The sequence below is a fragment of the Streptomyces sp. NPDC091377 genome (assembly GCF_044757045.1).
GTDB lineage: Bacteria > Actinomycetota > Actinomycetes > Streptomycetales > Streptomycetaceae > Streptomyces.
In genome coordinates, this window is record NZ_JBIVUE010000001.1 from 512,326 (window position 1) to 568,268 (window position 55,943).

Genomic DNA, 55,943 nt, shown 5'->3' on the forward strand with positions numbered 1-55,943 from the left:
TTGGGTAAAAACTAGCCAGGGTAGTAGGTCCCGTACGAAGCGGGCGGACGCCACTTGTGTCCGTCCGCTTCGCCGGTTCCGCCGCAGGTCCCCGGGGCCTCCCACCGTCCACCCCGCCCCTTTGCGACCGGCAACCCCCGCCGGTGCCGTCACGGCGCCTTGGGGCACGGGCGCATAACAAGGTGGACAGAAGGGGTTTTCAGGCTGGTCTACGCGCGTTAATCTGCGGCGAAACCAGCGCCGAAGCTGATCCTGGCTGAACTGTCCGGCGCTTGTACGACAGGAGCACCACTCATGCGCCGGATTTCCCGGATCACGGTCGCAGGCGCGGCGACCGCCTCGCTGGCCCTCGCCCTCGCCGCCTGCGGCGGTACCTCGACCTCCTCCAGCTCCTCCTCGGAGTCGAAGGGCGACAAGGGTCTCGCCATCGCCTACGACGTCGGCGGCAAGGGCGACCAGTCCTTCAACGACGCCGCGTACGCCGGTCTGGAGCGGGCGCAGAAGGAGTTCGGCTACAAGACCGAGGACGTCGAGCCCACCGAGGGCGAGACCGACGCGGACAAGCAGCAGCGCCTGGAGTCGCTCGCCAAGCAGGGCTACAACCCGGTCGTCGGCGTCGGCTACGCCTACGCGGCGGCCATCAAGGGCGCCGCCGAGAAGTTCCCGGACACCACCTTCGGCATCGTCGACGACTCCACCGTCGAGGCGAAGAACGTGGCCGACCTGGTCTTCTCCGAGGAGCAGGCGTCCTACCTGGCCGGCGTCGCCGCCGCCAAGAGCACCAAGACCGGCACCGTCGGCTTCGTCGGCGGCGTGGACATCCCGCTGATCCACAAGTTCCAGGCCGGCTTCGAGCAGGGCGTCAAGGCGACCGACCCGAAGGTCAAGGTCCTCACCCAGTATCTGACGCAGACCGCCGAGGAAGGCGGCTTCTCCAGCCCGGACAAGGGCAAGACCGCCGCCGAGGGCCAGATCGAGAAGAAGGCCGACGTCGTCTACGCCGCCGCCGGTCTCTCCGGTCAGGGTGTCATCGAGGCCGCCTCCGCCAACAAGGTGTGGGCGATCGGCGTCGACTCCGACCAGTACCAGCAGGAGGCGCTCGCCCCGTACAAGGACGCCATCCTGACCTCGGCCATGAAGGACGTCGCGAAGGCCGTCTTCAACCTCGCGAAGTCCGTCGAGGACGGCACGCCGCAGACCGGTATCGTCAGGGGCGATCTGAAGACCGGTGAGGTCGGACTCTCGGACTCCAACCCGAAGTACGCGGACGACGCCGAACTCCAGGAGGCCATCGAGGCCGCCAAGGAGCAGATCATCAACGGCGAGATCCAGGTCAAGAGCAGCTGACGAGGGGCGGTAGCCAGAAGCAGCCGACAGCAGCAGCGAGCGCTCGACGGGGTACGGGGAAAGTTCTCCCTGTACCCCGTTGCTCGGTACGTCATCCCTCCGTACCTTCTTTACCTTCGTGTGCCGTAGGGGCGCTACGCGTGTAGACGACCCTCGACCCCGACCCCCGTCCACAGGGAGTGTGCGTCATCAACGCGTCCAGCAGCCCTCCGGCCCAGGCGGCGGCGGGCGGTCAGGCGACCGCCGTCGAACTCGCCGGGATCACCAAGCGCTTCCCCGGCGTCGTGGCCAACCACGACATCCACCTCACCGTCCGCAAGGGCACCGTCCACGCCCTCGTCGGGGAGAACGGCGCCGGTAAATCGACGCTGATGAAGATCCTCTACGGCATGCAGAAGCCGGACGAGGGTGTCATCGCGGTCGACGGCGAGAAGGTCACCTTCTCCTCGCCCGCCGACGCCATCGCCCGCGGCATCGGCATGGTCCACCAGCACTTCATGCTGGCCGACAACCTCACCGTGCTGGAGAACGTGGTCCTCGGCAGCGAGAAGCTGCACGGCATCGGCGCCCGCGCCCGCCGCCGGATCAAGGAACTGTCCGAGCGCTACGGCCTCGACGTCCGGCCCGACCTGCTGGTCGAGGAACTGGGCGTCGCCGCCCGCCAGCGCGTGGAGATCCTCAAGGTCCTCTACCGCGGCGCCACCACCCTGATCCTGGACGAGCCGACCGCCGTGCTCGTGCCCCAGGAGGTCGACGCCCTCTTCGACAATCTGCGCGAGCTGAAGTCCGAGGGCCTCTCCGTCATCTTCATCTCCCACAAGCTGGGCGAGGTGCTCTCCGTCGCCGACGAGATCACCGTCATACGACGCGGTACGACGGTCGGCACCGCCGTACCCGCCGAGACCACCCCGCGCCAGCTCGCCGAGATGATGGTCGGCAGCGAGCTGCCCACCCCCGAGACCGCCGAGTCCACCGTCACCGACCGGCCGGTCATCACCGTCGACCGGCTGCGCCTCGAAGCCCCCGGCGGCAAGGCCCTGCTGGACGACATCACCTTCACCATCCACGCGGGCGAGGTCCTCGGCATCGCCGGCGTCGAGGGTAACGGCCAGACCGAGCTGGTGGACGCGCTCATCGGCCTCAAGTCCGCCGACTCCGGCACCATCACCCTCGTCGAGGACGAGATCACCGGCTGGGCCACCCGCAAGCGCCGCGAGCAGGGCATCGGGTACATCCCCGAGGACCGCCACCGGCACGGTCTGCTCCTCGAAGCCCCGCTCTGGGAGAACCGCATCCTCGGCCATGTCACCGAACGCCCCAACGCCAAGGGCATCTGGCTCGACCCCAAGGCCGCGCAGGCCGACACCCGCCGGATCGTCGAGGAGTACGACGTCCGCACCCCCGGCATCGACGTCACCGCCGCCTCGCTGTCCGGCGGCAACCAGCAGAAGCTGATCGTCGGCCGCGAGATGAGCCACACGCCGCGCTTCCTGATCGCCGCGCACCCCACCCGCGGTGTGGACGTCGGCGCCCAGGCGGCGATCTGGGACCATATCCGCGAGGCCCGCCGCGAGGGCCTGGCGGTGCTGCTGATCTCCGCCGACCTGGACGAGCTGATCGGCCTCTCCGACACCCTCCGGGTGATCTACAACGGCCGTCTGGTCGCCGACGCCGACCCCGCCACCATCACCCCCGAGCAGCTCGGCTCGGCCATGACCGGTGCCTCCACCGGCCACCTGGACGAGGACAGCCCCGAGACCCTGGGGACCCCCGAGACCCTGGCAGACACCCCCGAGACCGGCACGACCGGCACGACCGGACAGACCGCACCGACGACCGCACCGACGACCGGACCGACAACCGCACCGGCGCAGTCGCAGTCGCCGTCACAGTCGCCGTCGCAGTCACAGTCGCCGTCGCCGTCCCCCGAGTCTCCGGAAGACGAGGCCCGCTGATGAAGAAGTTCGACAAGGAGCGGGTGCTCCTCGCGGTGGCCGGCCCGGTCATCGCGCTCGCCGTGGCCTTCGTGCTCAGCGCGATCGTGCTGATCGCGTCGGGCAAGAACCCGGTCGAGCCGTTCACCCTGATGTTCGAGCAGGCCGGCTTCTCCGACATCCAGGTGCTGATCATCAACCAGGCGTCGATGTACTACATCGCCGCCCTCGCGGTGGCCATCGGCTTCCGGATGAACCTGTTCAACATCGGTGTCGACGGCCAGTACCAGCTCGCCGCCATGACGGCCGCCGTCGTCGGCGCCCATCTGGACCTGCCGGCCGCCGTCCAGATCCCGCTGCTGCTGCTCACCGCCGTCCTCACCGGCGCCTTCTGGTCCGGTATCGCCGGTGTCCTCAAGGTCACCCGCGGGGTCAGCGAAGTGGTCGCCACGATCATGCTGAACGCCATCGCCACCGCCGTCATCGCCTACATGTGGCTGCCCGACGTCTTCGGCGTGAAGATCGGCAACAACAACACCACCGGCGAGATGCACGAGTCCGGCTGGGTGCCGGGCATCGACATGGGAGACGCCGGCGAGATCTACGGACTGGTCGTCCTCGCCGTACTCCTCGGCATCGGCTACTGGATCGCCCTCAACCGCACCCGCTTCGGCTTCGACCTGCGGGCCTCCGGCGCCTCGCAGACCGCCGCCGCGGCCAGCGGCGTCGACCCCAAGCGGATGGTCCTGACCGCCATGCTGATCTCCGGCGGCATCGCCGGACTCGCGGGGCTGCCGATCCTGCTCGGCGACACCCACACCTACAGCCTCAACTTCCCCACCGGCATCGGTTTCCTCGGGATCGGCATCGCCCTGCTCGGCCGCAACAACCCGGTCGGCATCGCGTTCGCCGCCCTGCTGTGGGCCTGGCTCGACAAGGCGTCGCCCGAGCTGGACTTCCATGGCTACGACAAGGAGATCGCGGTCATCATGCAGGGCCTGATCGTCCTCTCGGTCGTCGTCTCGTACGAGGCCGTCCGCGAATGGGGCCTGCGCCGCCAGCAGCGCCGGGTCGGCGCCGAACTCGCCGCCGGGCACGTCCTCGGCGCCACCGGCACCGACAACACCACGAAGGAGGTGGCTGGCCGATGACCACCGTGACCGACCTCAACCAGCCCACGCTGCAGCCCGCGGCGCCGACCGGCCGCCGCCTGTCACTGCCCGTGCTGATGCTGGTCATCGCCGGGGTACTGGCGCTGACCTCGCTGGTCCGCATCATCACCGGCGCCGACGGCATCACCAACGTCAGCCAGATGTCCACCGCCCTCCAGCTCGCTGTCCCCATCGGCCTCGCCGGTCTCGGCGGACTGTGGGCCGAGCGCGCCGGCGTCGTCAACATCGGCCTCGAAGGCATGCTGATCCTCGGCACCTGGTTCGGCGCCTGGGCCGGCTTCCAGTGGGGCCCCTGGACCGGTGTCCTCGTCGGCATCATCGGCGGCTGCCTCGGCGGTCTGCTGCACGCCATCGTCACCGTCACCTTCAACGTCAACCACATCGTCTCCGGTGTGGCCATCAACATCCTGGCCCTCGGCGCCACCCGCTACCTCGCCCCGCTCGCCTTCGAGGGCCATCAGGGCGGCTCCGCCAAGCAGTCCCCGGCCGTCGACTCCCTCGGCCACTTCACCGTGCCAGGGTTGTCCGACGCGCTCAGGGACCTCAACGAGAAGGGCTGGTTCCTGATCTCCGATCTCGCCGGACTCCTCGGCGGACTGGTCACCAACGTCTCCTGGCTGACCCTGGTCGCCGTCGCCCTGATCCCCGCCACCTGGTGGATCCTGTGGCGCACCGCGTTCGGCCTGCGGCTGCGCTCCTGCGGCGAGAACCCGGTCGCCGCCGAGTCCCTCGGCGTCAACGTCTACAAGTACAAGTACCTGGCCGTCATCATCTCCGGCGGCCTCGCGGGCCTCGGCGGGGTCTTCCTCTCCATCGTCGCCAACCCCTTCTATCTGGAGGGCCAGGTCAGCGGGCGCGGCTACATCGGCCTCGCCGCGATGATCTTCGGCAACTGGATGCCGGGCGGACTCGCCATCGGCGCGGGCCTGTTCGGCTACACCGACAGCCTCAATCTGCGCGGCGGCTCCGAGAACGTCCACGCCCTGCTGCTGCTCACCGCCCTGCTGCTGATCATCGGCGCGATCTGGATGGCCGTACGCAGGAAATTCGTCAAGGCCGGCATCACGCTGGTCATCGGCGCCCTGGTCTTCGCCTGGTACGCCGGTACCAACGAGGTGCCCAACCAGGTCGTCTCCGCCACCCCCTACGTCATCACGCTGGTCGTGCTCGCGCTCTCCGCGCAACGGCTGCGGATGCCGAAGGCGGACGGCATGCCGTACCGCAAGGGACAGGGCAAGTGACCCCGGCCGCCGGACGGACCGCCGAACGGGCGGCCGACTGGGACGCCCTGCGCGGCCTGGCCCGCGAGGCCATGACCCGCGCCTACGCCCCCTACTCGGGCTTCCCGGTCGGGGTCGCCGCGCTGGTGGACGACGGCCGCACGGTCTCCGGCTGCAATGTGGAGAACGCCAGCTACGGGCTCAGCCTGTGCGCCGAGTGCGGGCTGGTCTCCGAGCTGCAGCGCACCGGCGGCGGCCGGCTGACCCACTTCACCTGCGTCGACGGCAACGGCGACATCCTCGTCCCGTGCGGACGCTGCCGTCAGCTGCTCTACGAGTTCGGCGGCCCCGCCCTGCTGATCGAGACCCCCGAGGGCGTCCGGCCGCTCTCGGAGATGCTCCCGCAGGCGTTCGGCCCGGCGCACCTCGCCAAGTGACCCGCCCGCGGCCCCTCCGGACACCCCTCGGAGGGGCCGCACCCTTTGCGCACCCCCGCACCCCGCACCCCCGCACCCCGCCTGTCTTTTCCTGGAAGGAACCCCGTATGGCCATGGACGCCATCTCCGTCATCCGCACCAAGCGGGACCGAGGTGAACTCGGCGACGAGCAGATCGACTGGGTCATCGACGCGTACACCCGCGGCGAGGTCGCCGACGAGCAGATGTCCGCGCTCGCGATGGCCATCCTGATCAACGGCATGAACCGGCGGGAGATCGCCCGCTGGACCGCCGCGATGATCGCCTCCGGCGAGCGGATGGACTTCTCGTCGCTGTCCCGCCCGACCGCCGACAAGCACTCCACGGGCGGTGTCGGCGACAAGATCACCCTGCCGCTGGCCCCCCTGGTCGCGGCCTGCGGCGCGGCCGTCCCCCAGCTCTCCGGCCGGGGCCTCGGCCACACCGGCGGCACCCTGGACAAGCTGGAGTCGATCCCCGGCTGGCGCGCGCTGCTGTCCAACGAGGAGATGCTGTCGGTCCTGGACGGCACCGGCGCGGTGATCTGCGCGGCGGGCGACGGACTGGCCCCCGCCGACAAGAAGCTCTACGCCCTGCGCGATGTGACCGGCACGGTCGAGGCCATCCCGCTGATCGCCTCCTCCATCATGTCCAAGAAGATCGCGGAGGGTACGGGCTCCCTCGTCCTGGACGTCAAGGTCGGCTCGGGCGCCTTCATGAAGACCGTCGAGGACGCCCGCGAACTGGCCTCCACGATGGTGGGCCTGGGCCTGGACCACGGCGTCCGCACGGTCGCCCTCCTCACCGACATGGCCACCCCCCTCGGGCTGACCGCCGGCAACGCCCTGGAAGTCCGCGAGTCCGTGGAGGTCCTGGCGGGCGGCGGTCCCGCGGACGTGGTCGAGCTGACCCTGGCCCTGGCCCGCGAGATGCTCGACGCCGCCGGACTGCCGGACGCCGACCCGGCGAAGGCCCTGGCCGACGGCTCCGCCATGGACGTCTGGCGCCGCATGATCGCCGCGCAGGGCGGCGACCCGGACGCGGAACTGCCGGTGGCCCGTGAGCAGCATGTGGTGAAGGCGGGCGCCACGGGCGTCCTGACCCGTCTGGACGCGTACGGCGTCGGTGTCGCCGCCTGGCGCCTCGGCGCGGGCCGCGCCCGCAAGGAGGACCCGGTCCAGGCGGGCGCCGGAGTGGAACTCCACGCCCGCCCCGGCGACCTGGTGACCGAGGGCCAGCCCCTGCTCACCCTCCACACCGACACCCCCGACCGCTTCGACTACGCCCTCCAGTCCCTGGCGGGCGCCTACGACATCGAGGCCCCGGGAACCCCGTACGAGGCGACCCCGGTGGTGCTGGAACGTATCGCCTGACCGGGACTCCCCCCGTCCCGCCGGGCGGGACCGGTGGACCGTCACCGGCCCCGCCCGGCAGAAGAGGTGAGGGGACGTCACCCCAACAGACGTCACCCCAACAACGCGGCCACCACCACCAGAACCGGCACCGACAGCACCGTCGACAGCAGGATCGACTCGCGGGCCAGGGTCTCCCCGACGCGGTAGCGGCCGGCGTAGGTGAAGAGGTTCTGGGCGGCGGGCAGGGCCGAGGTGACGACGACGTCCAGGAGGGAGGCGCCGCGCAGCCCGAAGACACCGGCGGCCAGGGCCCAGGCGAGGGCCGGCTGGACGAAGGACTTCAGGGCGACGGCCAGCAGCACCGGGGTCCGCTCCGTGTTCCGCAGCGGGAGGGTGCTGCCGCGCAGGGAGATGCCGAAGGCCAGCAGGACCGCCGGGACGGACATGTTCCCGATCAGGACCAGCGGGTCGAGGACCGGGCCGGGCACCTCCACCCCCGTCGCCGACACCGCCACCCCGGCCAGCGAGCCGACCGCTATCGGATTGCGCAGCGGGGTGAGCATCAGCTGCCACCAAGGCCGTTTCGTCCCGCCCGCGCTCGTCAGGTCCAGGATCGTCAGCGCGACCGGTGTGACCCCGACCAACTGGAAGAGCAGCACCGGCGCCACCAGCGACGCGTCCCCCAGCACATACACCGCGATCGGGATGCCCAGATTCCCGGCGTTCACATAACTCGCGCACAGCGCGCCGATCGTCGTCCGCCCCACCCCCCAGCGGCGGACGACCGCCACCGCCACGAACACCCCCGCCACCGCCAGCGTGCTCAGCGCCGTCACCAGCAGCCGGCTGGAGAAGATCACCGAGAGGTCGGCCGCCGCGAGCGTGGTGAACAGCAGCGCGGGGGACGCCACATGGAAGGCCAGCTTGGTCAGCACCTCCCGGCCCTGCTCCCCGAGATGCCCCCGTACGTCGATCAGATATCCGACGACGATCACCACCGCGATCACCGCGAACCCGCTCAACACTCCCTGCACGGGGTCCCCCTGACGACCGGGCGGACCGCGGGCCCGCCGACGGGTATCGGGGGCGGTGATGATCCATGGGGCATACAGCCAACCCTCGGGGGCCGGATGCCCCCAGGTCAAGAAGGTCTCACGGCATGACGAACCGGGCCCTGGCACCCTCCCCGGGCTCGGCCGACACACGGTCCGCGCTCGCGCGCGATGAGTTACGCCCTTCGCGCCGGTCTACCGCACGTGGACGACATGCCTGCTGCCGAGATCGTGCTCGTCGGACCCGTCACCCGGGACGAGGTGAGCGGGCTCTGCTCCGATGTCCGTGCGCTTCTGAAGCGCACGGGAGCGAAGGTCGTCATCTGCGATGTCGCGGCGCTGGGACCACCGGGCCTCACGGCCGTCGACCTGCTGGCCCGCCTGGAGCTGACCGCCCGCCGGGCCGGCGGACGGATACGCCTGCGCGATCCCGACCCCGCCCTACCCGCTCTGCTCGACCTCGTCGGCCTCCGTTTCGAGATGGAGGGGCAGCCCGAACAGCGGGAACCAGCGCGCTGTGTCGAGGAAGCAGTGGAAACCGGTGATCCGCCCGTCTGAGATCTCCAGCACCTGCACCGCCCACGGACTGAAGCCGCCCCGCTCCGGGTCCGGCTTGTACTGCGCGAACCCCGGCAGACCGTTGACCTGCACCGGCAGCAGCCGCGAGCCCGCGCACGCCGCACCGAGCGTCGTCATGAAGCCGGTGATGTCCGACGGGCCGGTCAGCCACAGGTCGAACGGCGGCATCGTCATGATCGCGTCCTCGTGGAGCAGCGCCGTCAGCGCCGTCATGTCATAGCCCTCGAAGGCCGCGACATAGCGCTCCAGCAGCTTCTGCTGCTCCTCGTCCAGCGGGTCCGACACGGCCGCGTCGGCGGCCTTCTCGTCCCGCTCGGCGAGGGTCGCGCGGGCCCGCTGGAGCGCGCTGTTGACCGATGCCACCGAGGTGCCGAGCAGTTCGGCGACCTCGCTCGCCTTCCAGGCCAGCACCTCGCGCAGGATCAGCACCGCCCGCTGCTTGGGCGGCAGTTGCTGGAGCGCCGCCATGAAGGCCAGCCGCACGGACTCCTTGGCGACCGCCGCCTCCGCCGGGTCGGCGGTGGAGGGCAGCACCCGGGAGTCCGGCATCGGCTCCAGCCAGGTGTGGTCCGGGCGCGGGGACAGGGCCGCCTGCGCCAGCGGGGTCGCCTCGGAGAGATCCATGGGCCTGGCTCGCTTGTTCCCGGCGTTCAACATGTCCAGACAGACGTTGGTCGCGATGCGGTAGAGCCATGAGCGGACGCTGGAGCGCCCCTCGAACTTGTCGTAACTGCGCCAGGCGCGGACCAGGGTGTCCTGCACCGCGTCCTCGGCCTCGAAGGAGGAGCCGAGCATCCGGTAGCAGTACCCGGTCAGCTCCACCCGGTGTTTCTCCAGGGTCGCGTCCAGCTCCGTCGTCGTCGCCGTGCCGTTGGTCATCGTCCACCCACCCCTGTGGCCGTTCCGATACCGGTACGCCTCAGTGCGTCCAGCACTTCGGAAGCTACCGCAGCCCACTGACAATGGCCCCCGGAGTCAGCAAAGGGCCAGGTCAGAGGGGTGCGAGGGCAGGGGGACCCGAGGGGGCTCCACTTGATCCCGGCACGGGAGCCGGGCGTGCGCCCACGGCCTACGCGGCCTTAGCCGCGGCCCCCCGGGACGCGGTCCGGTCCGCGGTGCGGGCTGCGGTCCGGTCCGCGGTGTGGGCTGCTGCGGTGCGGGCCGCCGCCCGGGTTCCCGCCACCGTGATGCCGACGACCCCGAGGACCGCGAGCAGTCCGACCCCCACGGTTCCGCCCCACCCTCCGGCGTGGAACGCCATCGCGCCGACCGTGCTGCCCGCGCTGGAGCCCACGTAGTAGGCGGACTGGTAGAGCGCGGACGCCTGTGCCCGTCCCGTCGTGGCCGTCTTGCTCACCGCCGAGGACGCCACCGCGTGTCCCGCGAAGAAGCCCGCCGTGATGAGCACCAGGCCGAGCAGGACCAGCGGGAGGCGGTCGGCGAGGGACAGCAGCAGACCGGAGGCGGTCGTGCCACCGGCCAGGTACAGCGCGCCCCGGCGCCCGAGGCGCCCCACGAGGCGGCCGGCCGTGGACGCGGCCACCGTACCGACGAGATAGACCAGGAAGATCGAGCCGACGACGCCCTGCGGCAGCGAGAACGGGGCCTCGGTCAGCCGGTAGCCGATCACCGTGTACACCCCGCCGAAGACCGTCATGAACAGCGCGCCGATCGCGTACAGCCGCCGCAGCAGAGGGTCGGACAGATGACCGCGCACGGTCGCCGCCAGCACCTTCGGGCGCAGCGAGCCGGAGGTGAAGTGGCGCGGCGCGGGCAGCAGCAGCCGGAACACGACGGCCGCGGCCACCGCGACCAGTCCGAGCGCGCCGAGCGCCACCCGCCAGCCCCACTCCTGGGCGATCCAGCCGGTCAGCACCCGGCCGCTCATCCCGCCGACGCTGTTGCCCGCGACGAACAGTCCGATCGCCGTGATCAGTGCCTTGGGCCGGACCTCCTCCGCGAGATACGCCGTCGCCGCCGCCGGCACCCCGGCCAGCGCGGCCCCCTGCACCGCCCGCAGCGCGACCAGCGCGGTCAGCGAGGGCGCGAAGGGGATCAGTACGGCGACGGCCACCGCCACCGCCAGCGACGCGGTCATGACCGTACGCCTGCCGAAACGTTCCGACAGGGCGCTCATCGGGATCACGAACAGCGCCAGACCGCCGGTCGCGGCGGCCACCGTCCAACTGGCCTCGCTCGCGCTCACCCCGAAGTCCCCGGAGATCAGCGGCAGCAGGGCCTGGGTGGAGTAGAGCAGGGCGAAGGTGGCGACTCCGGCCAGGAAGAGAGCGAGGCTCATCCGGCCGTAACCGGGCCCGCCGGGGGTCATACGGGAGTCGGAGGGGGAGGCGGGGACGGAGGAGGCGGCGCCCAGAGTGCTGGACGCCCCGGTACTGGCGGGAGTCATGCCTGAAGACTCCTACGCCGTCGCTCATCCGTCCAATGCATGGAATCGCCATAATCGTTCCCATGAAGCATCAGCAGAGGTCACCGGGGCGGCTGTCACCGGGCAGTGACACAGAAGACATCGTCGCGCTGCTCGCGCCACGTCTCGTTCACTTCGCCGGGGTCGCCCGCACCGAGCACGTCACGCGGGCCGCGCAGGAGATGAACGTCCCCCAGTCCACGCTCTCGCGGGCGGTGGTCCGGCTGGAACAGGACCTGGGCGTCGAACTCTTCGCCCGCCGTGGCCGCACCGTCGCCCTGACCACCGCGGGCCACACCTTCCTCGCCTCCGTCGAACGGGCCCTCGCGGAGATCGAGCGGGCCGCCGAGGAGGTCCGCGCCGACTCCGACCCGGCCACCGGCAAGGTCGCCTTCGGCTTTCTGCACACCATGGGCGCCGAGACCGTCCCCGGACTGCTCCACGCCTTCCGCGACGACCACCCCCGCATCCGCTTCGCGCTGGTCCAGAACCACGGCGAGGCCATGCTGGAGGGCCTGCGGGCCGGCGAACTGGACCTCTGTCTGACCTCCCCCGTCCCCGATGCCCCCGACCTGGTCGCCCGCCGCCTGGACGAACAGAAGCTCCGGCTCGTCGTCCCCGGCGACCACCGGCTCGCCGCCCGCCGCCGGATCCGCCTGGCGGAGGCCGCCGACGAAACCTTCGTCACCCTCGAACCCGGCTACGGACTGCGCCGCATCACCGACGCCCTCTGCCAGGACGCCGGCTTCAAACCCCGAGTGGCCTTCGAGGGCGAGGAGACCGAGACGCTACGGGGCCTGGTCGCGGCGGGCCTGGGCGTGGCCCTGCTCCCCCCACCGACCGTCCCGCGCCCGGGAGTCGTGGAACTCACCGTCACCGCCCCCAGAGCCGTCCGTGAAATCGGCGTCGCCTGGCTGGAAGGCCACCCCGACACACCGCCCGTGACAGCCTTCAAGAAGTTCCTGCTCTCCAAACGGGGCAATCTCCTACCGGAGTGAGGCGGGGGCCGTGGGCGTGCCTGTGCCCGTGCCTGTGCCCGTGCCTGGCGGCAGCGGGTGGGTGGGGGGTTCGTGGGGCGGCGGTTCGTGTGGTGGTGAGCGGTGGGTGGCCGGTGGGTGGCGGCGGGTGGGTGGAGGTTCGGGAGGCGGGGGCGTGAGGTGGTGGGTGGTGGGCGGAGGCGCGTGCGGCGGGGCCTGGGGGGAGGGGGCTGGTGGACGGCAGCCCGTGGGCCGGGGCTCTTGGGGCGGCGCCCTGGGGGCCGAAGCCAGCAGGACCGTGGGGCCTGGCGGGACCCGCGGCGCGGGGGTCCGTGCGGCGGGCCGACGGGGCGGCAACCCGTGGGGCGGCGGGTGGTGGGAGCGCAGCTCCTGGCGGCGGCTGCTGGAATTGAGGTCCGTGGGACGGAGGTTGATGGGACGGAGGTTCCCGAACAGGTCCGTGGAGCGGCGGCCTACGGGCTGACGCCGGCGACGCGGTCCGTGGCGTCTGCGGTCCGTGACGCCGCGGTCCGTGCGGCGGTCTGCACGGCGGGCCCATGAGGCGGCAACCCGTGGGGCGGAGGTTCCTGGACGAGGTCCGTGGGCGGCGGCGGCCTACGGGGCTGACGCCGGTGGGAGGCAGTCCGTGGCGGCTGCGGCTGCGGTTCGTGACACCCGAGGTCCATGGCGCGGTGGTCCGTACGGCGGTCCGCGCGGCGGGCCCACGGGGCGGCAACCGTGTGGCGGCGGTTGGTGGGAGCGCGGCTTCTGACGGCGGCTGCTGGACTTGAGGTCTGTGGGACGGAGGCTCTTGGGTGAGGTGTCCGTAGGGCGGCGGCCTCGGGGCTGACGTCGGTGGGACGCAGTCCGTGGCGCCCGAGGTCCATGGCGCGTGCGATCCCTGGGGCCGGGGTCCGTGACGTCCGCGGTCCATGGCCCGGCGGTCCGTGGGTGTGAGGTCCGCCGAGCGGTGAGCCGTAGGGCGTCGGCCGGGTGGACCGAGGTCCGTGCAGCCGAGGCCCGTAGGGCGCAGGTCGCTGGGGCGGCGGTCCCAGAGCCGTTGGCCCAAGAGGCAGCGCCCCCAAGAGGCAGCGTCCCCGAGAGTCTGCGGCCGAGAGTCGGTGCCCCGAGCGCGCCGCAGCCTTCGCTGCCCGGACGTCGGCTAACGGAGGGTTTTTCCGAAGCCCGCGGCCAGTGGCATCCGTAGGCCCAGTGGAGGGGGTGCCGCCAGGGCGTCGCGTACCGGGCGGGAGAAGGCCCGGCCGTACAGCGTGCCCATCAAGAAGTCCGCGGCCAGCGCGTGCACTTCGTCGCGGTACTGCTGTAACCCGTGCCGGTCCGCGTGGACTTCGAAGCGGCACACGTCCCGGTTGGTCTTCTTCGCCCGGGCCGCCAGCCGGAACGACCGCTCGGGGTCGGACCGCTCGTCGTGGGTGCCGTGCACGATCAGTACCCGCCGCCCCACCAGCTGTTTCACCGGTTCGGGTGACTCCGCCCCGCCCTCCTCCGGCAGCCAAGGGGCCAGCGCGAGCACCGAGTCGACGGCCTCGTGCCCGCCCGCGCGCAGGGCCGCCCGGCCGCCCATGGCGACCCCGGCGAGACAGATCGGCACATCGCCGTAGCGCCGTACGACCTCGTCGGCGGCCCACGTCGCGTCCTCGGCGAGCGTGGCGTCGGCGCCGTTCCACCCGCGGTAGCGGTAGTGCACGACATGCGCGGCCAGCCCCTCGCCGCGCGCCGCGCGCAGCAGCCGGCGCCCGAGGGGACGCACGGCCGCGGCGGCTCTCAGGGGGGACGGTCTGCGCTGTGAGACCTCGTCACCGCCGGGCAGCAGCAGCACCACCGCGCCCACCGTCGCCGGCTCCGCGCCGAGCGCCCGCCCCAGCCGGGCGCTGCGCACCGGCGTCGCTTGCTGTGCCATGGCAGAACAGTGTCAGACGCCGGGGTGTCCGCCCCCCTCCGGGGCGGTCACCGTTACGTATCGACGGTTCTGTACAGCGGGCGATCTACGCGCGTAGGCGTTAGAGTGCGAAAATGACGAGCCAGACTGACGGAAAGACGGGCCCGACTGACCGGAAGCGGAACCTGCCGACCCCGGACCAGATCCGCCGGGCCCCCAAAGTGCTGCTCCACGACCACCTCGACGGCGGCCTGCGCCCCGGCACCGTCGTCGACCTCGCCCGGGAGACCGGCTACTCCGCGCTTCCCGAGACCGACGCCGACAAGCTCGGCCTCTGGTTCCGCGAGGCCGCCGACTCCGGCTCCCTGGAGCGCTATCTGGAGACCTTCTCCCACACCGTCGGTGTGATGCAGACCCGGGACGCGCTGGTCCGGGTCGCCGCCGAGTGCGCCGAGGACCTCGCCGAGGACGGCGTCGTCTACGCCGAGGTGCGGTACGCCCCCGAGCAGCACCTCGCGGGCGGGCTGAGCCTGGAGGAGGTCGTGGAGGCCGTCAACGAGGGCTTCCGCGAGGGCGAGCGCCGGGCCCGGGAGGACGGCCGGCGGATCCGCGTCGGCGCGCTGCTCACCGCGATGCGGCACGCCGCCCGCGCGCTGGAGATCGCCGAACTCGCCAACCGTCACCGGGACCTGGGCGTCGTGGGCTTCGACATCGCGGGCGCGGAAGCCGGTTACCCGCCCACCCGTCACCTCGACGCCTTCGAGTACCTCAAGCGCGAGAACAACCACTTCACCATCCACGCCGGAGAGGCTTTCGGACTGCCCTCCATCTGGCAGGCCCTCCAGTGGTGCGGCGCCGACCGGCTCGGTCACGGCGTACGGATCATCGACGACATCCAGGTCGCCGACGACGGCGGGGTGACGCTGGGTCGGCTCGCCGCGTACGTCCGGGACAAGCGGATCCCGCTGGAGCTGTGCCCCAGTTCCAACCTCCAGACCGGTGCCGCCGCCTCCTACGCCGAGCACCCCATCGGACTGCTGCGGCGGCTCCACTTCCGCGCCACGGTCAACACCGACAACCGTCTGATGTCGGGGACCAGTATGAGCAAGGAATTCGAGCATCTCGTCGAGGCATTCGGATACACGCTCGACGACATGCAGTGGTTCTCCGTCAATGCTATGAAGTCAGCTTTCATTCCTTTCGATGAACGACTCGCCATGATCAATGAGGTCGTGAAGCCCGGATACGCGGAACTGAAGTCCGAATGGCTGTTCCAGCAGACCGCCTCCACCAGCGGTTCTGCGGACGAACAGGGCTGAACGGGGGACAACGGAGAGCCGCTGACGCGGTACGCGTCCACCAGTCGTCCGCATTTCGATGTTTGCGGCGGACGGCCCGGCGTGTTTACGTTCGTGGACCGCTTCCCATTTCCCGTCGCCTCTTCGTCGTCCCCGTCGTTCCCCGTCATCCCCTTTCGAGTTCAGTCGAAGGAATATTCAAGATGAAGCAGTCTGCCAAGACCCTCGGTGTCGCCGCTCTCGGTGTCGCCTTCGCCGCCGCCGGCACGGGTGCCGCGAACGCCGCCCCGGTGGCCCCCGACGCCGGTCAGGCGCTGGACACCGTCACCCGCACCCTGCCCGCCGAGAACCTCGCGGCTGCGCTGCCGGGTGCCGGTGAGGCGGTGCACCAGGGGCAGAACGCGCTCGGTGCGGGACTGGCCGCCGCCCAGCCGCTCGCCCAGCAGATGCTCGCCAAGGGCCCGACCCAGCCCGTCGCCGGTCTCCTCGGCGGACTGCCGATCAAGGGACTCCCGACGCACGGTCTCCCGGTCAACGGCATCCCCCTGGGCTGACCCGAATCCCGGCCCCTCGGCTGACCCGGCTCTAGCCTCCTCGGCTGACCCGGACCCCGGCCCTCGGTCGGCCCGGCTCCCGACCCCTAAGGGGCGCACTCCACCTCGGGTGGGGTGCGCCCCTCGGTCGTGCGTCGTGGGCGCCCGCCGGTGCGCGGGCGGGTGCTCACCAGGCCGGACGCGCCGCCTTCTCCTCGGAGGGGAAGAGGATCCACAGCGCTATGTAGAGCAGGAACTGGGGGCCCGGCAGCAGACAGGACACCAGGAAGATCACCCGCATCGTGGTCGCGGAGGTGCCGAAGCGCCGGGCCAGCGCGGCACACACACCGCCGATGACGCGGCCGTTGGTGGGGCGGGCGAGGCGGTTCATGACTCTCTCCTTCGTGAGCGGCTCGTACGGGCCCCCGGTGCGGTGGCCTCGGCTGTACTCCACTCCGTACTCCACGGTACGAGGACGAACCAACCCAAGCGTCGCTCTACGGGGCGATCCCGACCCTGGGAATCGTCGGGGTGCGACCCTGAGCGGTCTCGTCCTGGGGGAGGGGCTCGCCCAGGGCGTCCATGAGGGGCCGCGGGCGGGCCGCACGGCGGCGCAGCCGGGCGCGGGCCGCGGGGACGACCGCGAGGTGGGCCAGGGTGACACCGGCGATGTTCAGGAAGAGGGAGTCGACGTCGGTCACCTGGCCGGGCACGCCGGTCTGGAGCAGTTCGATGCCGGTCGAGATCAGGGCGCCCGCGGCGATCGTGCTCAGCAGGGACGCGAGCGGAGAGACATGGAGCCGGCCGCCCACCGCGGGCAGCAGCACCCCGAGCGGCGCCAGCAGCGCGACGGCCTCGCCGATCCGGAGCACCGCCTCACGCGGGCCGAGCGCCAGATCCGCCCGGATCCCCGCGAAGGGCTCCAGGTTGGCCGGCATCACCCACGGCACGTCCAGCGGGCGCAGTGTCAGCCAGCCGACGAACGCGAGATGCGCGACGAGGAGGACACCTCCCGTCACCCGGACACGGACCGCGGCGCTACCGCCCCTGGAGCCTTGACGCTGCACGCCCCCGAAGACGCGCCCCCCGGCCGCATCGGTTCCGCGGGCCCCGGACAGAACCGGATGAGGCGTGCACCACACCCTTGCGGCACACCCCTGCGACACCCCTCGTGGCCCCCCGTGCACCCCTGCGGCACCCCTCCCGTGCCCTCCCGTGCCCCCCCTTGGCCTCCGTGGCCTCCGTGGTGGCCCCCCTTGGCCCCCGTGGCCCCCCGTGGCCGCCCCGGGCGGACCCGTCAGCCCGGGGTGACTTCCGTGGCCGGTGGGGTCCGGATGCCGGGGCGGGTGCGGACGTCGTCGGTGCACTCGTAGCGGAGCACGGCGTTCCGCGGGCCGCCCAGGACGACCGAGCCGTCTCCCTCGGCGGCCTCCGAGTCGGAGAAGGTGCAGACGATCTGCGAGAGGGCGTACGCGGTGAGGTCGGCGGGCGGCACGCTGAGCCGCAGGGTCTCGCCCGGGTCCCGCCCGTGCGGCCCCGACACCACCAGGCCCTCGGGGACCTCCGTGGTGTAGCCGGCCTCCTTCTCGGCGGCCGACGGCGCCTCCGCGAGCTGGTCCAGCAGGCCCTGCGCCACCTGCACCCGGCGCACGGCCTCCGTGGTGTTCTGCGGGACCGCCGCCACCTGCCGGTCGACGGTCACCAGCGAGGAGCGGCACAGCAGAAACACCTGGGCCGGGAAACCGGGCGCGGCACGGGCGGTGACCTCGGGACCGGCGGGCGTGCAGTGCGCGCGCGAGGGCGCCGCCCCGAAGTCGGTCGGCACCTCCGTCGCCCGGATCCCGCACCCCGTGAGCAGCACGGCCAGCACCGGCAGCGCCAGCACCCGACACCGTCGTAGCCCCGTCCGCCCGCTCATCCGGCGCTCCCCTTGCCCGTCCCGCCCGTCCTGCCCGTCCTGCCCGTCCTGCCCGTCCTGCCTGTCCGGCCTGTCCTGCCTGTCCGGCCTGTCCTGCCTGTCCTGCCCGTCCCGCCCGTCCGGCCCGCCTCGCCCGCCCTGCTCTCCCCGCAGTCCCGGCTGCCCCTGCTGCTCCCGCCGCCCCCGCTGCGCCAGCGGCTCCCGTTGCGCCAGCCGTGCCAGCGGTCCCCGCTGCGCCAGCCGTGCCAGCCATGCCAGCCGTGCCCGCTGCCCCCGCCGTCCTGGCCGTCCTCGCCGTCCTGGCCGTTCCATCGTCACGCGCTTCCCCGGCTTCCCGTGTCGCCGCCCGCGCGGCGCTCCTCCTCGTCGGCCTCCGCCAGCGGGGAACCGTCGTTCGGCAGCCGCAGGGTGAACACCGCGCCGCCCTCGGGGGAGTTGGTGGCGGTGATCTCGCCGCCGTGGATGTGCGCGTTCTCCAGGGCGATCGACAGCCCCAGCCCGCTGCCCTCGGAGCGGGGGCGGGAGGCGCTCGCCTTGTAGAAGCGGTCGAAGACGTGCGGGAGGACGTCCTCGGGGATGCCGGGCCCGTGGTCCCGGACCTGGATCACGACCTCGTCGCCGTCTTCCCGTACGGAGACCCGCACCGGGGAGCCGCCGTGCTTGAGGGCGTTGCCGATCAGGTTGGCGAGGATCACGTCCAGGCGGCGCGGGTCGAGCCGGGCGTGGATGCCGCGCTCGGCGTCCAGGTCCACGGCGTCCAGCCAGGCGCGCGCGTCGATGCAGTGGGTGATCTGGTCGGCCACGTCCACATCGTCCAGGACCAGCCGGGCGGTACCCGCGTCGAAGCGGGTGACCTCCATCAGATTCTCGACCAGGCTGTTGAGCCGCCGGGTCTCGCTCACCACCAGCCGCACCGCCGGTTCGATCATCGGGTCGAGGCCGCCGCTCTCGGAGTCGAGTTCCTCCTCCAGCACCTCGGTCACCGCGGTGATCGCGGTCAGCGGCGTCCGCAGCTCATGGCTCATGTCGGCGACGAAGCGCCGGGACGCCTCGTCCCGCGCGGCCATGTCGTCCACCCGCTTCTCCAGCGCCTCGGCCGCGTTGTTGAAGGTCCGCGACAGATCCGCCAGCTCGTCCGTGCCCGACACCGCGAGCCGGGTGTCCAGCCGGCCCTCACCGAGCCGCCGCGCGGCGACCCCGAGCCGGTGCACGGGCTTGAGCACGGTCGTGGCGGCGGCCTGCGCGAGCAGCGCCGAGCCGATCAGCGCCAGACCACTGGCGATCCCCAGCGACCAGGCCAGCGAGTTGAGATCCTTGGCCTCCGGCTCCAGCGACTTGAGCATGTAGCCCGTCACCCCGCCGCCGATCACCCGCGCCCCGGCCACCAGATAGGGGGTGCCGTCGTCCACGGTCCGCTGCCAGAACAGGTGGTACGGCGCGTCCCCGGCCGCGCCCCCGTCATCGGTCGACTGGCGCTTGTTCACCGCCGTACGCAGCGACCCCGGCACATCCTGGAGCGAGAAGCCGTTCAGGCCGCCGGAACCGCCGGACACCGTCTCGCCGTCGGCGTCCTCCGCGACCAGCAGCACGGTGAAACGCTGGCTGCTGTCGGCCATCTGGCCCGCCGTGTGCTGCAACTCGTTCTGGTTCGGGCGCGCGGGCAGCGAACCCGCCCGGTTCTGCATCTCCTGCTGGAAGTCGCGCAGCACCGCGTCCTGGGTGCGGGTCAGCACGGCCTCGCGGTTCAGCCAGTACGCGATCGCCGACGCCGACACCGCGGCGGTCAGCGCGACCAGCCCGAAGACCACCACCACCCGCAGCCGCAGACTGGTGAAGCGCAGCCCGGACAGCACCGCCCTGCGTGCCGCGGCCCAGCCGCGGGAGCCCCCTTGCCGCTCTGTCACTGAGGCGGATCCAGCCGGTAGCCGACACCCCGGACGGTACGGATCAGCGACGGCGAGGACGGTACGTCCTCCACCTTGGCCCGCAGCCGCTGCACACAGGCGTCCACCAGCCGGGAGTCGCCCAGGTAGTCGTGCTCCCACACCAGCCGCAGCAACTGCTGCCGGGACAGCGCCTGACCGGGCCGCCGGCTCAGCTCCAGCAGCAGCCGCAGCTCGGTCGGGGTGAGCTGGAGATCCTCGCCGTTCTTCGTGACGGTCATCGCGGCGCGGTCGATGACGAGGCTGCCGAAGGTCGCGGCGTCGTTCGCCTCCCGCTCGCCGCGGCGCAGCACCGCGCGGATCCGGGCGTCCAGCACCCGGCCCTGCACGGGCTTGACGACGTAGTCGTCGGCACCGGACTCCAGGCCGACCACCACGTCGATGTCGTCGTTGCGCGCGGTCAGCAGGATGATCGGCAGCTGGTCGGTGCGCCGGATCCGCCGGCACACCTCGAAACCGTCGATCCCGGGCAGCATCACATCCAGCACGATCAGGTCCGGCCGCTGCTCACGCAGCAGTTTCAGACCGTCCTCACCACTGGCAGCGGTCGCCACGCGGTGTCCCTGGCGCGTCAGTGAGAGCTCCAGGGCCGTACGGATGGCGTCGTCGTCCTCGATCAGCAACAGGGAAGGCACAGGGGTCATTCTGGCCCATGGAGGGTGTGCTGTTCGACCTGCGGGTGCGGATCACGTGCGGATCGGGTGCCGATCGCATCACGCGTGATCTTGGAACTTCCCGTCACAGGGGCCTGTGACAGGTCTGTGACAGTCGGCGGACACGGTGATGAAGGTGCTTCGGCAGAGTTCTCGGCACCAGCGGGGGAGCGGCAACACCGCAAGACCGAACACCGGAAGTCCACGACGGGGGGCGCGAGATGAACACGCTGCACCGCACCAGCACCAGCGCAGTGATCACGCGTCTGCACGACGTGAACGGGGGCCGGGGTTCCGAGAAGTCCGGTGCCGTGAGCGGGCGGGGGTGCGCTCGCGGCACCGGACGTCAGCACACCGCGTACATGACGGTGGTTGACGGACACACGGGGGACGGTACGGGGGGTACGGGGGCGGGCGTCTCGGGGGAGACGCACGGGGGAGCCGCGTACAGGGAGGAGCCGGGGGAGCGTCGCTCGGTGTCGGAGGTGGAGTTCACCGCCTACGTCCAGGAGCGCCGCGCCTCTCTGTACGCCACCGCGTACCACCTGACCGGTGACCGGTTCGAGGCCGAGGACCTGTTGCAGAGCGCGCTGTTCTCGACGTACCGGGCCTGGGACCGGATCAGCGACAAGGCGGCGGTCGGGGGCTACCTGCGCCGCACCATGACCAATCTGCACATCAGCGCCTGGCGGCGCCGCAAGCTCAACGAGTACCCGACCGAGGAACTGCCGGAGACGCCCGGTGACTCGGACGCGATGCGCGGCACCGAACTGCGCGCGGTCCTGTGGCAGGCGCTCGCCCGGCTGCCCGAACTCCAGCGCACCATGCTGGTCCTGCGCTACTACGAGGGCCGTACGGACCCGGAGATCGCCGAGATACTCGACATCAGCGTGGGCACGGTCAAGTCCAGCATCTGGCGCTCCCTGCGTCGGCTGCGCGACGACGAGGTCCTGAGCTTCGGCCGCGACCAGGAGGACGCCTTCGGCGAACTGGTCGCCTGAGGACGGCGTCTGAAACACGACGTCTGAAACCCGACGTCTGGAACACGGCGTCTGAAGGGCGTCGAAAAAAAACTTCCTCGGGGGTGTATCAGGGGGAGGGAAGAGGGGTCTTGTCTACAGGGTCCGGGGGGAGCCTGCGGTAACAGGGCCCTGGGGGGAAGCACCGAGGGGAACGGGGGACACGGGGACACGGGGGAACAAGGGGAGGGAAAGAAAGAAACACGGGGGAAGCAAGAAAAAACGGGGGAGCACGAAGGAAGCGGGACTGGAGGGCCGGGGGGTCCGTCCAGTCCCGCTTCCCGTTGTACGCGGGTGCGCGGGTGCGCGCAGGCCCGTATCCGCAGGGGACGGATGTCTGCCGCAGGGGACCGGAGGTCCGTGCGGGACCGGGTGTCCGCAGGGGACTGGATGCCCGCAGGGGGCTGGATGTCCGCAGTGGACCGGGTGTCCGCAGTGGACCGGGTTCCCGTGCGGGACCGGTCGTCCGCCCGGACCCGGTGTTCCGCCCGGACCCGGACGTCCGCCCGGAACCGGACGTCCGCGTGAACGTGGGGCCGGGGGGCTACGACGGTGTCCGCGCGCCCGCGCACCGGCCCGCCGCCGCTGCCGCCAGCCGCCCCATCGCCTCGTCACGGTCGCAAGGATGGGCGCCCAGCGCGGCCTGCCGGGCGATGATCGAACGCTCGGTGCGCAGCAGCCGCCAGCCGCGGCGCAGCAGGAACGCCACCGACTTGCGGCCCTCCTTGAGATCCCGCACGAAACGGCGCCGGAACGTCCGCACCGGGCCCCGGCTCAGACACAGCGCGTCCGCCAGCACCCCGAGGTCCCGGCAGCGCTGGACGATCTCGGCGGCGAAGATGCCCTCCGCGACGAACAGCGGGGTGCGGCCGATGTCGACACTGTCCTCGCCGGTACGGGCGCTGGCCGCGATGTCGTAGACCGGGACATTGGTACGGCCCGTGCGGCACAGGTCGGTGATCGCGGAGACGGCCGCGTCCGCGTCCCAGGACCGCGGATGGTCCCAGTCGATGTCGGAGCCCCCGCTCACCTGGGGCAGCGTCGGGTCGTCGCCCTCCTTGTAGAAGTCGTCCAGCCGCAGCACCGGGAGACCGGAACGCCGGGCGAGCAGGGACTTGCCGGAGCCGGACGGGCCGCAGAGCAGCACGACACGCGTGGGTATGGGCGGATGGGAACTCACGGGTCACCAGTCTGCGGTATGGAGGGGGCGCCGAACGAGCCCGCGGGTCGGCTTTGATGCGCGCGTCACACCTCAACTACCCTTCGTGTCGACATGATGACCCGGCGCGATGCTCGACAGAAGGTGGCACTCATGGGCCGACACTCGATCTCTCCTCAGCCGCGGACCCGGCGGGCGCTGGCCGTCCTCGCCACGGCGGGCGTCGCGCTCGGCGCCGGCGCCGGGGTCTCGGCGGCGGCCGAGGCGGAGCCGGTGCTCGATGTGATGCGGACCCGGCCGACCAGCCTCGGCAACATCGACCCGGCGGCCGGGCTCGCGGGGGTGACGGGGTCCGTCCAGTACGTGACCGGCCCGGTGGCCGGACTCAAGCCGAACCCCCTGGCCGGCACCGGGGTCGACCCCCTGGACAACGGGGTGGGGACCCAGCTCGCCGACTTCAAGCCGCTGACGTCGAAAATGCTGACGGGGCCTGTGGCCCAGGCCCCGTCGGTGGGGAGTCTGCCGCTGGTCGGCCCGCTGCTGGGCGGGTGAGCGCGGGCCCGGCCGGTCCCGCGGCCCGGCCGCGGCCCGGCGTGGCTCAGTAGGGTCAGTAGGAGGAGCCCGCCGCGCCCAGCGCCCCGGTCGGGTGCCAGACCGTCTTCGTCTCCAGGAACGCCGTCATCCGGTCGATCCCCGGCGTCGCCGTGTGATCCACAGGCTGTGGACGCAGGACGCGCTTGAGGTTGTCGGCGGCGGCGATCTCCAGGTCCTTCGCCAGGGACTCGTCCGCGCCGGCCAGGTCGATGGCGTTGACGTCCTGGTGGGCGGCGAGCGGGGTGGCCAGTTCGGCGGTACGGCCGGACAGGATGTTGACGACTCCGCCGGGGACGTCCGAGGTGGCCAGGACCTCCCCGAGGGAGAGGGCCGGCAGCGGCGAGCGCTCGCTGGCCACGACGACCGCGGTGCTGCCGGTGGCGAGCACGGGGGCGAGCACCGAGACCAGGCCCAGGAACGAGGACTTCTGCGGGGCCAGGACGGCGACCACGCCCGTCGGCTCCGGTGTCGAGAGGTTGAAGTACGGGCCCGCCACCGGGTTGGCGCCGCCGATCACCTGGGCGATCTTGTCGGTCCAGCCCGCGTACCAGACCCAGCGGTCGACCGTGGCGTCCACCACCGCCGCGGCCTTCGACTTCGACAGGCCCTCGGCGTCCGCGACCTCGCGGACGAACTGGTCGCGGCGGCCCTCCAGCATCTCCGCGACGCGGTAGAGGATCTGACCGCGGTTGTAGGCGGTCGCGCCCGACCAGCCGCCGAACGCCTTGCGGGCGGCCACGACCGCGTCCCGGGCGTCCTTGCGGGAGGACAGCGGCGCGTTGGCCAGCCAGTTGCCCTTGGAGTCGGTCACCTCGTACACCCGGCCGCTCTCCGAACGCGGGAACTTCCCGCCGACGTACAGCTTGTAGGTCTTGAAGACAGTCAAGCGTTCTGCGCGATCAGACATCGAGGTACGCCTCCAGGCCGTGGCGACCGCCCTCCCGGCCGAAGCCGGACTCCTTGTAGCCGCCGAACGGCGAGGTCGGGTCGAACTTGTTGAACGTGTTGGACCAGATCACGCCCGCGCGCAGCTTGCCCGCCACCGCGAGGATGCGGGAGCCCTTCTCCGTCCAGATGCCCGCGGACAGGCCGTACTGGGTGTTGTTGGCCTTGGCGACCGCCTCGTCCGGGGTGCGGAAGGTGAGGACCGACAGGACCGGGCCGAAGATCTCGTCGCGGGCGATGGTGTGGGCCTGGGTGACGTCGGTGAAGAGCGTCGGCGCGAACCAGTAGCCCGCGGCGGGCAGCTCGCACGGGGCCGTCCAGCGGGCCGCGCCCTCCGCCTCGCCCCGGTCGGCGAGGGCGGTGATCCTGGCGAGCTGCTCGGCGGAGTTGATCGCGCCGATGTCCGTGTTCTTGTCCAGGGGGTCGCCCAGGCGCAGGGTGGACAGACGGCGCTTGAGGGAGTCGAGCAGCTCGTCGTGGATCGACTCCTGGACCAGGAGGCGGCTGCCCGCGCAGCAGACCTGCCCCTGGTTGAAGAAGATGCCGCTGACGACACCCTCGACGGCCTGGTCGATCGGGGCGTCGTCGAAGACGATGTTGGCGCCCTTGCCGCCCAGTTCGAGGGTGAGCTTCTTGCTCGTGCCCGCGACCGTGCGGGCGATCTCCTTGCCGACGGCCGTGGAACCGGTGAAGGCGACCTTGTCGACGTCCGGGTGGGCGACCAGGGCGGCGCCGGTGCGGCCGTCGCCGGTCACGATGTTCACCACGCCCTTGGGCAGGCCCGCCTGGCGGCAGATGTCCGCGAAGAAGAGCGCGGACAGCGGCGTCGTCTCGGCCGGCTTCAGGACGACCGTGTTGCCGGTCGCCAGGGCCGGGGCGATCTTCCACGCCAGCATGAGGAGCGGGAAGTTCCAGGGGATGACCTGGCCCGCCACGCCGAGCGGGCGCGGCTGCGCGCCGAAGCCCGCGTGGTCGAGCTTGTCGGCCCAGCCCGCGTAGTAGAAGAAGTGCGCGGCGACCAGGGGCAGGTCCGCGTCCCTCGTCTCCCGGATCGGCTTGCCGTTGTCCAGGGTCTCCAGCACCGCCAGCTCACGGCTGCGCTCCTGGACGATCCGGGCGATACGGAACAGGTACTTGGCGCGCTCGGCGCCCGGCAGCGCCGACCACTTCTCGAACGCCTTGCGGGCGGCCCGCACCGCGCGGTCGACGTCGTCGGAACCGGCCTGCGCCACCTCCGACAGCACCTCCTCGGACGACGGGGAGACGGTCTTGAAGACCTTGCCGTCCGCCGCGTCCGCGAACTCGCCGTCGATGAACAGTCCGTAGGAGGGCGCGATGTCGACGACCGCACGGGACTCGGGCGCCGGTGCGTACTCGAACACTGAAGCCATGATGATCAGTCCACCGTCACGTAGTCGGGGCCGGAATAGCGGCCGGTGGCCAGCTTCTGGCGCTGCATCAGCAGATCGTTGAGGAGCGAGGAGGCGCCGAAGCGGAACCAGTGGCTGTCCAGCCAGTCCGGGCCCGCCGTCTCGTTGACCAGCACCAGGAACTTCACCGCGTCCTTGCTGGTGCGGATGCCGCCGGCCGGCTTCACCCCGATCTGGACGCCGGTCAGGGCGCGGAAGTCGCGGACCGCCTCCAGCATGAGGAGGGTGTTGGCGGGAGTGGCGTTGACGGCGACCTTGCCGGTGGACGTCTTGATGAAGTCCGCCCCGGCCAGCATGCCGAGCCAGCTCGCGCGGCGGATGTTGTCGTACGTCGACAGCTCGCCGGTCTCGAAGATGACCTTGAGCCGGGCCGCGCCGCACGCCTCCTTCACGGCCGTGATCTCCTCGTGCACCTTCAGATAGCGGCCCGCGAGGAAGGCACCGCGGTCGATGACCATGTCGATCTCGTCGGCGCCCGCGGCCACGGCCTCGCGCACGTCCGCGAGCTTCACGGAGAGGGCGGCGCGTCCGGCCGGGAAGGCGGTGGCGACGGAGGCGACCTTGACGCCGGAGCCGGCGACGGCCTCCTTGGCGGTGGTCACCATGTCGGGGTAGACGCAGACCGCGGCGGTGGAAGGGGCCGTACGGTCGGTCGGGTCGGGGCGGACGGCCTTGGCGCCGAGCGCCCGGACCTTGCCCGGGGTGTCCGCGCCTTCCAGCGTCGTCAGATCGACCATGGAGATGGCCAGATCGATGGCGTACGCCTTCGAGGTCGTCTTGATCGAGCGCGTCCCGAGCGAGGCGGCACGCGCCTCCAGACCGACGGCGTCGACTCCGGGCAGCCCGTGCAGAAACCGACGCAGCGCGCTGTCGGAGGCCGCCACGTCCGTGAGCGTGTGTACAGAGGTGGGCATGGTCACCAGGGGAGCATATCTACGCGCGTAGCGGCTGTACAGCCCCGGGCGCCGGATCGACGGGCCCGGGACCGGCCCGGGGCCCGGCCGGACGAAATCCGGCGTGAGGCACAATCACACCCATGACCACAGTCAACGACCGCATCTACCGCTCGCCCATGGCGCTGGTGGGCGGCACCCTGCTGCTCGCCCTCGCGGCCTGGCTCGGCATCGACGCGATCGTCAACGGCGCGGGCCGCACCCCCTGGACGGCCCTCGCGGTCCTGCTCCTGTCGGTGCCGGTCGTCGTCGCCTACACCCTGCGCCCGGCGGTGTACGCGGGCGAGGACCGGCTGCGGGTGCGCAACCCGCTGCGGGTGGTCGTGCTGCCCTGGGGCCAGGTCGCCTCGCTGCGGTCGGGGTACACCAACGAGGTCGTGGCGAAGTCCGGCGACCGGTACCAGCTCTGGGCGATCCCGGTCTCGCTGCGCGGCCGGAAGAAGGCCGCGCGCCGCGACGACCGGCGCAGGGCCGAGCAGGAGGCGGCGGCCAGCGGCAAGAAGGTGCGCGGCGGTCTCTTCGGCAGCGGCATGGGCAGCCTGGGCCACGAGGGCCCCGCGTCCACCCTGAACGACGGACCGGCCCGCGCCGAGGGCGACCGCATCATGGACGAACTGCGCCAGATCATGGAGGCCCGCGGACAGGCCGCGACGGCCCAGGGCGAGGTCACCGTGCGGTGGGCGTACGAGATCGTCGGCCCGGTGGCGGCCGGAGCGGTGCTCCTCGCGGTGCTGCTGGCACTCGGCTGACCCGGCCCGGCCGGGTTTCGGTCGGCGGGGCTGTCCCTTCCGGGGTTGGCCGGGCGAGGCCCTCGGGTGGCTGCGGAGTGGTGTCCGTGGGGTGGTTGGGCGGGGCCGGGGCCTGTTAGGGGGCTGGCCCCGGTGGGTCGGGCCGCGGTCGCCTGGGACGAGGACGTTCGCCCGCCCCGGACCCGGACGACCGCCTGTGCGCGCGGCACCTCGGGATGAGCCCTCCGGGCAACCTCGGGGAGCGGGGCAGCGGTCGGATCCCGGTCGTCGCCGACGGGTCCGGTGGGGTCGGGGTCGGGGTCGGCTGCTTGGCTGTTCGGGTGCCCGGCTGGCCCGGCTGCCCGGCTGTTTGCCCATGTGCCGGGCGGTGTCATGACGGCGAGGGGGCGGCCGGGTTCCGGCGGCTGTCGTCAGGTCCCGTCGGGTCGCGGACGGCGGTTGGGGCGCCCGGTCCCCTGTCTTGGGCAGCCGTGGGGCGAGGTGGAGGTCCCGATCGGTCGCGGGCGGTCGCGGGCAGTGGGATGGGGTGGGGTGGGGTGGGCGGATCGTGGCCGGCGACGGCAGACGCTGCTTGAATGCGGCCGGTCGCTGCCAGGATCGGACCACCCCTGCCAGCCTCGCGGTGGGGTGGGTGTGGGGGTGGGTCAGATTCCGGCGGCTGTCGACAGGTCCCGTTTGATCGCGGCCAGTCGTTCCGCCGCTCGCTCCCGTGCCTTCGGCAGGTCGGCGGGGGAGGGGACCGGTTCCACGACCTCCAGGTAGCACTTCAGCTTGGGCTCGGTGCCGCTGGGGCGGACGATGACCCGGGCGCCGTCGAGGGTGTAGCGCAGGCCGTCCGTGGGCGGCAGCGTCTCCGTGCCGCGGCTCAGGTCCTCGGCCCGGGTGACCGCCAGCCCGGCCAGTTCGGTCGGCGGGTGCTCGCGCAGCCGCCGCATCGCGTCGGTGATCAACGAGAGGTCCGCCACCCGCACCGACAACTGGTCGGTCGCGTGCAGCCCGTGCTCCACGGCGAGGTCGTCCAGCAGATCGAGCAGCGTACGGCCCTGCTCCTTCAGCTCCGACGCCAGTTCGGTGATGAGGAGCGCGGCCGTGATGCCGTCCTTGTCGCGGACGCCGTCGGGGTCGACGCAGTAGCCGAGGGCCTCCTCGTAGCCGTAGCGCAGTCCCTCGACCCGGGCGATCCACTTGAAGCCGGTGAGCGTCTCCTCGTACGGCAGGCCCGCCTTCTCGGCGATCCGGCCCAGCAGCGACGAGGAGACGATGGACTCCGCGAACGTGCCCCGCGCGCCGCGCCGGACGAGATGCGCGGCGAGCAGCGCGCCCACCTCGTCGCCGCGCAGCATCCGCCAGTCGGTGCCGTCGGGCACGGCCACCGCGCAGCGGTCGGCGTCCGGGTCGTTGGCGATCACCAGGTCCGGCGCGGTCGCGCGGGCGGTGGCGAAGGCCAGGTCCATCGCGCCGGGCTCCTCCGGGTTGGGGAACGCGACGGTGGGGAACGCCGGATCGGGGTCGGCCTGCTCGGCGACCAGCACCGGCTCGGGGAAGCCCGCCCGCGCGAACGCGGCGAGGAGGGTGTCCCGGCCGACGCCGTGCAGCGCGGTGTAGACGGTACGGGCCGTACGCGCGGAACCCGGGGCGAGCACCGCGTCCGTACGCGCGAGATACGCCTCCAGCACCGAGTCGTCCAGGATCTCCCAGCCGCCGTCCGGACGCGCTACGTCCGCCAGCGCGGCGATCGCGTCGATCTCGGCGGCGATCTCCGTGTCCGCCGGGGGCACGATCTGCGACCCGTCGCCGAGGTAGACCTTGTATCCGTTGTCGCGGGGCGGGTTGTGGCTGGCGGTGACCTCCACACCCGCGACCGCGCCGAGGTGCCGTATGGCGAACGCCAGTACGGGGGTGGGCAGCGGACGGGGCAGGACGGCCGCCCGCAGCCCCGCGCCGGTCATCACGGCGGCGGTGTCCCGGGCGAAGTCGGCGGACATGTACCGGGCGTCGTAGCCGATGACGACGAGTCCGCCGGAGCGGCCCCGCCCGGTCAGATACGCGGCGAGTCCGGCGGCGGCCCGGATGACCACCGCGCGGTTCATCCGCATCGGACCCGCGCCCAGTTCACCGCGCAGGCCCGCCGTGCCGAACTGGAGCGTGCCGGCGAACCGGTCGGCCAGCCCGGTGACGTCCCCGGTGTCGATCAGCCGGGCGAGTTCCGCCCGGGTCTGCGGGTCGGGGTCCTCGGCCAGCCATGCCTGGGCGCGTGCGAGGAGAGCGTCGTGCACGTTCGGTCAGCCTCTCTCGGTCGGACGTCCCGTCGGACATCCCGTCGGACTCCCGGGGCCGCGGTCGGCGTCCCCGTAGTGTCGCGTGTCGCGTATCGCGTGTCGCGTGTCTCGTGTCGCCCGGCGGTCAGAGCCGGCCGAGCACCTGGGTCAGCAGCGCGCCCATCCGGGCGGCGGAGTCGCGGCCGGCCTGGAGGACCTCCTCGTGGTTGAGGGGTTCCCCGGTCATCCCGGCGGCGAGGTTGGTGACCAGGGAGATGCCGAGCACCTCGGCACCGGCCTCACGGGCGGCGATGGCCTCCAGGACGGTGGACATGCCGACCAGGTCCGCGCCGATCGTCCGGGCCATCCGGATCTCGGCCGGGGTCTCGTAGTGCGGGCCGGGGAACTGCGCGTAGACGCCCTCTTCGAGGGTCGGGTCGATCTCCTTGCACAGGGCGCGCAGCCGCGGCGAGTAGAGGTCGGTGAGGTCGACGAAGTTGGCGCCGACGATGGGGGAGGTGGCGGTGAGGTTGATGTGGTCGCTGATCAGCACCGGCTGGCCGGGGCGCATGCCCTCGCGCAGACCGCCGCAGCCGTTGGTCAGGACGATGGTCTTGCAGCCGGCGGCGACCGCGGTGCGCACGCCGTGGGCGACGGAGGCGACCCCGCGTCCCTCGTAGTAGTGGGTGCGGCCCAGGAAGACCAGGGCGCGCTTGTCACCGACCGCGTAGGAGCGGATCTTGCCGCCGTGGCCCGCGACGGCGGCGGGCGGGAACCCCGGCACCTCGGTGACCTGGAACTCGGCGTCGGGGGTGCCCAGGGCGTCCACGGCCGGGGCCCAGCCGGAGCCCATCACGAGAGCGACGTCGTGGGACTCGGCGCCGGTCAGTTCCCGCAGCCGCGCGGCGGCGGCGTCGGCGGCGGCGTACGGGTCGCCCTGGAGGTCGTCCGGAAGAAGAGATGCGTTCACGCGCATGAGGGTAGCCGGTCATTGCCTACGCGCGTAGATGACGGACCTCACGGGATGCCGATCGTTGTGTTGTCGTTTCCGACGAGATGCCCGCCACAGCCGCCCGCCGGGTCAGCAGGGCCGCTTGCGCAGCTCCATCACATAGTCGTGCGGCGCGCCCGCCGATTCCGCCGCGTCGGCCAGTTCGCCCAGATAGCGGGCCGAGGGGAGACCGCCCTCGTAGGCGTTGAGGACGTACGTCCAGGCGGGCTCCTCGCCCTCCAGGGTGTGCACGCGGACCCGGACCCGGCGGTAGATGTCGAGGCCGACGCCCTCCCAGCGGTCCAGGGAGTCCTCGTCCATCGGGGCGACCTCGTACAGCGCCACGAAGACCTGGGCCAGCGGATCCTCCACGAGGGTGGCGAGAGCGCCCTCCCAGCCCAGCTGCTCGCCCCCGAAAGTGAGCCGCCAGCCGTTCAGCCATCCGGTGGCGCGCAGCGGCGAGTGCGGTGCACGACGGGACATCAGGCGCGCTTCGAGGTTGCCGGCATAGGCGGCATAGAGCGACATGCGTGAAGGGTACGGCAGCCGGAACGGCCGTCCCGCCCGTAACAGTGGTATCTCGGGTCGCCCCCGGGGCGCTGGCACGCCGGGGCGTGCGGGACAATGGGGCATGTGACTCGGATCGTGATCATCGGTGGCGGACCCGGCGGATACGAAGCGGCCCTCGTCGCCGCGCAGCTCGGCGCGGAGGTGACCGTCGTGGATTGCGACGGGCTGGGCGGGGCGTCGGTGCTCACCGACTGCGTCCCCTCCAAGACCCTCATCGCCACGGCGGAGGTGATGACCACCTTCGACTCCTCCTACGAGGAACTCGGCATCATCGTCGCGGACGACACTCCGCACATCGAGCAGGCCGCCCGGGTCGTGGGCGTGGACCTCGGCAAGGTCAACCGGCGGGTGAAGCGGCTGGCGCTCGCGCAGTCGCACGACATCACCGCCTCCGTGACGCGCGCCGGGGCGCGGGTCGTGCGGGGGCGTGGCCGGCTGGAGGGCATGCAGTCCCTCGACGGCTCCCGCAAGGTGGTGGTCCGCGCCGCCGACGGTACGGAGGAGACCCTCACCGCCGACGCCGTCCTCATCGCCACCGGCGGTCACCCCCGTGAGCTGCCCGACGCCCAGCCGGACGGCGAGCGCATCCTCAACTGGACCCAGGTCTACGACCTCACCGAGCTGCCCGAAGAGCTGATCGTGGTGGGCTCCGGTGTCACCGGCGCCGAGTTCGCGGGCGCCTACCAGGCCCTCGGCTCCGAGGTCACCCTGGTCTCCTCCCGCGACCGGGTGCTGCCCGGCGAGGACCCGGACGCCGCCGCGGTCCTGGAGGACGTGTTCCGTCGGCGGGGCATGAACGTGATGGCCCGTTCGCGCGCCGCGTCCGCCAAGCGGGTGGGCGACCGGGTCGAGGTGACCCTCGCCGACGGCCGGGTGATCAGTGGCTCGCACTGTCTGATGGCCGTCGGCGCCATCCCCAACTCCGCCGGGATGGGCCTGGAGGAGGCGGGCGTCAAGCTCCGCGAGTCCGGTCACATCTGGACCGACCGGGTGTCCAGGACCTCCGCGCCGGGGGTGTACGCGGCCGGCGATGTCACCGGTGTCTTCGCCCTCGCCTCGGTCGCCGCCATGCAGGGCCGGATCGCCATGTACCACTTCCTCGGCGACGCGGTGACCCCGCTCAACCTCAAGACCGTCTCCTCCAACGTCTTCACGGACCCGGAGATCGCCACCGTCGGCTACACCCAGGCCGATGTGGACGCGGGCGTCATCGAGGCCCGTGCGGTGAAGCTGCCGCTGCTGCGCAACCCGCGCGCCAAGATGCAGGGCATCCGCGACGGCTTCGTCAAGATCTTCTGCCGCCCCGGCACCGGGATCGTGGTCGGCGGTGTGGTGGTCGCGCCGCGCGCCTCCGAGCTGATCCACCCCATCTCCATCGCCGTGGACAACAACCTGACGGTCGAGCAGATCGCGAACGCGTTCACCGTGTATCCGTCCCTCTCCGGCTCGATCGCCGAAGTGGCCCGGCAATTGCACACCCGCAAGGAGACAGACGAGAACTGACGCCCTGCCGGGCCTCGCCACGGAACCCCGCCCGGGTGCCGGGGGACTCTGTGCGGGGCCTTGGCGGACTCGTACCGGGTCCGGTGGGCTCCGTACGGGGGTCCCGGCGGACTCCGTCCCGAGCCCCCCGAGCCCCCGCAGAGCGGTCCCGGCGGACTCCGTCCCGGGGTCCCCGAGCCCCCGCAGAGCCCCCCGGCCCGGGCCCCCCGAGCCCCCGCGGAGCCCCCCGGTAGTCCCCAATGGCCCCCGGCGCCCCCGAGGAGCCCGCGGCTCCTCCCCCAGAGGCCCCCCGTCATACCCCCCGTGGAACGGAAACGGCCCCTATACCACTTCCATTAGTCGCGTGCGAACAACTTCTGCTATTCGGCGCAAACTGCTGAAAGCAGACGGTCGTTGGGGTTACTGTCAGTTTCGTGTTCGCTGCAGAACGTCGTCAATTGATCCTCGAAATGGTGCGCGCCAACGGAGCCGTGTCGCTCCGTGAGCTCGCCCGCGTCGTCCAGACCTCCGAAGTGACCGTGCGGCGGGACGTACGCGCACTGGAGGCAGAAGGACTCCTCGACCGCCGGCACGGCGGTGCGGTCTTGCCGGGCGGGTTCACGCGGGAGTCCGGCTTTCCGCAGAAGTCTCATCTCGCGACCGCCGAGAAGACGGCCATCGCCGATCTCGCCGCGGGCTTCGTCGAAGAGGGCGAGGCCATCGTGGTCGGTGCGGGGACCACCACCCAGGAACTGGCCCGGCGGCTCGCCCGGGTCCCCGGACTCACCGTCGTCACCAACTCGCTGCTCGTCGCCCAGGCCCTCGCCCACGCCAACCGGGTCGAGGTCGTCATGACCGGCGGCACACTCCGGGGCTCCAACTACGCCCTCGTCGGCTCCGGGGCCGAACAGTCCCTCCAGGGACTCAGAGTCTCCCGCGCCTTCCTCTCCGGCAGTGGGCTGACCGCGGAACGCGGGCTGTCCACGTCCAACATGCTCTCCGCCTCCGTCGACCGGGCACTGGTGCAGGCCGCCGCCGAGGTGGTGGTCCTCGCCGACCACACCAAGCTCGGCACCGACACCATGTTCCAGACCGTGCCCACGGACCTCATCACCCGACTGGTCACCGACGAGCCCCCGGCTCACGACGACCGGGCCGCCACCGAGTTGCAGGCCCTGGCCGACCAGGGCGTCCAGATCGCCGTCGCCGGCACCCCGGGCGGCGCGTCGGGAAACGCGGGGGGTGACTCCGCGCCGCAGCGCCAGACCCGCCGCGACATGCGGGACGTCCCCCTGCCGGCACCTCGTCGGGGCGTACCCGGCAGCACCCCCCTGCGCGGCGCCGCCGTGCTGGGCGAACAGGGTCCGGGGGCCGAACGGGCCCGCGTGGCCGACCTGCGCCGACGCTGAAGGGGCCGGCCCGCAGAGGCCGACCCCTTCGCCGTACGACGCGACGTCAGTCCGACCTCAGTCCGACGTCAGCCCGATGTCAGCCCGATGTCAGTCCTTGATCTCGCAGATGGTCGCGCCGGAGGTGAGGGAGGCACCGACCTCGGCGGACAGGCCCTTGATGGTGCCGGACTTGTGGGCGTTGAGAGGCTGCTCCATCTTCATCGCCTCCAGGACGACGACCAGGTCGCCCTCCTTGACCTCCTGGCCCTCCTCGACCGCGATCTTCACGATCGTGCCCTGCATCGGGGAGGCGAGGGTGTCACCCGAGGCCGCCGGACCCGACTTACGGGCCGCGCGCCGCTTCGGCTTGGCCCCGGCCGCCAGCCCCGTCCGGGCCAGCGACATGCCGAGCGACGCCGGGAGGGAGACCTCCAGACGCTTGCCGCCGACCTCGACCACCACCGTCTCGCGGCCCGGCTCGTCCTCGGCCTCCGCGTCGGCGGTACCGGCGTAGGGCTTGATGTCGTTGACGAACTCGGTCTCGATCCAGCGGGTGTGGACCGTGAACGGCGCCGTCGAGCCGGTCAGCTCGGGCGCGAACGCCGGATCGGTGACGACCGCGCGATGGAAGGGGATCGCGGTCGCCATCCCCTCCACCTGGAACTCCGCCAGCGCCCGCGCCGCCCGCTGAAGGGCCTGCGCGCGTGTGGCGCCGGTGACGATCAGCTTGGCCAGCAGGGAGTCCCAGGCCGGGCCGATCACACTGCCCGACTCCACCCCCGCGTCCAGCCGCACACCCGGCCCCGAAGGACCGTCGAAACGGGTCACCGTGCCCGGCGCGGGCAGGAAGTTGCGGCCCGGGTCCTCGCCGTTGATCCGGAACTCGAAGGAATGACCCCGCAGCGGCGGGTCGTCGTAGCCGAGCGCCTCGCCGTCGGCGATCCGGAACATCTCCCGGACCAGGTCGATCCCGGCGACCTCCTCGGTGACCGGGTGCTCCACCTGGAGCCGGGTGTTGACCTCCAGGAAGGAGATCGTGCCGTCGTTGCCGACCAGGAACTCCACCGTGCCCGCGCCGACGTACCCGGCCTCCTTCAGGATCGCCTTCGACGCCGAGTACAGCTCGGCGACCTGCGCGTCCGACAGGAACGGGGCCGGGGCCTCCTCCACCAGCTTCTGGTGGCGGCGCTGGAGCGAGCAGTCACGGGTGGAGACGACGACCACATTGCCGTGGGTGTCCGCCAGGCACTGGGTCTCCACATGGCGCGGCTTGTCCAGGTAACGCTCCACGAAGCACTCGCCGCGCCCGAACGCCGCGACCGCCTCACGCACCGCCGAGTCGTACAGCTCCGGCACCTCTTCGAGGGTGCGGGCCACCTTCAGTCCGCGCCCGCCACCACCGAAGGCCGCCTTGATCGCGATGGGCAGGCCGTTCTCCTCGGCGAACGCCACGACCTCGTCCGCACCCGACACCGGGTCCGGGGTGCCCGCCACCAGGGGGGCGCCGGCGCGCTGCGCGATGTGCCGGGCGGCGACCTTGTCCCCCAGGTCCCGGATGGCCTGCGGCGGCGGGCCGATCCACACCAGTCCGGCGTCCAGCACGGCCTGCGCGAACTCGGCGTTCTCGGAGAGGAAGCCGTAGCCGGGGTGGACGGCGTCGGCGCCGGACTCGCGAGCGGCGTTCAGGACCTTCTCGAAGTCCAGGTAGCTGGTGGCGGGGGTGTCACCGCCCAGGGCGAACGCCTCGTCCGCGGCGCGGACATGGAGCGCGTCCCGGTCCGGGTCCGCGTAGACGGCCACGCTGGCGATCCCCGCGTCCCGGCAGGCTCGGGCAACGCGGACAGCGATTTCGCCACGGTTGGCGATGAGCACCTTGCGCACGATTGAGGCTCCCTCCTTGAAACAAGCCGAGTTTAGGGACAGCCGACACGGCTCTACGACCCGTCCCCAATGGTGAGCTTGCCCACACGGAGCGTGATGCGAGGCTCGCTCCACCCGCGAAAGCCCTTGTCGCACCGCGGTACGTCGGGACCCTCCGTAGAACCCTAGCCCTCCGCTGTGGCCAAGGTCTCTGTCATCACGTGCTGCGGCCCACTCCGTTTCTTTGTGGAGTCCCTACTAATGGCCCAATGATTCTTTGCCCTCCGTAGAAGCCTTGTCCTTGGGTTTACCCGTTAGTAGCCTGCGTGCGGTCTCGAACATACCTGGGGTAACGGCAGCTTTGGTCGAGGGACGCTCGAAGGGCGGTGGGGCCGGTGACACGCAGGCCGGTGGCGTGGATCGTGGCGGTGGTGCTGTTCGGCGAGGCGCTCGGCGTCGCCGCGCTCCACTGGTTCCTCGGGGTGGTCGTGGACCGCCGGCGGATATCCCTCGGCGGACTCGACCCGGACCTGATGTCCGTCTCCTCGAAGACCGGCGGGATCGTCCTCGGCCTCTACTTCGCCCTCTGCGCCCTGATCGTCCTGCGGGTCGCGCTGCGCGACCGGGCACCCACCGGTCCCGCCAGGATCGTGCTCATCGGCGCGGCCGTGGTGCACGCGCTGCTCGGCGCGGTCACCTGGGGGCTGGTGGGCCCGGGCGCGTTCCTCTTCATGGTGCTGGTCCTCGGGCTGATCGTCCTGCTGCTGACGACGGACGACGCCCGGCCGGTCAGCTCCCCGCCGGCGCCCACAACTCCGTGATCCCCACGCCCAGTTCGGCGAGCAGCCGGCGGACCAGGGGCAGGCTGAGGCCGATCACATTGCCGTGATCGCCGTCGATCCCGTCGATGAACGGCCCCGAACGGCCGTCGAGGGTGAACGCCCCGGCGACATGGAGGGGCTCGCCGGAGGCGACGTACGCGGCGATCTCGTCGTCCGAGGGCTCACCGAAACGGACCACCGTGGAGGCCGTCGCCGAGGCGTACCGGCCGCTGAGGGTGTCGTAGACGCAGTGCCCCGTCTGGAGGGTGCCGGCCCGGCCGCGCATCGCCTTCCAGCGGGCCGTGGCCTCCTCGGCGTCGGCGGGCTTGCCGAGCGCCTCGCCGTCCAGGTCGAGCACCGAGTCGCAGCCGATCACCAGCGCGCCCCCGGCCTCCGGGCGGGCGGCCACGACGGACGCCTTCGCCTCGGCCAGTGCCAGCGCGAGGTCGGCGGGGGTGGGGGCGCTGACGGCGTCCTCGTCCACCCCGCTGACGATCACCTCCGGCGCGAATCCCGCCTGCCGCAGCAGGCCGAGACGCGCCTTGGACTGGGAGGCGAGGACCAGACGGCGGGGGTGAGAGGTCATGCGATCAGCGTACGCGGTTCAGCGCAGGCCGATGACGATCATCGCGAGGACCATGGCCAGCGCCATGAGGACACTGAGACGCCGGAGCATCTCCTGGGTCTCGCGGAGTTCTTCGGGGGGTTTGTTCTCGGGGTCGGACCACAGCATGGCACCAGCGTGCGGCCGGGGCGGGGTGCGGCGCCTGAGTACGCGTACTCAAGTCGAACCTCCCGTTCCTCTCCGGAGCGGGGGGTTCGACGTCGTACGACGCGCACCGGTGACAGGCCCTAGCTCGGCCAGTACGTACGGGTCCAGGTCGCCGGGCCCGGGTGGGGGACACGGTGGGACGCGATCCGGGACGGGTCGGACCAGGAGTCCCTCGGGGCCGCGGGACCCGGAGGGGGCGTCGCCGCGGCCACCGCCCGGGCGCGGACGACCGCCAGGGCCGCGGCCAGTTCCTCCGGGGTGGGGTTGCCCCGTACGACCTTGATCGACATCATGGCGGGCTCCTGGGGCTAGAGGGGGATGTTGCCGTGCTTCTTCGGAGGCAGGGATTCCCGTTTCGTACGGAGCTGACGCAGACCGCGCACGACCTGGGCCCGGGTGTCGGACGGCATGACCACCGCGTCGATGTAACCCCGCTCGGCCGCGATGTACGGGTTGAGGAGGGCGTCCTCGTACTCCCGCATCAGCCGGGCACGGGCCGCCTCCGGGTCCTCGGACTCGGCGATGGCCCGCCGGTGCAGGATGTTGACCGCGCCCTGCGCGCCCATGACCGCGATCTGCGCGGTGGGCCAGGCCAGATTGAGATCCGCCCCCAGATGCTTGGAGCCCATGACGTCGTAGGCGCCGCCGAACGCCTTGCGGGTGATGACGGTGATCAGCGGGACGGTCGCCTCGGCGTACGCGTAGATCAGCTTGGCGCCGCGCCGGATGATGCCATCGTGCTCCTGGTCCACACCGGGCAGGAAGCCGGGGACGTCCACGAAGGTCAGCACCGGGACGTTGAACGCGTCGCAGGTGCGGACGAACCGGGCCGCCTTCTCACTGGCCGCGATGTCCAGACAGCCCGCGAACTGCATCGGCTGGTTGGCGACGACGCCCACCGGCCGGCCCTCGACCCGGCCGAAGCCGGTCAGGATGTTCGGCGCGAACAGCGGCTGCGTCTCGAAGAACTCGGCGTCGTCCAGGACATGCTCGATGACCGTGTGCATGTCGTACGGCTGGTTCGCGCTGTCCGGGACGAGCGTGTCCAGCTCACGGTCCTCGTCGCTGCGGGCGAGGTCCGCCTCCTCGGGGAAGACGGGCGGCTCGCTGAGATTGTTGGACGGCAGGTACGACAGCAACTGCTTGACGTACTCGAACGCGTCCTTCTCGTCCCCGGCCATGTGATGGGCCACACCGGAGGCGGAATTGTGGGTGCGGGCGCCGCCCAGCTCCTCGAAGCCGACGTCCTCGCCGGTCACCGTCCTGATGACATCGGGGCCGGTGATGAACATGTGCGAGGTCTGGTCGACCATGACCGTGAAGTCGGTGATGGCGGGCGAGTAGACCGCACCGCCCGCGCACGGGCCGACGACCAGGCTGATCTGCGGAATCACCCCACTGGCGTGGGTGTTGCGGCGGAAGATCTCGCCGTACGCGCCGAGCGAGGCCACGCCCTCCTGGATCCGGGCACCGCCCGAGTCGTTGATGCCGATGACCGGGCAGCCCGTCTTCAGCGCGAAGTCCATCACCTTGACGATCTTCTGGCCGTAGACCTCGCCGAGCGCGCCGCCGAAGACCGTGAAGTCCTGGGAGAACACCGCGACCGGCCGACCGTCGACCGTGCCGTACCCGGTCACCACGCCGTCCCCGTACGGGCGGTTGCCCTCCAGGCCGAAGTTGGTCGAGCGATGCCGGGCGAACTCGTCCAGCTCGACGAACGAGTCCTCGTCCAGCAGCAGCGCGATCCGCTCACGGGCCGTCAGCTTGCCCTTGGCATGCTGCTTCTCCACGGCCCGCTCCGAACCGGCGTGCGTCGCTTCCTGGACGCGCCGCTGGAGATCCGCGAGCTTCCCCGCGGTGGTGTGCATGTCGATCTCTTCCGGCTCGGACATCGGGATACGGCTCCCTGCCTGCTCAAAAGGGGGGACTGTTACTCATCCGTAGAGTAGTGCTGGCCCCCACGATCGGCAGTGCGGCGTTTCCCACACCGGGAGTGCCTTGCGCTTCACACCGGCGTCACCGGTTCCACTGGCTTTACTGGTTCCACCGGCTTTACCGGTTCCACAGGCTCCACCGGTTCCACTGGTTCCATCGGCCTCACCGGTTCCACAGGCTCCACCGGCGTCACCGGTTCCACCGGCTTTACTGGTTCCACCGGCGTCACCGGTTCCGTTCCACCGGCGACCTGCCCCGGCCGCGCCCGGGACACGACCTAGGGTGGCCCGCATGACGCCTCCCGACGCCCCCGAGCCGAACGGCAGCCGCTGGTCCGATCTCGACCGGCCGCCCCTCAACCCGACGGCCCTGCGCCGTGCGCTGCTGCGGGAGGGCGGGCTGTGGACCGAGCTGGAGGTCGTGCAGCGCACCGGCTCCACCAACTCCGACCTGCTCGCCCGGGTCGTGGGCGGCAAGGCGGGGGAGGGCACGGTGCTGGTCGCCGAGGAGCAGACCGCCGCCCGGGGCCGCCTGGACCGCCGATGGACGGCGCCGCCCCGCTCCGGGCTGTTCTTCTCGGCGGTGCTCAAGCCGGCCGGTGTCCCGGTCGGACGCTGGGGCTGGCTGCCGCTGCTCACCGGGGTCGCGGTGGCGACCGGACTGTCCCGGGCGGCCGGCGTCGACACGGCACTCAAGTGGCCCAACGACCTCCTCGTGACCATCGGCGGCGAGGAACGCAAGGCCGGCGGGATCCTCGCCGAGCGCGCCGGGGACGACGCCGTCGTCATCGGCGTGGGCATCAACGTCACCCTCCGGGAGAAGGAACTTCCGGTGCCCACGGCCGGCTCCCTGACCCTCGCCGGAGCCGCGGGCACCGACCGCGACCCCCTGCTGCGGGCCGTGCTGCGCGCACTGGAGGACTGGTACGGCCGCTGGCGCGCGGCCGACGGCGACCCGCTGGCCAGCGGCCTCCAGGAGACCTACGCGGCCGGCTGCGCCACCCTCGGCCGGACCGTCCGCGCCGAGCTTCCCGGCGACCGGTCGATCACCGGGGAGGCCGTGGCCATCGACGGCCACGGCCGGCTCGTCCTGGCCACCCCCGAGGGGGTGCAGGAGCCCGTGGGCGCGGGGGACATCGTCCATCTGCGCCCGGCGTGAGAGGCGCCCCCGGTCGTCGGCGGGCGCCGCAACCTCCGGCTTTCCTCACGGAGTGAGCTGGCCCACAGCTGCCGTAAAGTTGTGGCCGGTCGATCCTGACCACGGCAGATCGGAAGGGCAGCAGGCGTGACCGTCGACGACACGGGCTCCGGCATGGGTGACCCAGCGCCCGACGGCACCGACCCCACCGACCCCGGGGACGACCCGCTGGCGCTCCGGCTGGAGCAGCTCATCCTGGGCGCGGAGCGGCGCTACACCCCGTTCCAGGCCGCCCGCAGCGCCGGAGTCTCCATGGAACTGGCCTCGCGCTTCTGGCGGGCCATGGGCTTCGCCGACATAGGGCAGGCGAAGGCGCTCACCGAGGCCGACGTGCTGGCCCTGCGGCGGCTCGCGGGTCTGGTCGAGGCGGGGCTGCTCAGCGAGGCCATGGCGGTGCAGGTGGCCCGCTCCACCGGGCAGACCACCGCCCGGCTGGCCGAATGGCAGATCGATTCCTTCCTGGAGGGCCTGACCGAGCCGCCCGAGCCCGGCATGACCCGGACCGAGGTCACCTATCCGCTGGTCGAGCTGCTCCTGCCCGAGCTGGAGGAGTTCATCGTCTACGTCTGGCGGCGGCAGCTCGCCGCCGCCACCGGCCGGGTCGTCCAGGCCGCCGACGACGAGGAGATGGTCGACCGCCGGCTCGCCGTCGGCTTCGCCGACCTGGTCGGCTTCACCCGCCTCACCCGCCGTCTGGAGGAGGAGGAACTCGGCGAGCTGGTCGAGGCGTTCGAGACGACGGCCGCCGATCTGGTCGCCGCCCACGGGGGCCGGCTCATCAAGACCCTCGGCGACGAGGTGCTCTACGCCGCCGACGACGCGAGTGTCGCCGCGGAGATCGCGCTGCGGCTGATCGAGACCATGTCGGGCGACGACACCATGCCCGAGCTGCGCGTCGGGATCGCCTTCGGCACGGTGACGACCCGGATGGGCGATGTCTTCGGTACGACCGTGAACCTCGCCTCCCGGCTGACCTCGATAGCTCCCCGGGACGCCGTCCTGGTGGACAGCGCCTTCGCCGAGGAACTGGTCCGCTCCGGCGAGGCCCCCGCCTCCGAGGCCGAGGCCGCCGAACGGGCGGTGGCGGCGGAGAAGGAGGGCGACGAGCCCCCCGGCTACCGGTTCGCCCTCCAGCCGATGTGGCAGCGCCCGGTACGTGGCCTGGGCGTGGTCGAACCCTGGCTCCTGACCCGGCGCGACGGCGAACGCCCGTAGTCCGTGGTCCGTGACCCGTAGTCCGTGGCCTGTGGTCCGTGGTCCGTGGTCCGTGGCCTTCAGCCGATGCCGACGCAGAGGTGGATGACCGGCAGACAGAGCCCGGGGTCCTTCTCCGGCTCCTGCTGAGCGGGCGGCGGCGGGGCGGTGGTCGTGCCCGGGGTGGGGGACGCGGGTGGCGAGGGAGGCGGGGGAGGCGCCGGGGGTGTCGTGGCATCGACGGGCTCCCGGGTGCCGGGTGCGGCGCCGGGCGGGCGGGTGGCGCCGCCGACGCCGGTGGCGGCTCGCGACCGCGTGGTGCCCGGGTCCGGTACGGGGGTCTCCGCGTCCGGAACCGGGGCGCCGGGGGTCGTCCCCTCGGGCACCGAGTCCGTGGCGGGGCTGTCCCCGGCTCCGCCGTCCGCCTCGGCCGGAAGCGTCGCGGCGGCGTGCGTGGACCGGTCCGAACTCCTGGTGGGGGCCGCGGGCCACGCCCCCGCCTCCGCCGCACCGGGCCGTCCGGCCGCGTCGGGCTCCGGCGTCAGCCGTACGAAGCTCAGCACGCCGAGGATCAGCACGAAGCCGCCGACCATCACCAGGATCTTGCGGGACCGCCGACGCCGGTGACGCCCGGTGGCCCGCGGGTCCCAGCACCCGAAGGGGGCGGTGTCTCCTAGGGCGGTGCCTATGGCGGTCGAGGTGGGGGTGCGGGTGCCGCCGATCGGGGGCGTCTTCGGCTCCGTCCCCGGATCTGCGGACGCGCGTAGGCCCGTACGCATGCGGGCGGCGGCGCCCTCCGAGCACCGGCCCGCGCTCGGCGGCTCCGCGCTCGGCGGCTCCGCGCTCGGCGGCTCCGCGTGAGGCGTCGGCCCCGTGCCCGTGTTCGCGGCCGTGTCCGCGCGTTCGTTCGTGCTTGCCTGGTTCATGGTCCCCTCCCCGATGCGCGCCCCCGGCCCGCCGTGGCGGTGGGCACGTTAGGCGGCGGTGCGGGGGTGTGGGCGGGAGTCGGGCGGGATATCACTCGAACGGGGTGTCGGGGGGCGCGGTCGGGGTGCGGGCGGGCCTTTCGCGGGCGGGGTTCGGCTGGGATGATCGGGCGCGTTGTGTTAACCCGCGTTAACTGGAGGCGGTCATGGGCGGCGACGAGCGGTTCGGGGAGTTCGTGCTGGTGCGGCGGCATGAGGGCGGACATGTGGCCGAGCTGGTGATGGACCGGCCCGCGGCCATGAACGCGGTGTCGAGCGAGATGGCGCGGTCCCTCGCGGGGGCGTGCGCGGCGCTGGCCGCCGACCGGGACGTACGGGCGGTGGTGCTGACCTCGACGCATGAGCGGGCGTTCTGCGTGGGGGCGGACCTGAAGGAGCGGAACTCGTTCACCGACGCCGATCTGCTGCGGCAACGGCCGGTGTCGCGCGGGGCGTACTCGGGAGTGCTGGAGCTGCCGGTGCCGGCGGTGGCGGCGGTGCACGGGTACGCGCTGGGCGGCGGTTTCGAACTGGCGCTGTCGTGCGACGTGATCGTGGCGGACGGTACGGCGGTGGTGGGGCTGCCCGAGGTGTCGGTCGGGGTGATCCCGGGCGGCGGGGGCACCCAGTTGCTGCCCCGGCGGGTGGGCGCGGCGCGCGCGGCCGAGCTGATCTTCACGGCGCGCAGGGTGGCGGCGCCGGAGGCACGGGCGCTGGGGCTGATCGACGTACTCGCCGAGGACGGGCGCGATCGGGAGGAGGCGCTGGAACTGGCCGCGCGGATCGCCGCGAACTCCCCGGTGGGGCTGCGCGCCGCCAAGCGGGCCCTGCGGCTCGGCCACGGACTGGACATGAAGACCGGTCTGGAGGTGGAGGACGCGGCCTGGCGGGCGGTGGCGTTCTCGGGGGACCGGGTGGAGGGGGTGGCGGCCTTCGCGGAGAAGCGGAAGCCGGACTGGCCGGGCGAGTGAGGGGGCCTGCGAATGGAGGGGCCTGCGAGTGAAGGGGGCTGCGGGCGAACGGGTCGGGGGGCGAACGAGCGGGCCGGGCGAGTGAACGGGCGGGTGGGGTTCGAACGGGTAAGTGAACGGCCACTCCTCACTCTCCGTGTCCGCTCGACCTCTCAGTTCCCCGCGAACTCCCTAACCTGGAGTGATGGCAGAGGACATCCGGCTGGCCGGAGTGGTCGCGCTGGCGCAGGGAATGGCTGCCGCCGGGACCCCCGGGGAGTCGTGGCGGGCCGCGGCGCAGGGGGCGTGCCGGGCGCTCGGCGGGAGCTTCGCCGCGCTCTCGGCGTGGGAGCGGGAGCGTGGGCGGCTGCGGGTGCTGGTGAACGTGGGGGACCTCGAACCGGACGAGAAGGAGTTCCCGGACGACGAGGCGTACCCGGTGCACGAGTTCCCGGAGATCACCGAGTTCCTGCATGAGCGGTGGGCCGGGGGCGGCGGGCCCAACGCCTGGGTCGAGACCGCCGAGGGACCCTGGGCCGGGCGCCCCGGCTATCTCCATCAGCGGGTCGCCGCGCTGCGCCGCCGCGGCCGGGGCTGCTGTGTCGTCGCGCCCCTCGTGCTGCACGGGCGGGCCTGGGGTGAGCTGTATGTGGCGCGGCGCGCGGGTGAGCCCGTCTTCGACGGGGACGACGCCGATTTCGCGACCGTACTCGCCGCCGTCGTGGCCGCGGGGCTCGCGCAGATCGAGCGGCTCGAAGAGGCCCGCAGGCTGGCGTTCACCGACTCCCTCACGGGGCTCGCCAACCGCCGCTGTGTGGACATGCGCCTGGACGAGGCCGTGGAGCGGCACCGTGTCGACGGGGCCGTCGTCAGTCTCGTCGTCTGCGATGTGAACGGGCTGAAGCGGGTCAACGACACCCTCGGGCACGCCGTGGGCGACCGGCTCCTCGAACGGTTCGGGTCGGTGCTGTCGCTGTGCGGCGCGATGCTGCCCGGCGCGCTCGTCGCCCGGCTCGGCGGGGACGAGTTCTGTCTCCTCGCGGTCGGGCCCCCGGCCGACGAGGTCGTCAAGGTCGCCGACGAACTGTGCCGCCGGGCCGCGGAACTGGAACTGGGGGAGGGGGTGGCCTGCGGGGTCGCCTCCACCCAGGACGCCATCGGTCCGGTCCGGTCCGCGCGGCGGCTCTTCCGGCTCGCGGACGCCGCCCAGTACCGGGCCAAGGCGTCGCGGGCGGGCCGGCCGGTCGTCGCGGGCCGGGAGGGGCCGGACGATCCGGTCGTACGGCTGGCCGACGCGCCCGCCGGGCGTCCCTCCGCCGAACGCCGCCGCTTCCGGGGTCGACATGAGCCACCGCCGCGTAAGGGGTGAACCCGGCTCCCACTGGTGACATCTTCGAATTCACTGCGTACGCTCCTGAATATGGATATGCACACTGTGGTGGTGGGGACGTCGGGCACGACCGCGTCCGACGTACTCGCCGTGGCGCGCGGCGGCGCCCGGGTCACGCTCTCCGACGAGGCGGTGGCGGCCCTCGCCGCGGCCCGCGAGATCGTGGACGCCCTCGCGGCCAAGCCCGAGCCCGTCTACGGGGTCTCCACCGGCTTCGGCGCCCTGGCCACCCGGCACATCGGCCACGAACTCCGCGCCCAGTTGCAGCGCAACATCGTCCGCTCGCACGCCGCGGGCATGGGGCCGAGGGTGGAGCGGGAAGTCGTACGGGCGCTGATGTTCCTGCGGCTGAAGACCCTGTGCTCCGGGCACACCGGTGTCCGCCCCGAGGTCGCCCGGACCATGGCGGACCTGCTCAACGCCGGTATCACCCCGGTCGTCCACGAGTACGGCTCGCTCGGCTGCTCCGGCGATCTCGCCCCGCTGTCCCACTGCGCCCTGGCCCTGATGGGGGAGGGCGAGGCCGAGGGCCCCGACGGCACCGTACGCCCCGCCGCCGACCTTCTCGCGGCGCACGGCATCCAGCCCGTCGAACTGCGGGAGAAGGAGGGCCTCGCCCTGCTCAACGGCACCGACGGCATGCTCGGCATGCTGCTGATGGCCCTCGCCGACCTCGACGCCCTCTACACGTCGGCCGACATCACCGCCGCCCTCTCCCTGGAGGCCCTGCTCGGCACCGACAAGGTCCTCGCCCCCGAACTGCACGCCATCCGCCCCCACCCCGGCCAGGCCGCCAGCGCCGCCAACATGCTCGCGGTGCTCGCGGGTTCGGGGCTGACCGGGCATCACCAGGACGACGCGCCCCGGGTCCAGGACGCCTACTCGGTGCGCTGCGCCCCGCAGGTCGCGGGCGCCGGCCGGGACACCCTCGCCCACGCCCGGCTGGTCGCCGAGCGCGAACTCGCCGCCGCCGTCGACAACCCCGTCGTCCTCCCGGACGGGCGCGTGGAGTCCAACGGCAACTTCCACGGCGCCCCGGTGGGCTACGTCCTCGACTTCCTGGCCGTCGCCGTGGCCGATCTCGCCTCCATCGCCGAGCGCCGCACCGACCGGCTGCTCGACAAGAACCGCAGCCACGGGCTGCCGCCGTTCCTCGCGGACGACCCCGGGGTGGACTCCGGACTGATGATCGCCCAGTACACGCAGGCCGCGCTGGTCAGCGAGTTGAAGCGGCTCGCCGTACCGGCGTCGGCGGACTCGATCCCGTCCTCCGCGATGCAGGAGGACCATGTCTCCATGGGCTGGTCCGCGGCCCGCAAGCTGCGGACCGCCGTGGACCATCTGACCCGGGTCCTGGCGATCGAGCTGTACGCCGCCATCCGCGCCGTCGAACTGCGCGCCGGGCTGACCCCGGCCCCCGCCACCCGGGCCGTCATCGCCGCCGCCCGCGCCGCCGGGGTACGGGGCCCAGGCCCCGACCGCTTCCTCGCCCCCGACCTCGAAGCCGCGGACGCGTTCGTGCGGGGCGGCGGTCTGATCGCCGCGGTGGAGCCGGTCACCGGGCCGCTGAGATCGGGCCGCTGAGATCGGGCCGCTGAGATCGACCGCTGAGATCGACCGATGAGATCAGGCCGCTGAGATCGGGCCGCTGAAATGAGATCCGCCGCCGTACGACAGCACGACTGTCGTACGGCGGCGGAATCGGTCGCGCGTGCCTCAGAGGGCCTACTTCAGCTTGCCGACCTGTGCCTCGATCACGGCTGCGGGGATCTCGGCCGCCTTGCCGGAGCTGAGGGCGGCGAAGTCGATGGTGTAGAAGGTGGCGACGGTGTTGCCCTTGCGGACCACCTCGGTCCGGAAGGTGGCGGTGCCCTCGCCGTCGGCGTCGACCTCCTCGTCGAAGGCCACGGACTCGTCACCCTGGCCGGAAGCCTTGACCTCGCTGACCTTGGTGACCCGGCTCGTCTCACCCTCCGCGGTCATCGAGAAGCCGCCCGAGCAGTCCTTCACCCCGTCGCTGACGGCCTTCATGGCCTTCTCCGCGCCGTCGCCCTCGTAGGACGAGAGGCCCACGAAGGTCACGGCCACGCGCATGGCGTCCTCAAGGCTGCCCTCGGTCAGCTCCGCCGGGTCCGTCGGGACGTCCGTCGGCGGCTCTTGGGTGACCGTGTTGCTGACGCTCGCGTCCGTGTCGCCCGGCGCGAGGGCGCCGTTGGTGTACACCAGCGGGGCACACTCGGACTTGTCGGTCTCGACCTCGTCCTTGGACTTCGGGAGGGTGTCGTCACCCGACTCCATCTTGTAGCCCTTGAGGTCCCCCGCCGCCAGCAGCAGCTTGTCCAGGTCGGCGGTGCTCAGCGCCTTGGCCGAGGAGCCGGACCCCGAACCCTTGGAGTCTCCGGAGTCCTTGGACCCCTCGTCCGAACAGCCCGTGATGAGGGCCAGCGACAGTGCGCCCACGGCGGCCGTGGCGCTCAGCCGCGCCCTCGATGTTCTCTTCATGGGCCGGACTATGAACAGTTGGTCAAGGGCGCGTCAAGCCGAGTTATATAAGGCCCCTTAGAACCCAAGCCGCTCTCTACGTACCGAATACACGACGAATCCGGCACCCAGCGTCAGGAAGAGCGTGCCGCCGACGACATACGGCGTGCTGTCGAAACTGCCGGTGTCGGCCAGTTCCACGCCCCCGCCCGACAGGTCCGACGCGATACCGTCGGTCGTCGTGGAGGCGGCTCTGGCCTGCAAGGTCTGGGTCGTGGAGGGAGTGAGGTCCCTGGTCGGCCCGTCCCCGGTCGCGTTCGCGGAGGGGACGAACCACAGGGCCCCCAGCAGGGCTCCCGCGGCGGTGGCGGTCAGCAGCGGACGGCGGGCGGATGACACGGAATATCGATCCCCTTGCGGTGCTGGCGAATTGGCCGTGTGGGGCGATGTTAGTGAAAGGCGCGGGTCACGGGAAAGTCACACGGGCCGCTGGCCTTACGCTCCCCGCATGAGCGCACCAGAGACATCACGATTTGTACGACTTCGAGTCGACCTCGTCCTGGAGGTCGAGGAGGCGTCCGCCGTCACCGGCGCCGCCCTGGCCAGGCTGGCGGGGGACGCCGAGCTTCCGGCGGCCGAGCGGTCGCACGCCGAGGCCACTGTGAGCGAGGACACAGCGGAGGCCATCGCCTACCTCGTGGACCCGTTCGACCTGGTCGGCGAGGTGCCCGGGGTCGAACTCCACCAGGCGTCGTGGAGCAGCGAGCTGATCGCGTACGACCCGGACGCGCCGGAATGGGCCGGCGAGGACGACGACGAGGCCGATGAGCCCTACGAGAGGTACGCGGACTACGCGGAGGCCGACGACGGGGACGACGACGGCGACGACGGGGAGCGCGAGGACGCGTACGACGCGTACGTCGAGGACGACGAGGACGACGAGGACGGTGCTGTCCACGACTCCGACCTGTACGGCGCGGACGGGGACGGGGACGAGGACGAGGGGCGCGGCGAGGGCGCCGGGGCGGGTGCCGGTGCGCCGGTCAGGGCGGCCCGCGGATAGCGGCACGGCGCCCCGCGGCCGGGGACGCGGCCGGATACCTGGCCTGATGGGCGGCGACCGGATACCCGGCCCGGTCGGCGGTGGCCGGATGCCTGGCCCTATGAGGGGCGGGTGGGTCCGTCCGCGAACCCGGGGGGCGTCCAGCCCCGGAAATTGTCCAGCCCCGGACGGAACCACCGTCCGGGGTTTCTTCGTCTCATGGGGCACCCGGACCGATCTGCGCCGCCCGTGTACGCGTGTCGCGCGGACGTGGTGTGGCCCACACCTTCGAGGCGTGTGGAACGGGTCCCACCGGTCGTAGCGTTGAAGTCGGTTGACGGGGAAACTCGGGGTTCTGGGGAATCGGCAGCGATGGAGAAGCGTGTGATGACGTACAGCAAGCGGCGCCGGGGCCTGACGGTCGCGTCCGCTCTGCTCGGCGGTGTTCTGGTGCTCTCGGCGTGTTCGGGCGGCGGTGACGACAACGCGTCCGGCGACGGCGGCAAGGACTCCTCGCAGGCGAAGGTCGACGAGGCGGCGGCCAAGAAGACCTCCGAGGCCCAGATCAAGATCACGCCCAAGGACGGTTCGGCCAACGCCTCCATCAACAACTCCGCCGTCACCGTGAGCAAGGGCACGCTCACGGAGGTCATCCTGACGACCGCGGAGGGCGCGGCGGTCAAGGGCGAGATATCCGCGGACAAGACGAGCTGGAAGCCCGGCGCCCAGCTCGAACGCTCCACCGGCTACAAGATCCGGGTGACGGCCGAGGACTCCGAGGGCCGCGCGGCCCACGAGAACGCCTCGTTCACCACGGTCTCCCCGGACAACAGCTTCATCGGCAGCTTCACGCCCGAGGACGGCTCCAAGGTCGGCGTGGGCATGCCGGTCTCGATCAACTTCGACAAGGCGATCAGCAACAAGGCCGAGGTCCAGAAGGGCATCACGGTCAGCACGACCGGCGGCCAGGAGGTCGCCTGCCACTGGTTCAACGACAACCGCATGGACTGCCGCCCCGACGACTACTGGAAGGAGAACTCCACCGTCACGCTGAAGCTGGAACTCGACGGTGTCGAGGGTGCCGACGGGGTCTTCGGCGTCCAGCAGAAGACGGTCTCCTTCACGATCGGCCGCAACCAGGTCTCGTACGTCGACGCCAAGTCCAAGCAGATGAAGGTCACCCAGGACGGCAAGACCGTCAAGACCATCCCGATCTCGGCGGGCGCCCCCGAGACCAAGACCTACGAGGGTCAGATGGTGATCTCCGAGAAGTTCAAGGAGACCCGGATGAACGGCGCGACGGTCGGCTTCACCGACGACGACGGCAAGGGCGAGTACGACATCAAGGACGTGCCGCACGCCATGCGGCTGTCGACCTCCGGCACCTTCATCCACGGCAACTACTGGGGCGCGAAGTCCATCTTCGGCAGCGTGAACACCAGCCACGGCTGTGTGGGCCTGTCGGACACCAAGGGCGCCAACGACTCCGGAACGCCGGGCGCCTGGTTCTACGACAGTTCGATGATCGGCGATGTCGTGGTGGTCCAGAACACCGGTGACAAGACCATCGCCCCGGACAACGGCCTCAACGGCTGGAACATGGACTGGGCGCAGTGGAAGGCGGGTTCGGCGATCTGACGCCGGATCACCTGAACGCCGTGGCCGTGGCCGTATCACTTGGCCATAGCCGTATCGCTTGGCCGTAGCCGTATCGCTTGGCCGTAGCCGTATCGCTTGGCCGTAGCCGTACCGAGTGCCGCTCCCGTCCCCGGGGGCGGCACTCGTCTTTTCGGTCACCCGCGGCGCCACCTGCGGCGCTTCTCATTGTCCTTTTATCCCGGCCTTATGCCGCCATCACGTGGCGTCCCTAGGTTGCGGCACATGTTCTTCACCTATCTGAGGCGCGAACTGCGCCGCCGCCGGAAGGCGGCCCTCGTCGTCGCCTCCGGGCTGGCGCTGGGTATCGCGCTGGTCATCGTGGTCAACTCCGTGTCGTCCGGCATGGGGAAGGCCCAGGACACGGTGCTCGAATCGCTCTACGGGCTCGGCACCGACATGACGGTCACCAAGGCTGCCGAAGAGAACGCGGACGGCGCCGGGGAGCGACCGCGTTTCCGGTTCGACGCCCAGGAGGGCGACGCCGAGGAGGAGCAGAGCAGCGACCGTGTGCTGGTGCAGGGCATGCAGACGCTCGCCGATTCGACCGTGGGCGAGGTCGGCGGCCAGAAGGGCGTCTCGGACGCCGTCGGCGGGCTGAGCCTTCAGGTCATCAAGGTCAGCGGGGAGTTCACCCCGGGCGAGTTCCAGCAGGAGGAGGGCGGTCGGGAGGCCGCGCCGGGCGGCGAGGGCCCGCAGGGCCGGGTCGAGGGCGGCGGCGCCGACTTCGACGTCAACAGCTACTCCGTCTACGGCACCGATGTCACCCAGCCCGACCTCGGCCCGCTCACCACGTCGGAGATCACCAGCGGGCGTTCCTTCGAGACCTCGGAGACCGACGCCAAGGTGATGGTCGCCGATTCGGCGTACGCGAAGGAGAAGGACCTCAAGGTCGGCTCCGACGTCACCGTCAAGGACGTGGAGTACGAGGTCGTGGGCATCGCCACGGCCGACAGCGGGGACGCGGCGGCGGATCTCTACATCCCGCTGGAGCAGGCTCAGACGCTCGGTGACGTCAAGGGCAAGGTCACCACGATCTACGTCCAGGCGACCGACTCCCAGCAGATCGACTCCGTGAAGTCGGCGATCCAGAAGAACGTCCCCGACACCACCGTGACGACCTCCGCGGATCTCGCCGACACCGTCTCGGGCTCGCTGTCCACGGCCGCCGACCTGGCGACCAAGGTCGGCAAGTGGCTGTCCATCGCGGTGCTGATCGCGGCGTTCCTGGTGGCCGGGCTGCTGACGTCGTCCGCGGTGTCGCGGCGGGTGCGGGAGTTCGGCACCCTCAAGGCGCTGGGCTGGAAGTCGGGCCGGGTGACCCGGCAGGTGGTCGGCGAGGCCGTCGTCAACGGACTGGTCGGCGGTGCGCTGGGCATCGCGGTCGGAGTGGCGGGCGCGTACCTCGTCACCGCGATCAGCCCCACGCTCCAGGCCCAGTTGGGCGCCGGTGGGGGCGCCGCCCCGGCCGGCGGACCCGGTGGCGGTCCCGGAGGCGGTGGCGGTGGCGTGATGATCGGCGGCCCCGGCCAGGACGCCGCCCGCACCCTCGATGTCGCCCTCACCGCACCGGTGTCCGTCACCACGATCGCCCTGGCGGTGGGTCTCGCGATCGCGGGCGGCCTGATAGCAGGCGCCTTCGGAGGCTGGCGAGCCAGCCGCCTACGCCCAGCAGACGCCCTACGCCGAGTCGAATAACCAACCCCCTAAACGGGCCCCTAAAGGGACGCGGGCATCCCGACGACCGCCCACGACAACCCCCTAAAGGGGCGCGGGGAACTGCGCAAAAACCCCCACCCACCGCCACCGTGCCGACAACCGAAACCCAACACCCCCCACCCCCACCCCCCGTCACCTCTCCACGCCCCGCAGGGCCACGCAGGGCCACGCCCCCACCCCCAAAATCCAGGAGCACCCCATGTACGAACTAAGGGCAGTGACCAAGCGCTACCGCCGCGGCAAGGAGACCATCGACGCCCTCGACGGCATCGACCTCACCATCCCCGACGGCGACCGCCTCGTCATCCAGGGCCCCACCGGCGGCGGAAAGTCCACCCTGCTCCAGATGCTCGGGGGTCTCGACCGCCCCACCTCCGGCGCGGTCGTCCTGGACGGCACCGATCTCGCCCGCCTGCCCGAGGCCCGCCTCACCCGGGTCCGCAGCGAGAGCATCGGCTTCGTCTTCCAGAGCTTCAACCTCATCCCCACCCTCAGCGCCCAGGAGAACGTGGAGACCGCTCTCGTCCCGCTCGGCCTGAAGTCCGGGGCACGGGCGAAACGCGCCGCCGAGGCACTGGACTCGGTCGGCCTGGGCGAACGCCGCGGACATCTGCCCGGCGAGATGTCCGGCGGACAGCAGCAGCGCGTGGCGATCGCGCGGGCCCTGGTCAAGAACCCCAAGGTGCTGCTGGCCGACGAGCCCACCGGCAACCTGGACGAGTCCATGCGCGACGAGATCATGGACGTACTGGAGACCATGTGGAAGGAGTTGGGGCTGACCTTCATCATGGTCACCCACGACTCCGCGATCGCCCGCAAGGCCCCGCGCCTGGCGACCATCCGCAAGGGCCGCATCACGGTCCGGGAGAACGCCGGCGCCTGAGCGCCCGACTCCCCGTCCCCGGCACCACCACTGTTACCGGCACCGCCACCGCCACAGGCACGGATCAGCCACAACTCACCCATTGCAAAGGCGACTTATAGCGAACTCGTAACAGACGACACTATTGAGTGACGTGATCACCCCCCGGCATACTGCGAGGTCCGGGGGGTGTACGCGCATCTGTACGAGACCACCCCCGGCCGGGTGACCCCATCGGTGCCCGGTACCTCGTCTCCAGGGGGAGTTTTGCGCAGACAAGTGAAAAGAGCGGGCTCGGCGACTGTCGCCGCGGCTGCTGCAGTGGCCCTCGCCGCGGGTCTGACCAGCCCGGCGTCCGCGACGGCCGAACAGAGCCGGAGCGCCGCCGGCGCCACGGGTTCCGCGAGTGCGGCGGGCTCCGTGGTCAAGAACCGGATCACGCTGATCACCGGTGACCGCGTGCTGGTGGACGGCAAGGGCCGGGTCGTCGGCCTGGAGCCCGCCAAGGGCCGGGAGAAGATACCCGTCCAGGTCCGGCAGATCGACGGCCGTGTCTACGCGGTCCCCGCGGACGCGTCCCGGCTGATCGAGAGCGGCAAGCTCGACCGGCGGCTGTTCGACATCACCGAGCTGAACAAGTCGGCGACCCGCAAGGCCCAGAAGAACGGGCTGAAGGTCATCGTCGGCTACCGGGGCGCCGCCTCCGCCACCAAGGAGGACGTGCGGGACGCGAGCACCGTGCGCCGCACCCTGAAGGCCCTCAACGCCCAGGCGGTGCAGGCCCCGAAGGACGACACCGCCGGACTCTGGGACGCGCTCACCAACGGCGACAGCACCGCCTCCGGTATCGCCCACGTCTGGCTCGACGGGGTCCGCAAGGTCACCCTCGACAAGTCCGTGCCGCAGATCGGCGCCCCCAAGGCGTGGGAGCGCAGCTACGACGGTGAAGGTGTCACCATCGCCGTCCTGGACACCGGTGTGGACACCACCCACCCCGACCTGAAGGACCAGGTCTCCGCGTCCAAGAACTTCACGGACGCCGCCGGCACCGACGACAAGTTCGGCCACGGCACCCATGTCGCCTCCATCGCGGCCGGCACCGGCGCCAAGTCCGGCGGCAAGCTCAAGGGTGTCGCGCCCAAGGCGAAGGTCCTGAACGGCAAGGTCCTCAACGACAGCGGCTTCGGCGACGACTCCGGCATCCTCGCCGGTATGGAGTGGGCGGCCGAACAGAACGCCGACATCGTCAACATGAGCCTCGGCGGCACCGACGGTCCGGAGATCGACCCGCTGGAAGCGGCCGTGAACCGGCTCACCGCCGAGAAGGGCGTCCTGTTCGCCATCGCGGCGGGCAACGACGGCCCCGGCGCGGAGACCGTCGGCTCGCCGGGCAGCGCGGAGGCCGCGCTCACCGTCGGCGCCGTGGACGACGCCGACAAGCTCGCCGAGTTCTCCAGCACCGGCCCGCGCGTCGGCGACGGCGGCCTCAAGCCGGACGTCACCGCGCCCGGCGTCGCGATCACCGCCGCCTCCGCCAAGGGCAGCCTCATCGCCGGCGAGGTCGGCGAGAACCCGCCCGGCTATCTGACGATCGACGGTACGTCGATGGCGACCCCGCATGTCGCCGGCGCCGCCGCCATCCTCAAGGAGCAGCACCCCGACTGGACGGCCGCCCAGCTCAAGGGCGCACTCACCGCCTCCACCAAGGGCGGCGCCTACACGGCGTTCCAGCAGGGCTCGGGCCGTATCCAGGTGGACAAGGCGATCGACCAGACCGTGGTCGCCGAGCCGGCCTCGGTGAGCTTCGGCACCCAGCAGTGGCCGCACACCGACGACACCCCGGTCACCAAGAAGGTGACGTACCGCAACCTCGGCACCAAGGACATCACGCTGTCCCTGTCGGCCAAGGGCGTCAACCCGAAGGGCCAGGCCGCCCCGGCCGGCTTCTTCACCCTCGCCGCCGACAAGGTGACCGTCCCGGCGGGCGGCACCGCCTCCGTCGACGTCACCGCCGACACCCGGATCGGCGGCACCGTGGACGGTGCCTACTCCGCGTTCGTCACGGCGACGGACGGTGCGCAGAGCGTACGCACGGCCGCCGCGGTCAACCGCGAGGTGGAGTCGTACGACCTCACCATCAAGCACCTCGACCGGGACGGCAAGGACACCACGAACTACGGCACCAGCCTCGTGGGCGTGGCCGGTCTCGCCGACGGGCAGTGGCTTTCGCCCCACGACGAGAACTCCGGCACCGTCACGGTCCGGGTCCCCAAGGGCACCTACGTCCTCGACTCCGCGATGTGGGTCGACGCGCAGGACTTCACCAAGGGCGCCGACTGGGTGGCCCAGCCGAAGCTGGACGTCACCAGCAACACCACGGTCACCGTGGACGCCAGGACCACCAAGCCGATCTCCGTGAGCGTCCCGGACAGCGCGGCCACGTCCGAGTTCGCCTCGCCGTCCTACAGCGTCGACACGCCCACCGGCTCCAGCGGTTTCGGCTGGTGGCTGGACTCGTACAAGGGCTTCCGCAGCGCCCACCTCGGCCCGCAGATCACCGACGGCTCGCTGTACCAGCAGTGGGACGCGCACTGGGTCAGCGGCACGGGCAAGCAGTACTCCACCACCGCGGGCGGGGAGACCAAGAAGCTCGCCACCGGCTACACCAAGAACTACAAGCTCGATGACCTCGCCGCCGTGAAGGTCGCCGCGGGTGCCGCCGCGGCGGGCAAGACGGGCTCGCTCTCGGCCGTCGGCTGGCCGAAGGGCTCCTGGATGGCCTCCGCCATCGCCCCGG

The 55,943-nt window shown here is 71.7% G+C and carries 50 protein-coding genes (1 of these 50 running past the window's edge); 26 read left to right on the forward strand and 24 right to left on the reverse strand.

The genetic code is table 11. The features are described from left to right. The first annotated feature begins 294 nt into the window (after positions 1-294). The 6 genes from ACIQNG_RS02350 to ACIQNG_RS02375 all read left to right on the forward strand — a co-directional run bounded on the left by ACIQNG_RS02350 (position 295) and on the right by ACIQNG_RS02375 (position 7,501). Positions 295-1,347, forward strand: coding sequence for a BMP family protein (locus ACIQNG_RS02350; protein ID WP_401482299.1), 1,053 nt, complete (start codon positions 295-297; stop codon positions 1,345-1,347). Between the two features lie 179 nt (positions 1,348-1,526). Beyond that, the gene (locus ACIQNG_RS02355) at positions 1,527-3,302 is read left to right on the forward strand and encodes an ABC transporter ATP-binding protein (RefSeq protein ID WP_401482300.1); all 1,776 of its coding nucleotides are present in this window, start codon (positions 1,527-1,529) and stop codon (positions 3,300-3,302) included. After that, positions 3,302-4,432, forward strand: coding sequence for an ABC transporter permease (locus ACIQNG_RS02360; RefSeq protein WP_401437350.1), 1,131 nt, complete (start codon positions 3,302-3,304; stop codon positions 4,430-4,432). The genes ACIQNG_RS02355 and ACIQNG_RS02360 overlap by 1 nt, the downstream gene beginning before the upstream one ends. Continuing rightward, positions 4,429-5,694 (forward strand): ABC transporter permease, encoded by a 1,266-nt coding sequence (locus tag ACIQNG_RS02365; RefSeq protein ID WP_401437348.1) that lies wholly within the window; start codon positions 4,429-4,431, stop codon positions 5,692-5,694. The genes ACIQNG_RS02360 and ACIQNG_RS02365 overlap by 4 nt, the downstream gene beginning before the upstream one ends. Continuing rightward, on the forward strand, positions 5,691-6,110 hold the full coding sequence (locus ACIQNG_RS02370; protein WP_401437345.1) for a cytidine deaminase: 420 nt from the start codon (positions 5,691-5,693) through the stop codon (positions 6,108-6,110). The genes ACIQNG_RS02365 and ACIQNG_RS02370 overlap by 4 nt, the downstream gene beginning before the upstream one ends. Before the next feature lie 113 nt (positions 6,111-6,223). After that, positions 6,224-7,501, forward strand: a complete 1,278-nt coding sequence (locus ACIQNG_RS02375; protein WP_401482514.1) for a thymidine phosphorylase — start codon at positions 6,224-6,226, stop codon at positions 7,499-7,501. Between the two features lie 92 nt (positions 7,502-7,593). On the opposite strand, the gene ACIQNG_RS02380 is transcribed toward ACIQNG_RS02375, so the two are convergent. After that, on the reverse strand, positions 7,594-8,517 hold the full coding sequence (locus ACIQNG_RS02380; RefSeq protein ID WP_401437340.1) for an AEC family transporter: 924 nt from the start codon (positions 8,515-8,517) through the stop codon (positions 7,594-7,596). A 189-nt stretch (positions 8,518-8,706) separates the two neighbouring features. Between ACIQNG_RS02380 and ACIQNG_RS02385 the strand changes: the two genes are divergently transcribed. After that, complete coding sequence (locus ACIQNG_RS02385; protein WP_401482301.1) at positions 8,707-9,093, forward strand: STAS domain-containing protein; 387 nt, start codon at positions 8,707-8,709, stop codon at positions 9,091-9,093. Here the strand turns inward: ACIQNG_RS02385 and ACIQNG_RS02390 are convergent. Together ACIQNG_RS02390 and ACIQNG_RS02395 are read right to left on the reverse strand one after the other, a co-directional pair. After that, the gene (locus ACIQNG_RS02390) at positions 8,977-9,993 is read right to left on the reverse strand and encodes a sigma-70 family RNA polymerase sigma factor (protein ID WP_401437335.1); all 1,017 of its coding nucleotides are present in this window, start codon (positions 9,991-9,993) and stop codon (positions 8,977-8,979) included. The two genes, ACIQNG_RS02385 and ACIQNG_RS02390, sit on opposite strands and share 117 nt — an antisense overlap. Before the next feature lie 190 nt (positions 9,994-10,183). Then, a complete protein-coding gene (locus tag ACIQNG_RS02395; RefSeq protein ID WP_401482302.1) occupies positions 10,184-11,521 on the reverse strand; it encodes an MFS transporter in 1,338 nt (445 codons plus the stop codon). Positions 11,522-11,583: 62 nt separating this feature from the next. On the opposite strand from ACIQNG_RS02395, the gene ACIQNG_RS02400 reads away from it, so the two are divergent. Further along, on the forward strand, positions 11,584-12,537 hold the full coding sequence (locus ACIQNG_RS02400) for a LysR substrate-binding domain-containing protein (RefSeq protein WP_401437329.1): 954 nt from the start codon (positions 11,584-11,586) through the stop codon (positions 12,535-12,537). Between the two features lie 1,141 nt (positions 12,538-13,678). On the opposite strand, the gene ACIQNG_RS02405 is transcribed toward ACIQNG_RS02400, so the two are convergent. Then, on the reverse strand, positions 13,679-14,437 hold the full coding sequence (locus tag ACIQNG_RS02405) for a prolyl oligopeptidase family serine peptidase (RefSeq protein WP_401437326.1): 759 nt from the start codon (positions 14,435-14,437) through the stop codon (positions 13,679-13,681). A 113-nt stretch (positions 14,438-14,550) separates the two neighbouring features. On the opposite strand from ACIQNG_RS02405, the gene ACIQNG_RS02410 reads away from it, so the two are divergent. Beyond that, positions 14,551-15,735 carry an adenosine deaminase gene (locus ACIQNG_RS02410; RefSeq protein ID WP_401482303.1) on the forward strand — a complete coding sequence of 395 codons (1,185 nt, stop codon included), beginning with the start codon at positions 14,551-14,553 and terminating at the stop codon, positions 15,733-15,735. Between the two features lie 182 nt (positions 15,736-15,917). Next, on the forward strand, positions 15,918-16,268 hold the full coding sequence (locus ACIQNG_RS02415; RefSeq protein ID WP_401482304.1) for an ATP-binding protein: 351 nt from the start codon (positions 15,918-15,920) through the stop codon (positions 16,266-16,268). 166 nt (positions 16,269-16,434) lie between these two features. Here ACIQNG_RS02415 and ACIQNG_RS02420 read toward each other — a convergent pair whose 3' ends face one another. From ACIQNG_RS02420 to afsQ1, 5 genes are all read right to left on the reverse strand, one after another. Further along, a complete protein-coding gene (locus tag ACIQNG_RS02420) occupies positions 16,435-16,638 on the reverse strand; it encodes a PspC domain-containing protein (protein ID WP_401437317.1) in 204 nt (67 codons plus the stop codon). 106 nt (positions 16,639-16,744) lie between these two features. Then, positions 16,745-17,314 (reverse strand): VanZ family protein, encoded by a 570-nt coding sequence (locus ACIQNG_RS02425; protein ID WP_401482305.1) that lies wholly within the window; start codon positions 17,312-17,314, stop codon positions 16,745-16,747. A gap of 230 nt (positions 17,315-17,544) precedes the next feature. Further along, positions 17,545-18,165: a hypothetical protein gene (locus tag ACIQNG_RS02430; RefSeq protein WP_401437311.1), complete on the reverse strand. Its 621-nt coding sequence runs from the start codon at positions 18,163-18,165 to the stop codon at positions 17,545-17,547. Positions 18,166-18,479: 314 nt separating this feature from the next. Continuing rightward, positions 18,480-20,069: an ATP-binding protein gene (locus ACIQNG_RS02435; protein ID WP_401482306.1), complete on the reverse strand. Its 1,590-nt coding sequence runs from the start codon at positions 20,067-20,069 to the stop codon at positions 18,480-18,482. Beyond that, positions 20,066-20,743 carry a two-component system response regulator AfsQ1 gene (gene afsQ1 / locus ACIQNG_RS02440; RefSeq protein ID WP_401437307.1) on the reverse strand — a complete coding sequence of 226 codons (678 nt, stop codon included), beginning with the start codon at positions 20,741-20,743 and terminating at the stop codon, positions 20,066-20,068. Before afsQ1 ends, ACIQNG_RS02435 begins: the two co-directional genes overlap by 4 nt. A gap of 239 nt (positions 20,744-20,982) precedes the next feature. Here afsQ1 and ACIQNG_RS02445 point away from each other — a divergent pair, with 239 nt between their 5' ends. Then, positions 20,983-21,762 (forward strand): SigE family RNA polymerase sigma factor, encoded by a 780-nt coding sequence (locus ACIQNG_RS02445; RefSeq protein ID WP_401437304.1) that lies wholly within the window; start codon positions 20,983-20,985, stop codon positions 21,760-21,762. A gap of 562 nt (positions 21,763-22,324) precedes the next feature. On the opposite strand, the gene ACIQNG_RS02450 is transcribed toward ACIQNG_RS02445, so the two are convergent. Beyond that, positions 22,325-22,960 (reverse strand): uridine kinase, encoded by a 636-nt coding sequence (locus ACIQNG_RS02450; protein WP_401437302.1) that lies wholly within the window; start codon positions 22,958-22,960, stop codon positions 22,325-22,327. A gap of 132 nt (positions 22,961-23,092) precedes the next feature. On the opposite strand from ACIQNG_RS02450, the gene ACIQNG_RS02455 reads away from it, so the two are divergent. Further along, entirely contained in the window at positions 23,093-23,491 is a 399-nt protein-coding gene (locus ACIQNG_RS02455; protein WP_401437299.1) for a hypothetical protein, read from the forward strand. Positions 23,492-23,546: 55 nt separating this feature from the next. Here the strand turns inward: ACIQNG_RS02455 and ACIQNG_RS02460 are convergent, their stop codons facing one another. From ACIQNG_RS02460 to deoC, 3 genes are read right to left on the reverse strand one after another with little or no spacing between them, the layout of a single operon-like run. Next, the gene (locus ACIQNG_RS02460) at positions 23,547-24,440 is read right to left on the reverse strand and encodes an aldehyde dehydrogenase family protein (protein ID WP_401482307.1); all 894 of its coding nucleotides are present in this window, start codon (positions 24,438-24,440) and stop codon (positions 23,547-23,549) included. Continuing rightward, positions 24,433-25,869 (reverse strand): aldehyde dehydrogenase family protein, encoded by a 1,437-nt coding sequence (locus tag ACIQNG_RS02465; protein WP_401482308.1) that lies wholly within the window; start codon positions 25,867-25,869, stop codon positions 24,433-24,435. The genes ACIQNG_RS02460 and ACIQNG_RS02465 overlap by 8 nt, the downstream gene beginning before the upstream one ends. 5 nt (positions 25,870-25,874) lie before the next feature. Then, positions 25,875-26,822 (reverse strand): deoxyribose-phosphate aldolase, encoded by a 948-nt coding sequence (gene deoC / locus ACIQNG_RS02470; RefSeq protein ID WP_401437292.1) that lies wholly within the window; start codon positions 26,820-26,822, stop codon positions 25,875-25,877. Between the two features lie 122 nt (positions 26,823-26,944). Here deoC and ACIQNG_RS02475 point away from each other — a divergent pair, with 122 nt between their 5' ends. Next, on the forward strand, positions 26,945-27,610 hold the full coding sequence (locus ACIQNG_RS02475) for a PH domain-containing protein (RefSeq protein ID WP_401482309.1): 666 nt from the start codon (positions 26,945-26,947) through the stop codon (positions 27,608-27,610). Positions 27,611-28,254: 644 nt separating this feature from the next. Here ACIQNG_RS02475 and ACIQNG_RS02480 read toward each other — a convergent pair. The 3 genes from ACIQNG_RS02480 to ACIQNG_RS02490 all read right to left on the reverse strand — a co-directional run bounded on the left by ACIQNG_RS02480 (position 28,255) and on the right by ACIQNG_RS02490 (position 31,387). Beyond that, positions 28,255-29,886: a phospho-sugar mutase gene (locus ACIQNG_RS02480; RefSeq protein WP_401437287.1), complete on the reverse strand. Its 1,632-nt coding sequence runs from the start codon at positions 29,884-29,886 to the stop codon at positions 28,255-28,257. A gap of 127 nt (positions 29,887-30,013) precedes the next feature. Next, positions 30,014-30,838, reverse strand: coding sequence for a purine-nucleoside phosphorylase (locus tag ACIQNG_RS02485; protein ID WP_401437284.1), 825 nt, complete (start codon positions 30,836-30,838; stop codon positions 30,014-30,016). A gap of 111 nt (positions 30,839-30,949) precedes the next feature. Next, the gene (locus ACIQNG_RS02490; protein WP_401437282.1) at positions 30,950-31,387 is read right to left on the reverse strand and encodes a gamma-glutamylcyclotransferase; all 438 of its coding nucleotides are present in this window, start codon (positions 31,385-31,387) and stop codon (positions 30,950-30,952) included. 96 nt (positions 31,388-31,483) lie between these two features. On the opposite strand from ACIQNG_RS02490, the gene ACIQNG_RS02495 reads away from it, so the two are divergent. Beyond that, positions 31,484-32,932: an NAD(P)H-quinone dehydrogenase gene (locus ACIQNG_RS02495; RefSeq protein ID WP_401482310.1), complete on the forward strand. Its 1,449-nt coding sequence runs from the start codon at positions 31,484-31,486 to the stop codon at positions 32,930-32,932. A gap of 413 nt (positions 32,933-33,345) precedes the next feature. After that, positions 33,346-34,320 (forward strand): DeoR/GlpR family DNA-binding transcription regulator, encoded by a 975-nt coding sequence (locus tag ACIQNG_RS02500; protein WP_401429479.1) that lies wholly within the window; start codon positions 33,346-33,348, stop codon positions 34,318-34,320. 90 nt (positions 34,321-34,410) lie between these two features. On the opposite strand, the gene ACIQNG_RS02505 is transcribed toward ACIQNG_RS02500, so the two are convergent. Beyond that, the gene (locus ACIQNG_RS02505) at positions 34,411-36,183 is read right to left on the reverse strand and encodes an acetyl/propionyl/methylcrotonyl-CoA carboxylase subunit alpha (RefSeq protein ID WP_401482311.1); all 1,773 of its coding nucleotides are present in this window, start codon (positions 36,181-36,183) and stop codon (positions 34,411-34,413) included. A 365-nt stretch (positions 36,184-36,548) separates the two neighbouring features. Between ACIQNG_RS02505 and ACIQNG_RS02510 the strand changes: the two genes are divergently transcribed. Beyond that, positions 36,549-36,983 (forward strand): hypothetical protein, encoded by a 435-nt coding sequence (locus ACIQNG_RS02510; protein ID WP_401482312.1) that lies wholly within the window; start codon positions 36,549-36,551, stop codon positions 36,981-36,983. Here ACIQNG_RS02510 and ACIQNG_RS02515 read toward each other — a convergent pair. From ACIQNG_RS02515 to ACIQNG_RS02530, 4 genes are all read right to left on the reverse strand, one after another. Then, positions 36,952-37,569 (reverse strand): Maf family protein, encoded by a 618-nt coding sequence (locus ACIQNG_RS02515; protein ID WP_401482313.1) that lies wholly within the window; start codon positions 37,567-37,569, stop codon positions 36,952-36,954. The two genes, ACIQNG_RS02510 and ACIQNG_RS02515, sit on opposite strands and share 32 nt — an antisense overlap. A gap of 18 nt (positions 37,570-37,587) precedes the next feature. Then, positions 37,588-37,716, reverse strand: coding sequence for a morphogenic membrane protein MmpB (gene mmpB / locus ACIQNG_RS02520; protein WP_401429490.1), 129 nt, complete (start codon positions 37,714-37,716; stop codon positions 37,588-37,590). Between the two features lie 119 nt (positions 37,717-37,835). Next, positions 37,836-38,045 (reverse strand): acyl-CoA carboxylase epsilon subunit, encoded by a 210-nt coding sequence (locus tag ACIQNG_RS02525; RefSeq protein ID WP_401430068.1) that lies wholly within the window; start codon positions 38,043-38,045, stop codon positions 37,836-37,838. 18 nt (positions 38,046-38,063) lie between these two features. Then, positions 38,064-39,647 (reverse strand): acyl-CoA carboxylase subunit beta, encoded by a 1,584-nt coding sequence (locus tag ACIQNG_RS02530; protein WP_401482314.1) that lies wholly within the window; start codon positions 39,645-39,647, stop codon positions 38,064-38,066. Between the two features lie 334 nt (positions 39,648-39,981). Here ACIQNG_RS02530 and ACIQNG_RS02535 point away from each other — a divergent pair, with 334 nt between their 5' ends. Both ACIQNG_RS02535 and ACIQNG_RS02540 read left to right on the forward strand, forming a co-directional pair. Continuing rightward, entirely contained in the window at positions 39,982-40,848 is an 867-nt protein-coding gene (locus tag ACIQNG_RS02535; protein ID WP_401429495.1) for a biotin--[acetyl-CoA-carboxylase] ligase, read from the forward strand. Between the two features lie 126 nt (positions 40,849-40,974). Continuing rightward, entirely contained in the window at positions 40,975-42,102 is a 1,128-nt protein-coding gene (locus ACIQNG_RS02540) for an adenylate/guanylate cyclase domain-containing protein (protein WP_401429497.1), read from the forward strand. 59 nt (positions 42,103-42,161) lie between these two features. Here ACIQNG_RS02540 and ACIQNG_RS02545 read toward each other — a convergent pair whose 3' ends face one another. After that, positions 42,162-43,007 carry a hypothetical protein gene (locus tag ACIQNG_RS02545; RefSeq protein ID WP_401482315.1) on the reverse strand — a complete coding sequence of 282 codons (846 nt, stop codon included), beginning with the start codon at positions 43,005-43,007 and terminating at the stop codon, positions 42,162-42,164. 206 nt (positions 43,008-43,213) lie between these two features. Between ACIQNG_RS02545 and ACIQNG_RS02550 the strand changes: the two genes are divergently transcribed. The 3 genes from ACIQNG_RS02550 to hutH all read left to right on the forward strand — a co-directional run bounded on the left by ACIQNG_RS02550 (position 43,214) and on the right by hutH (position 46,970). Continuing rightward, complete coding sequence (locus ACIQNG_RS02550) at positions 43,214-44,017, forward strand: enoyl-CoA hydratase/isomerase family protein (protein ID WP_401482316.1); 804 nt, start codon at positions 43,214-43,216, stop codon at positions 44,015-44,017. Positions 44,018-44,201: 184 nt separating this feature from the next. Continuing rightward, positions 44,202-45,365 carry a diguanylate cyclase domain-containing protein gene (locus ACIQNG_RS02555; RefSeq protein WP_401482317.1) on the forward strand — a complete coding sequence of 388 codons (1,164 nt, stop codon included), beginning with the start codon at positions 44,202-44,204 and terminating at the stop codon, positions 45,363-45,365. A gap of 57 nt (positions 45,366-45,422) precedes the next feature. Continuing rightward, complete coding sequence (hutH, locus tag ACIQNG_RS02560) at positions 45,423-46,970, forward strand: histidine ammonia-lyase (protein ID WP_401482515.1); 1,548 nt, start codon at positions 45,423-45,425, stop codon at positions 46,968-46,970. Positions 46,971-47,111: 141 nt separating this feature from the next. Here hutH and ACIQNG_RS02565 read toward each other — a convergent pair whose 3' ends face one another. Together ACIQNG_RS02565 and ACIQNG_RS02570 are read right to left on the reverse strand one after the other, a co-directional pair. Continuing rightward, positions 47,112-47,888: a hypothetical protein gene (locus ACIQNG_RS02565; RefSeq protein ID WP_401429505.1), complete on the reverse strand. Its 777-nt coding sequence runs from the start codon at positions 47,886-47,888 to the stop codon at positions 47,112-47,114. Between the two features lie 57 nt (positions 47,889-47,945). Further along, entirely contained in the window at positions 47,946-48,266 is a 321-nt protein-coding gene (locus tag ACIQNG_RS02570) for a hypothetical protein (protein WP_401429507.1), read from the reverse strand. 109 nt (positions 48,267-48,375) lie between these two features. On the opposite strand from ACIQNG_RS02570, the gene ACIQNG_RS02575 reads away from it, so the two are divergent. From ACIQNG_RS02575 to ACIQNG_RS02595, 5 genes are all read left to right on the forward strand, one after another. Next, positions 48,376-48,930, forward strand: coding sequence for a hypothetical protein (locus ACIQNG_RS02575; RefSeq protein WP_401482318.1), 555 nt, complete (start codon positions 48,376-48,378; stop codon positions 48,928-48,930). A 366-nt stretch (positions 48,931-49,296) separates the two neighbouring features. Further along, positions 49,297-50,547: an Ig-like domain-containing protein gene (locus ACIQNG_RS02580; RefSeq protein WP_401482319.1), complete on the forward strand. Its 1,251-nt coding sequence runs from the start codon at positions 49,297-49,299 to the stop codon at positions 50,545-50,547. Between the two features lie 243 nt (positions 50,548-50,790). After that, entirely contained in the window at positions 50,791-52,263 is a 1,473-nt protein-coding gene (locus ACIQNG_RS02585; protein WP_401482320.1) for an ABC transporter permease, read from the forward strand. 220 nt (positions 52,264-52,483) lie between these two features. Then, a complete protein-coding gene (locus ACIQNG_RS02590; protein WP_401482321.1) occupies positions 52,484-53,167 on the forward strand; it encodes an ABC transporter ATP-binding protein in 684 nt (227 codons plus the stop codon). Between the two features lie 258 nt (positions 53,168-53,425). Beyond that, on the forward strand, positions 53,426-55,943 hold the 5' portion of the coding sequence (locus tag ACIQNG_RS02595) for a S8 family peptidase (RefSeq protein WP_401482322.1). 818 nt of this gene lie beyond the right edge of the window; only the first 2,518 of its 3,336 coding nucleotides appear in the window; it begins with the start codon at positions 53,426-53,428; its stop codon lies beyond the right edge, outside the window.

What these genes read in the sequence shown, in the direction of transcription:
- ACIQNG_RS02350 (WP_401482299.1), top strand. Translation starts at nt 295, where the DNA reads ATGCGCCGGATTTCCCGGATCACGGTCGCAGGCGCGGCGACCGCCTCG.
- ACIQNG_RS02360 (WP_401437350.1), top strand. Translation starts at nt 3,302, where the DNA reads ATGAAGAAGTTCGACAAGGAGCGGGTGCTCCTCGCGGTGGCCGGCCCG.
- ACIQNG_RS02365 (WP_401437348.1), top strand. Translation starts at nt 4,429, where the DNA reads ATGACCACCGTGACCGACCTCAACCAGCCCACGCTGCAGCCCGCGGCG.
- ACIQNG_RS02375 (WP_401482514.1), top strand. Translation starts at nt 6,224, where the DNA reads ATGGACGCCATCTCCGTCATCCGCACCAAGCGGGACCGAGGTGAACTC.
- ACIQNG_RS02385 (WP_401482301.1), top strand. Translation starts at nt 8,707, where the DNA reads ATGAGTTACGCCCTTCGCGCCGGTCTACCGCACGTGGACGACATGCCT.
- ACIQNG_RS02390 (WP_401437335.1), bottom strand. Translation starts at nt 9,993, where the DNA reads ATGACCAACGGCACGGCGACGACGACGGAGCTGGACGCGACCCTGGAG.
- ACIQNG_RS02395 (WP_401482302.1), bottom strand. Translation starts at nt 11,521, where the DNA reads ATGACTCCCGCCAGTACCGGGGCGTCCAGCACTCTGGGCGCCGCCTCC.
- ACIQNG_RS02400 (WP_401437329.1), top strand. Translation starts at nt 11,584, where the DNA reads ATGAAGCATCAGCAGAGGTCACCGGGGCGGCTGTCACCGGGCAGTGAC.
- ACIQNG_RS02405 (WP_401437326.1), bottom strand. Translation starts at nt 14,437, where the DNA reads ATGGCACAGCAAGCGACGCCGGTGCGCAGCGCCCGGCTGGGGCGGGCG.
- ACIQNG_RS02410 (WP_401482303.1), top strand. Translation starts at nt 14,551, where the DNA reads ATGACGAGCCAGACTGACGGAAAGACGGGCCCGACTGACCGGAAGCGG.
- ACIQNG_RS02415 (WP_401482304.1), top strand. Translation starts at nt 15,918, where the DNA reads ATGAAGCAGTCTGCCAAGACCCTCGGTGTCGCCGCTCTCGGTGTCGCC.
- ACIQNG_RS02420 (WP_401437317.1), bottom strand. Translation starts at nt 16,638, where the DNA reads ATGAACCGCCTCGCCCGCCCCACCAACGGCCGCGTCATCGGCGGTGTG.
- ACIQNG_RS02430 (WP_401437311.1), bottom strand. Translation starts at nt 18,165, where the DNA reads ATGAGCGGGCGGACGGGGCTACGACGGTGTCGGGTGCTGGCGCTGCCG.
- ACIQNG_RS02445 (WP_401437304.1), top strand. Translation starts at nt 20,983, where the DNA reads ATGAACACGCTGCACCGCACCAGCACCAGCGCAGTGATCACGCGTCTG.
- ACIQNG_RS02455 (WP_401437299.1), top strand. Translation starts at nt 23,093, where the DNA reads ATGGGCCGACACTCGATCTCTCCTCAGCCGCGGACCCGGCGGGCGCTG.
- ACIQNG_RS02460 (WP_401482307.1), bottom strand. Translation starts at nt 24,440, where the DNA reads ATGTCTGATCGCGCAGAACGCTTGACTGTCTTCAAGACCTACAAGCTG.
- ACIQNG_RS02465 (WP_401482308.1), bottom strand. Translation starts at nt 25,869, where the DNA reads ATGGCTTCAGTGTTCGAGTACGCACCGGCGCCCGAGTCCCGTGCGGTC.
- deoC (WP_401437292.1), bottom strand. Translation starts at nt 26,822, where the DNA reads ATGCCCACCTCTGTACACACGCTCACGGACGTGGCGGCCTCCGACAGC.
- ACIQNG_RS02475 (WP_401482309.1), top strand. Translation starts at nt 26,945, where the DNA reads ATGACCACAGTCAACGACCGCATCTACCGCTCGCCCATGGCGCTGGTG.
- ACIQNG_RS02490 (WP_401437282.1), bottom strand. Translation starts at nt 31,387, where the DNA reads ATGTCGCTCTATGCCGCCTATGCCGGCAACCTCGAAGCGCGCCTGATG.
- ACIQNG_RS02495 (WP_401482310.1), top strand. Translation starts at nt 31,484, where the DNA reads ATGGGGCATGTGACTCGGATCGTGATCATCGGTGGCGGACCCGGCGGA.
- ACIQNG_RS02515 (WP_401482313.1), bottom strand. Translation starts at nt 37,569, where the DNA reads ATGACCTCTCACCCCCGCCGTCTGGTCCTCGCCTCCCAGTCCAAGGCG.
- mmpB (WP_401429490.1), bottom strand. Translation starts at nt 37,716, where the DNA reads ATGCTGTGGTCCGACCCCGAGAACAAACCCCCCGAAGAACTCCGCGAG.
- ACIQNG_RS02525 (WP_401430068.1), bottom strand. Translation starts at nt 38,045, where the DNA reads ATGTCGATCAAGGTCGTACGGGGCAACCCCACCCCGGAGGAACTGGCC.
- ACIQNG_RS02530 (WP_401482314.1), bottom strand. Translation starts at nt 39,647, where the DNA reads ATGTCCGAGCCGGAAGAGATCGACATGCACACCACCGCGGGGAAGCTC.
- ACIQNG_RS02535 (WP_401429495.1), top strand. Translation starts at nt 39,982, where the DNA reads ATGACGCCTCCCGACGCCCCCGAGCCGAACGGCAGCCGCTGGTCCGAT.
- ACIQNG_RS02545 (WP_401482315.1), bottom strand. Translation starts at nt 43,007, where the DNA reads ATGAACCAGGCAAGCACGAACGAACGCGCGGACACGGCCGCGAACACG.
- ACIQNG_RS02550 (WP_401482316.1), top strand. Translation starts at nt 43,214, where the DNA reads ATGGGCGGCGACGAGCGGTTCGGGGAGTTCGTGCTGGTGCGGCGGCAT.
- ACIQNG_RS02555 (WP_401482317.1), top strand. Translation starts at nt 44,202, where the DNA reads ATGGCAGAGGACATCCGGCTGGCCGGAGTGGTCGCGCTGGCGCAGGGA.
- hutH (WP_401482515.1), top strand. Translation starts at nt 45,423, where the DNA reads ATGCACACTGTGGTGGTGGGGACGTCGGGCACGACCGCGTCCGACGTA.
- ACIQNG_RS02565 (WP_401429505.1), bottom strand. Translation starts at nt 47,888, where the DNA reads ATGAAGAGAACATCGAGGGCGCGGCTGAGCGCCACGGCCGCCGTGGGC.
- ACIQNG_RS02575 (WP_401482318.1), top strand. Translation starts at nt 48,376, where the DNA reads ATGAGCGCACCAGAGACATCACGATTTGTACGACTTCGAGTCGACCTC.
- ACIQNG_RS02580 (WP_401482319.1), top strand. Translation starts at nt 49,297, where the DNA reads ATGACGTACAGCAAGCGGCGCCGGGGCCTGACGGTCGCGTCCGCTCTG.
- ACIQNG_RS02585 (WP_401482320.1), top strand. Translation starts at nt 50,791, where the DNA reads ATGTTCTTCACCTATCTGAGGCGCGAACTGCGCCGCCGCCGGAAGGCG.
- ACIQNG_RS02590 (WP_401482321.1), top strand. Translation starts at nt 52,484, where the DNA reads ATGTACGAACTAAGGGCAGTGACCAAGCGCTACCGCCGCGGCAAGGAG.